Annotated in this window: 50 protein-coding genes and 1 tRNA gene; 16 read left to right on the plus strand and 35 right to left on the minus strand. The window is 59.4% G+C overall.

What is annotated here, in order from left to right; all coding sequences use genetic code 11:
* Window positions 1-377: 377 nt before the first annotated feature.
* The 7 genes from aceA to mnmA form a co-directional block, all read right to left on the minus strand.
* On the minus strand, window positions 378-1,703 hold the full coding sequence (gene aceA / locus HX855_RS08525) for an isocitrate lyase (RefSeq protein WP_003219577.1): 1,326 nt from the start codon (window positions 1,701-1,703) through the stop codon (window positions 378-380).
* Window positions 1,704-2,197: 494 nt separating this feature from the next.
* Complete coding sequence (locus HX855_RS08530) at window positions 2,198-2,935, minus strand: secretin N-terminal domain-containing protein (RefSeq protein WP_177090049.1); 738 nt, start codon at window positions 2,933-2,935, stop codon at window positions 2,198-2,200.
* Window positions 2,936-3,157: 222 nt separating this feature from the next.
* Window positions 3,158-3,580, minus strand: coding sequence for a GNAT family N-acetyltransferase (locus HX855_RS08535; protein WP_017479509.1), 423 nt, complete (start codon window positions 3,578-3,580; stop codon window positions 3,158-3,160).
* Window positions 3,573-4,739, minus strand: coding sequence for a cupin domain-containing protein (locus HX855_RS08540; RefSeq protein WP_177090048.1), 1,167 nt, complete (start codon window positions 4,737-4,739; stop codon window positions 3,573-3,575). Before HX855_RS08540 ends, HX855_RS08535 begins: the two co-directional genes overlap by 8 nt.
* Window positions 4,740-4,823: 84 nt before the next feature.
* Complete coding sequence (purB, locus tag HX855_RS08545) at window positions 4,824-6,194, minus strand: adenylosuccinate lyase (protein ID WP_177090047.1); 1,371 nt, start codon at window positions 6,192-6,194, stop codon at window positions 4,824-4,826.
* A gap of 124 nt (window positions 6,195-6,318) precedes the next feature.
* Window positions 6,319-6,942 (minus strand): high frequency lysogenization protein HflD, encoded by a 624-nt coding sequence (gene hflD, locus HX855_RS08550; RefSeq protein WP_177090046.1) that lies wholly within the window; start codon window positions 6,940-6,942, stop codon window positions 6,319-6,321.
* Entirely contained in the window at window positions 6,939-8,063 is a 1,125-nt protein-coding gene (mnmA, locus tag HX855_RS08555) for a tRNA 2-thiouridine(34) synthase MnmA (protein WP_177090045.1), read from the minus strand. The genes hflD and mnmA overlap by 4 nt, the downstream gene beginning before the upstream one ends.
* Before the next feature lie 362 nt (window positions 8,064-8,425).
* On the opposite strand from mnmA, the gene HX855_RS08560 reads away from it, so the two are divergent.
* Window positions 8,426-9,112: a GntR family transcriptional regulator gene (locus tag HX855_RS08560; RefSeq protein ID WP_177090044.1), complete on the plus strand. Its 687-nt coding sequence runs from the start codon at window positions 8,426-8,428 to the stop codon at window positions 9,110-9,112.
* Here HX855_RS08560 and HX855_RS08565 read toward each other — a convergent pair.
* From HX855_RS08565 to HX855_RS08575, 3 genes are all read right to left on the minus strand, one after another.
* Window positions 9,109-9,555 carry an NUDIX hydrolase gene (locus HX855_RS08565; protein WP_177090043.1) on the minus strand — a complete coding sequence of 149 codons (447 nt, stop codon included), beginning with the start codon at window positions 9,553-9,555 and terminating at the stop codon, window positions 9,109-9,111. The two genes, HX855_RS08560 and HX855_RS08565, sit on opposite strands and share 4 nt — an antisense overlap.
* A 65-nt stretch (window positions 9,556-9,620) precedes the next feature.
* Window positions 9,621-10,838: a serine hydrolase domain-containing protein gene (locus HX855_RS08570; RefSeq protein WP_375140066.1), complete on the minus strand. Its 1,218-nt coding sequence runs from the start codon at window positions 10,836-10,838 to the stop codon at window positions 9,621-9,623.
* A gap of 172 nt (window positions 10,839-11,010) precedes the next feature.
* Window positions 11,011-13,236 (minus strand): NADP-dependent isocitrate dehydrogenase, encoded by a 2,226-nt coding sequence (locus HX855_RS08575; protein ID WP_177090042.1) that lies wholly within the window; start codon window positions 13,234-13,236, stop codon window positions 11,011-11,013.
* Between the two features lie 494 nt (window positions 13,237-13,730).
* Here HX855_RS08575 and icd point away from each other — a divergent pair, with 494 nt between their 5' ends.
* Window positions 13,731-14,987, plus strand: a complete 1,257-nt coding sequence (gene icd, locus HX855_RS08580) for an NADP-dependent isocitrate dehydrogenase (RefSeq protein WP_177090041.1) — start codon at window positions 13,731-13,733, stop codon at window positions 14,985-14,987.
* A 99-nt stretch (window positions 14,988-15,086) separates the two neighbouring features.
* On the opposite strand, the gene cspD is transcribed toward icd, so the two are convergent.
* Complete coding sequence (gene cspD / locus HX855_RS08585) at window positions 15,087-15,365, minus strand: cold shock domain-containing protein CspD (protein ID WP_177090040.1); 279 nt, start codon at window positions 15,363-15,365, stop codon at window positions 15,087-15,089.
* Between the two features lie 224 nt (window positions 15,366-15,589).
* On the opposite strand from cspD, the gene clpS reads away from it, so the two are divergent.
* Both clpS and clpA read left to right on the plus strand, forming a co-directional pair.
* Window positions 15,590-15,958 (plus strand): ATP-dependent Clp protease adapter ClpS, encoded by a 369-nt coding sequence (gene clpS / locus HX855_RS08590; protein WP_003219604.1) that lies wholly within the window; start codon window positions 15,590-15,592, stop codon window positions 15,956-15,958.
* Window positions 15,959-15,987: 29 nt separating this feature from the next.
* Window positions 15,988-18,258, plus strand: a complete 2,271-nt coding sequence (clpA, locus tag HX855_RS08595; RefSeq protein ID WP_177090039.1) for an ATP-dependent Clp protease ATP-binding subunit ClpA — start codon at window positions 15,988-15,990, stop codon at window positions 18,256-18,258.
* A gap of 257 nt (window positions 18,259-18,515) precedes the next feature.
* On the opposite strand, the gene infA is transcribed toward clpA, so the two are convergent.
* The 3 genes from infA to aat all read right to left on the minus strand — a co-directional run bounded on the left by infA (window position 18,516) and on the right by aat (window position 20,278).
* Window positions 18,516-18,734 carry a translation initiation factor IF-1 gene (gene infA / locus HX855_RS08600; protein WP_002553999.1) on the minus strand — a complete coding sequence of 73 codons (219 nt, stop codon included), beginning with the start codon at window positions 18,732-18,734 and terminating at the stop codon, window positions 18,516-18,518.
* Window positions 18,735-18,834: 100 nt separating this feature from the next.
* A complete protein-coding gene (locus tag HX855_RS08605; protein ID WP_017479517.1) occupies window positions 18,835-19,542 on the minus strand; it encodes an arginyltransferase in 708 nt (235 codons plus the stop codon).
* 55 nt (window positions 19,543-19,597) lie between these two features.
* Window positions 19,598-20,278, minus strand: coding sequence for a leucyl/phenylalanyl-tRNA--protein transferase (gene aat, locus HX855_RS08610; RefSeq protein WP_177090038.1), 681 nt, complete (start codon window positions 20,276-20,278; stop codon window positions 19,598-19,600).
* A gap of 487 nt (window positions 20,279-20,765) precedes the next feature.
* Here aat and HX855_RS08615 point away from each other — a divergent pair, with 487 nt between their 5' ends.
* From HX855_RS08615 to cysG, 6 genes are read left to right on the plus strand one after another with little or no spacing between them, the layout of a single operon-like run.
* Entirely contained in the window at window positions 20,766-23,174 is a 2,409-nt protein-coding gene (locus HX855_RS08615) for a DNA translocase FtsK (RefSeq protein WP_177090037.1), read from the plus strand.
* Window positions 23,175-23,231: 57 nt separating this feature from the next.
* Entirely contained in the window at window positions 23,232-23,855 is a 624-nt protein-coding gene (gene lolA, locus HX855_RS08620) for an outer membrane lipoprotein chaperone LolA (protein ID WP_177090036.1), read from the plus strand.
* A 27-nt stretch (window positions 23,856-23,882) separates the two neighbouring features.
* Window positions 23,883-25,208 carry a replication-associated recombination protein A gene (locus HX855_RS08625; protein WP_177090035.1) on the plus strand — a complete coding sequence of 442 codons (1,326 nt, stop codon included), beginning with the start codon at window positions 23,883-23,885 and terminating at the stop codon, window positions 25,206-25,208.
* Entirely contained in the window at window positions 25,205-25,579 is a 375-nt protein-coding gene (gene crcB, locus HX855_RS08630; RefSeq protein WP_177090034.1) for a fluoride efflux transporter CrcB, read from the plus strand. Before HX855_RS08625 ends, crcB begins: the two co-directional genes overlap by 4 nt.
* A gap of 16 nt (window positions 25,580-25,595) precedes the next feature.
* Window positions 25,596-26,876: a serine--tRNA ligase gene (gene serS / locus HX855_RS08635; protein WP_177090033.1), complete on the plus strand. Its 1,281-nt coding sequence runs from the start codon at window positions 25,596-25,598 to the stop codon at window positions 26,874-26,876.
* On the plus strand, window positions 26,877-28,271 hold the full coding sequence (cysG, locus tag HX855_RS08640) for a siroheme synthase CysG (RefSeq protein ID WP_177090032.1): 1,395 nt from the start codon (window positions 26,877-26,879) through the stop codon (window positions 28,269-28,271).
* A 129-nt stretch (window positions 28,272-28,400) separates the two neighbouring features.
* Here cysG and HX855_RS08645 read toward each other — a convergent pair whose 3' ends face one another.
* The 7 genes from HX855_RS08645 to HX855_RS08675 all read right to left on the minus strand — a co-directional run bounded on the left by HX855_RS08645 (window position 28,401) and on the right by HX855_RS08675 (window position 32,613).
* A complete protein-coding gene (locus HX855_RS08645; protein ID WP_177090031.1) occupies window positions 28,401-29,396 on the minus strand; it encodes a glutathione S-transferase family protein in 996 nt (331 codons plus the stop codon).
* A gap of 88 nt (window positions 29,397-29,484) precedes the next feature.
* A complete protein-coding gene (locus tag HX855_RS08650) occupies window positions 29,485-30,486 on the minus strand; it encodes a glycosyl transferase family protein (protein ID WP_177090030.1) in 1,002 nt (333 codons plus the stop codon).
* Window positions 30,483-30,818, minus strand: coding sequence for a TusE/DsrC/DsvC family sulfur relay protein (locus HX855_RS08655; RefSeq protein WP_177090029.1), 336 nt, complete (start codon window positions 30,816-30,818; stop codon window positions 30,483-30,485). Before HX855_RS08655 ends, HX855_RS08650 begins: the two co-directional genes overlap by 4 nt.
* Complete coding sequence (gene tusB, locus HX855_RS08660; RefSeq protein WP_177090028.1) at window positions 30,815-31,108, minus strand: sulfurtransferase complex subunit TusB; 294 nt, start codon at window positions 31,106-31,108, stop codon at window positions 30,815-30,817. Before tusB ends, HX855_RS08655 begins: the two co-directional genes overlap by 4 nt.
* Window positions 31,108-31,458, minus strand: a complete 351-nt coding sequence (gene tusC, locus HX855_RS08665) for a sulfurtransferase complex subunit TusC (protein WP_177090027.1) — start codon at window positions 31,456-31,458, stop codon at window positions 31,108-31,110. Before tusC ends, tusB begins: the two co-directional genes overlap by 1 nt.
* Before the next feature lies 1 nt (window position 31,459).
* On the minus strand, window positions 31,460-31,852 hold the full coding sequence (gene tusD / locus HX855_RS08670) for a sulfurtransferase complex subunit TusD (RefSeq protein WP_177090026.1): 393 nt from the start codon (window positions 31,850-31,852) through the stop codon (window positions 31,460-31,462).
* Between the two features lie 89 nt (window positions 31,853-31,941).
* On the minus strand, window positions 31,942-32,613 hold the full coding sequence (locus tag HX855_RS08675; protein ID WP_003219636.1) for a Bax inhibitor-1/YccA family protein: 672 nt from the start codon (window positions 32,611-32,613) through the stop codon (window positions 31,942-31,944).
* 152 nt (window positions 32,614-32,765) lie between these two features.
* On the opposite strand from HX855_RS08675, the gene HX855_RS08680 reads away from it, so the two are divergent.
* Window positions 32,766-32,856, plus strand: a tRNA-Ser gene (locus HX855_RS08680).
* 116 nt (window positions 32,857-32,972) lie between these two features.
* Here the strand turns inward: HX855_RS08680 and HX855_RS08685 are convergent.
* The 8 genes from HX855_RS08685 to HX855_RS08720 all read right to left on the minus strand — a co-directional run bounded on the left by HX855_RS08685 (window position 32,973) and on the right by HX855_RS08720 (window position 37,267).
* The gene (locus HX855_RS08685) at window positions 32,973-34,022 is read right to left on the minus strand and encodes a tyrosine-type recombinase/integrase (RefSeq protein WP_177090025.1); all 1,050 of its coding nucleotides are present in this window, start codon (window positions 34,020-34,022) and stop codon (window positions 32,973-32,975) included.
* 1 nt (window position 34,023) lies between these two features.
* Window positions 34,024-34,266 (minus strand): DUF4224 domain-containing protein, encoded by a 243-nt coding sequence (locus HX855_RS08690; protein ID WP_177090024.1) that lies wholly within the window; start codon window positions 34,264-34,266, stop codon window positions 34,024-34,026.
* Window positions 34,267-34,268: 2 nt separating this feature from the next.
* The gene (locus HX855_RS08695) at window positions 34,269-34,490 is read right to left on the minus strand and encodes a hypothetical protein (protein ID WP_177090023.1); all 222 of its coding nucleotides are present in this window, start codon (window positions 34,488-34,490) and stop codon (window positions 34,269-34,271) included.
* Window positions 34,491-34,532: 42 nt separating this feature from the next.
* A complete protein-coding gene (locus HX855_RS08700; protein ID WP_177090022.1) occupies window positions 34,533-35,387 on the minus strand; it encodes a DNA adenine methylase in 855 nt (284 codons plus the stop codon).
* A gap of 710 nt (window positions 35,388-36,097) precedes the next feature.
* Window positions 36,098-36,334, minus strand: coding sequence for a hypothetical protein (locus HX855_RS08705; RefSeq protein ID WP_177090021.1), 237 nt, complete (start codon window positions 36,332-36,334; stop codon window positions 36,098-36,100).
* A 75-nt stretch (window positions 36,335-36,409) separates the two neighbouring features.
* Complete coding sequence (locus HX855_RS08710) at window positions 36,410-36,610, minus strand: hypothetical protein (RefSeq protein ID WP_177090020.1); 201 nt, start codon at window positions 36,608-36,610, stop codon at window positions 36,410-36,412.
* A 46-nt stretch (window positions 36,611-36,656) separates the two neighbouring features.
* Window positions 36,657-36,995 carry a DUF4406 domain-containing protein gene (locus HX855_RS08715; protein WP_177090019.1) on the minus strand — a complete coding sequence of 113 codons (339 nt, stop codon included), beginning with the start codon at window positions 36,993-36,995 and terminating at the stop codon, window positions 36,657-36,659.
* A complete protein-coding gene (locus HX855_RS08720; RefSeq protein WP_177090018.1) occupies window positions 36,992-37,267 on the minus strand; it encodes a hypothetical protein in 276 nt (91 codons plus the stop codon). Before HX855_RS08720 ends, HX855_RS08715 begins: the two co-directional genes overlap by 4 nt.
* A gap of 70 nt (window positions 37,268-37,337) precedes the next feature.
* Between HX855_RS08720 and HX855_RS08725 the strand changes: the two genes are divergently transcribed.
* Entirely contained in the window at window positions 37,338-37,568 is a 231-nt protein-coding gene (locus tag HX855_RS08725; protein WP_177090017.1) for a hypothetical protein, read from the plus strand.
* A gap of 78 nt (window positions 37,569-37,646) precedes the next feature.
* Window positions 37,647-38,504 carry a DUF2971 domain-containing protein gene (locus HX855_RS08730; RefSeq protein WP_177090016.1) on the plus strand — a complete coding sequence of 286 codons (858 nt, stop codon included), beginning with the start codon at window positions 37,647-37,649 and terminating at the stop codon, window positions 38,502-38,504.
* A gap of 1 nt (window position 38,505) precedes the next feature.
* Here HX855_RS08730 and HX855_RS08735 read toward each other — a convergent pair whose 3' ends face one another.
* The gene (locus tag HX855_RS08735) at window positions 38,506-39,363 is read right to left on the minus strand and encodes a phosphoadenosine phosphosulfate reductase family protein (protein ID WP_177090015.1); all 858 of its coding nucleotides are present in this window, start codon (window positions 39,361-39,363) and stop codon (window positions 38,506-38,508) included.
* Between the two features lie 78 nt (window positions 39,364-39,441).
* Here HX855_RS08735 and HX855_RS08740 point away from each other — a divergent pair, with 78 nt between their 5' ends.
* Window positions 39,442-39,627, plus strand: coding sequence for a hypothetical protein (locus HX855_RS08740; RefSeq protein ID WP_177090014.1), 186 nt, complete (start codon window positions 39,442-39,444; stop codon window positions 39,625-39,627).
* Window positions 39,628-39,956: 329 nt separating this feature from the next.
* Here HX855_RS08740 and HX855_RS08745 read toward each other — a convergent pair whose 3' ends face one another.
* The 5 genes from HX855_RS08745 to HX855_RS08765 all read right to left on the minus strand — a co-directional run bounded on the left by HX855_RS08745 (window position 39,957) and on the right by HX855_RS08765 (window position 42,892).
* Window positions 39,957-40,316 (minus strand): hypothetical protein, encoded by a 360-nt coding sequence (locus tag HX855_RS08745; protein ID WP_177090013.1) that lies wholly within the window; start codon window positions 40,314-40,316, stop codon window positions 39,957-39,959.
* Between the two features lie 81 nt (window positions 40,317-40,397).
* Complete coding sequence (locus HX855_RS08750; protein ID WP_177090012.1) at window positions 40,398-40,712, minus strand: hypothetical protein; 315 nt, start codon at window positions 40,710-40,712, stop codon at window positions 40,398-40,400.
* Window positions 40,709-40,993, minus strand: a complete 285-nt coding sequence (locus HX855_RS08755) for a hypothetical protein (RefSeq protein WP_177090011.1) — start codon at window positions 40,991-40,993, stop codon at window positions 40,709-40,711. Before HX855_RS08755 ends, HX855_RS08750 begins: the two co-directional genes overlap by 4 nt.
* Before the next feature lie 419 nt (window positions 40,994-41,412).
* Entirely contained in the window at window positions 41,413-41,793 is a 381-nt protein-coding gene (locus HX855_RS08760; protein WP_177090010.1) for a LuxR C-terminal-related transcriptional regulator, read from the minus strand.
* Window positions 41,794-42,196: 403 nt separating this feature from the next.
* Window positions 42,197-42,892, minus strand: coding sequence for a S24 family peptidase (locus tag HX855_RS08765; protein ID WP_177090009.1), 696 nt, complete (start codon window positions 42,890-42,892; stop codon window positions 42,197-42,199).
* 666 nt (window positions 42,893-43,558) lie between these two features.
* Here HX855_RS08765 and HX855_RS08770 point away from each other — a divergent pair.
* Complete coding sequence (locus tag HX855_RS08770) at window positions 43,559-44,269, plus strand: helix-turn-helix domain-containing protein (RefSeq protein ID WP_177090008.1); 711 nt, start codon at window positions 43,559-43,561, stop codon at window positions 44,267-44,269.
* The coding region (locus HX855_RS08775; protein WP_306219132.1) for a DnaB-like helicase N-terminal domain-containing protein at window positions 44,262-44,897 on the plus strand (636 nt) is incomplete at its 3' end. The genes HX855_RS08770 and HX855_RS08775, both read left to right, overlap by 8 nt.

A 44,897-nucleotide genomic window follows, 5' to 3' on the forward strand; every position in this document is an offset into this window, starting at 1 on the left:
CCGTTAACCACGCTGGCCGAACGCAGGTATTACGGAGCGGGTAAACCGGCAGGACGCCGGTTTAGCCGCGACGGGGCAGGGACGCCCCGTCGCGGCGGCCCGCGGAGTAATACCGGAGCTGAGGGCACACCGAGCCTAAGCGAGGTGCCGAGTGGTGGGGCAAGAGCCTTTTGGTTACTTTTGGGCTCCTTTCAAAAGTGACCCGCTGTAAGAGCGGAACCAATAGCAGCCTTAACCGCAAAAACGGATATGTACACAATCCACCTGCACGTTAAAAACGGCGCAAAAAAAAACGCCCCGAACCAGTCGGGGCGTCAGATCGTGCGGCATTGCGGTTAGGTCTTCCTTGGGGCCGCAATGGCCGTGTACTCAGTGACTCAGTGGAACTGTTCTTCTTCAGTCGAGCCGGTCAGCGCGGTCACGGACGAGGTGCCGCCCTGGATCACGGTGGTCATGTCGTCGAAGTAGCCGGTGCCCACTTCCTGCTGGTGCGCCACGAAGGTGTAACCCTTGGCGGCGTCAGCGAATTCCTGCTCCTGCAGTTTCACGTAGGCCGTCATGTCGTTGCGGGCGTAGTCGTGCGCCAGGTTGAACATGCTGTGCCACATGTTGTGAATGCCGGCCAGGGTGATGAACTGGTGCTTGTAGCCCATGGCGGACAGTTCACGCTGGAACTTGGCGATGGTCGCGTCGTCCAGGTTCTTCTTCCAGTTGAAAGAAGGCGAGCAGTTGTAGGACAGCAGTTGGTCCGGGTATTCCTTCTTGATCGCTTCAGCAAAGCGGCGAGCTTCGTCCAGGTCCGGCTTGGCGGTTTCGCACCAGATCAGGTCGGCATACGGCGCGTAGGCCAGGCCGCGAGCGATGGCCTGGTCGAGACCGGCGCGCACTTTGTAGAAGCCTTCCTGAGTGCGCTCGCCCGTCACGAACGGCTGGTCGTACGGGTCGCAATCCGAGGTCAGCAAGTCAGCCGCGTTGGCATCGGTACGGGCCAGGATGATGGTCGGCGTGCCGGCCACGTCGGCCGCCAGGCGCGCCGCCGTCAGCTTCTGCACCGCTTCCTGGGTTGGCACCAGAACCTTGCCGCCCATGTGGCCGCATTTCTTCACCGAAGCCAGTTGGTCTTCGAAGTGAACGCCGGCAGCGCCTGCCTCGATCATGCTCTTCATCAGCTCGTAGGCGTTCAGTACGCCGCCGAAACCGGCTTCAGCGTCTGCAACGATCGGTGCGAAGTAGTCGATGTAGCCTTCGTCGCCCGGGCCTTTGCCGGCTTTCCACTGGATCTGGTCGGCGCGGCGGAACGAGTTGTTGATGCGCTTGACCACGGTTGGCACGGAGTCCACCGGGTACAGCGATTGGTCGGGGTACATGGATTCAGCGGAGTTGTTGTCCGCTGCCACTTGCCAGCCGGACAGGTAGATCGCCTGGATACCGGCTTTTACCTGTTGAACCGCTTGGCCGCCCGTCAGGGCGCCCATGCAGTTGACGAAATCTTTCTCTGGGCGGAAGGACGGCTTGGCACCTTGGGTGACCAGCTTCCACAGCTTCTCGGCGCCGAGTTTTGCAAAAGTGTGCTCAGGTTGAACCGAGCCACGCAGGCGGACGACGTCAGCAGCGGAATAAGCGCGGGTCACGCCTTTCCAGCGTGGGTTTTCGGCCCAGTCTTTTTCAAGGGCTGCAATTTGCTGTTCGCGTGTCAGTGCCATGGGGGAAAACCTCGTCGCATAGGTCTAGGTGGAAAATTCCATTTGCCAGCCACGTATCGGTGCGTGGTGATGGCTGCTCGCTGACCAGAAGCTTAGGCGGTCAAGTCAGGCTTGGCGGGGATGGCGACGGGATGAACGAGTGGCTCAAGGGGGGAGTTGAGCAGGTAAGGGCGAACTGCGAACGGTCTTCGGGCGTCGTGGGCCTTTGTACGATCCATCAGTGTGTTGCCGGGTTACCTGGTTAGCTTCCGTCCCTCGGGACAACTTCGTTCCAGTCGCAACCTCGTCAAACACACCTTGTGGGCGGTACAGACACGAATCGGCTCAGGTGGGTAGCTTGGAGCGACGATCCGAAGGCCCTTGCCAGGGCCCCTGATTAGCGGGAGCGAGGCCATCATGCCCATGCTTTTTTGGATCGTCAAATGTTTTGTAGTGCTTTTTTTCAGGCACTACATCTTTAGTCTAATACGACTCATCAGTCAGTTTTTGGTGCTTCAGTTCAGGGTGTCGACTTTGACCCGCAAGGTCAGGTCATCGCGCCCCTGAGTAGAGTAGCTGCGGGTTGTAGTGCTTTTGTCGGCCTGAGTCTGGCGATTGATCCCGGCCAGAGTGATCCATTCACCCAGGCGTCCGCTGACTGTTGTGTCGGTACTTTGCACGTTCACTACATCGGGACGTTCCTGGCTCATGCGGTCACGATTGGTACTGATGTTCAGGTGAACGGTCTCGCCGGTGACGCTGGCGGTGACGTAAAAGCCCTGGGTCACGTTGCGATATTGCGTCTGGTTTTGCGGGCGACCATAGGTGTCGGGCTGGGTGGTGGTGAGCGGAACGCTCTGGCCGACCTGGATCAGTGCGGGCACGCCTTCGCTGGCCTGGATCTGCTGGATCCCGCCGTCGCGGCTTTCAGTGCTGTAGGTGATCACTTGGGTTTGATTGTTGCCGTTGCTTTGCTGGTTGTTCTCGTTGGTGTCGACGGTGATCAGCAGGCGTTTGGAGGGCGTGTCCAGTTGCGAGAGCAGAGCGCGCAGGCCCTGGATCTTGTCCGGCTCGGCATTCACGATCAGTTGGTTGCCGTAGGCGCTGACGGTGCCGTCCTTGCCGATAAAGTTCTGTGCCACGGGCAGCAGGTCGGCGCTGGTGCGGTTGCTCAGGGGCACGACTTCAGTGGCGGCCATCACCGAGAAGCTGGTGGCGAGGAGCACAGTGGTGAGCAGGGTGCGTAGGGACATGTCCGTTATCTCTGCGAGTCATTTAGGCTAGATAGTGCCAGTTTGTCGGCTTTGTAGCCCGCAAGTTGAATCCTGGACGGCAAAAGGCCCTGGCATCGGTGGATGGCAGGGCCTTTTGGGGTGTTGCTGATGCCGCTATCGCAGGCAAGCCAGCTCCCACATTTGGAATGCATTCTCCTGTGGGAGCTGGCTTGCCTGCGATGGGAGCGACTCGGACTAAAGTCAGCCCTCGCGCACCATATCAACGTGAGGAATCCCGACTTCCAGGAACTCATCGCTGACAATCTTGAAGCCCAGGCGCTCGTAAAACGGCGCTGCGTGGACCTGTGCACTGAGAATCTGCCGGGTCTGGCCGCGTTTCTCGGCCTCGCCGATCACCGCTTCCATCAGCTTGTCGCCCACTTTCAGGCCGCGCCAGTCCTTGAGGACTGACACGCGCCCGATTTCGCCGGTAGGCAGCAGGCGGGCGGTGCCGATGGGAAAGTCGCCTTCGAACGCCAGGAAGTGCACAGCACCTGCGTCGTCAGCATCCCACTCCAGCTCCGGTGGAACCGATTGTTCAGCGATAAATACCGCTTCACGAATGCGCCGTATCTCGGCGATATCCTTTTGCCAGTCCGCGACACTTACGTGAATCTTATTCATCGGCAAACCCCAGGCTCCCTTGCTTGACCAGTTCGCACAGCAGGTTGCGGCCGTCTTCATCCGCCAGCCATGGGCCGAGGTTGTCGGTGTGCAGCGCGTCAGCGGCGCAGACCAGCTTCAGCAATTCCCGCAGCTTGCCCGGCAACAGGCGGCTCTGGCCACTGGCGAACAGCAGCAGGTCGTCGTCCACCTCGGACCAGGCCAGGCGGGCGCTCGGGTTGCGGATCAGCACGGCGCCGTCTTCCAGGCTGCCCAGCAGGTCTTCTTCTTCCACTTCCGGGCCGGCAACCAGTTCCGGGTAGCGTGGCTCGGTCATGAATTGGCCGAACCAGGTCAGCAGCATGCGCTCGTCGCTCATGTGCTCGGCCAGCAGGCTCTTCAGGCGGTCGAGGGCGTCGCCCTGGATCTGGTGCGGGTCGCTGACCGGCTGGGCGTCGGCGTCGGTGTAGCGCTCTTCGTCGGTCAGGTACTGGCTGAGGAAGTCGGTGAAGTGAGTCAACACTTCAGCGGCGCTCGGGGCGCGGAAGCCCACGGAGTAGGTCATGCAATCATCGACCGCGACACCGCAGTGGGCCAGGCGCGGCGGCAGGTAAAGCATGTCGCCCGGTTCCAGTACCCATTCGGCGGTTTCTTCGAAGTCGGCGAGGATGCGCAGGTCCGCGTGTTGCAGCAGCGGGCTTTCGGAGTTGCACATCTGGCCGATCTTCCAGTTGCGCTTGCCGGAACCTTGCAGCAGGAACACGTCGTAGTTGTCGAAGTGCGGACCCACGCTGCCACCCGGGGCGGCGTAGCTGATCATCACGTCGTCGATGCGCCAGCTTGGCAGGAAGCGGAAGTTTTCCAGCAATTCGGCCACTTCCGGCACGAACTGGTCGACGGCCTGCACCAGCAGGGTCCACTCGCGCTCGGGCAGGGCGCTGAACGCATCTTCGGCGAACGGGCCGCGACGCAGCTCCCACGGACGCTCGCCGTGTTCGATGATCAGGCGCGACTCGACTTCTTCTTCCAGCGCCAGGCCGGCCAGTTCGTCGGCGTCGATCGGGCTTTCGAAATCAGGAATGGCCTGGCGGATCAGCAGGGGTTTTTTCTGCCAGTAGTCGCGCAGGAACTCGCGTGCCGTGATGCCGCCCAGAAGTTGAAGAGGAATATCAGGATTCATGTGTAACCTATTGAAAAAAAGCACTTTTCAGACGGGAATAAAAACGCCCGGCGCTGCCGGGCGTCTCAAAGGGTCAAGCAGCTATCAGATGCGTTTGGCTTGGGCCACAGCGTTGCCGATGTAGTTGGCCGGGGTGAGCAGTTTCAGCTCAGCCTTGGCGGCGGCTGGCATGTCCAGGCCGTCGATGAACGTTTGCAGGGCTTCGGAGGTGATGCCCTTGCCGCGGGTCAGCTCTTTGAGCTTCTCGTACGGGTTTTCGATGTTGTAGCGGCGCATCACGGTCTGGATCGGCTCAGCCAGTACTTCCCAGCAAGCGTCCAGGTCAGCGGCGATTTTCTGCGCGTTGAGTTCCAGTTTGCTGATGCCTTTGAGGCTGGCTTCGTACGCAATCACGCTGTGGGCAAAGCCCACGCCGAGGTTGCGCAGTACGGTGGAGTCGGTCAGGTCGCGCTGCCAGCGGGAGATCGGCAACTTGCTGGCCAGGTGCTGGAACAGGGCGTTGGCGATGCCGAGGTTGCCTTCGGAGTTTTCGAAGTCGATCGGGTTGACCTTGTGCGGCATGGTCGACGAACCGATTTCACCGGCAATGGTGCGCTGCTTGAAATAGCCCAGGGAGATGTAGCCCCAGATATCGCGATCGAAGTCGATCAGGATGGTGTTGAAACGCGCAATTGCGTCGAACAGCTCGGCGATGTAGTCGTGGGGTTCGATCTGCGTGGTGTACGGGTTGAAGCCCAGGCCCAGCTCGTCTTCGATGAAGGCGCGGGCGTTTTCTTCCCAGTCGATCTCGGGGTAGGCCGACAGGTGAGCGTTGTAGTTGCCTACGGCGCCGTTGATCTTGCCCAGCAGCGGCACGGCGGCCACTTGAACGATCTGACGCTCCAGGCGGTACACCACGTTGGCCAGTTCTTTACCCAGGGTGGTCGGCGAAGCCGGCTGGCCGTGGGTGCGCGACAGCATCGGCACGTCGGCGAAACGGATCGCCAGTTCGCGGATAGCGTCGGCGGTCTGGCGCATCAGTGGCAGCATCACGTCATCACGGCCTTCGCGCAACATCAGGGCGTGGGACAGGTTGTTGATGTCCTCGCTGGTGCAGGCAAAGTGGATGAACTCGCTGACCTTGGCCAGTTCCGGCAGCTTGGCCGCTTGCTCTTTGAGCAGGTATTCGATGGCTTTTACGTCGTGGTTGGTGGTGCGCTCGATCTCTTTGACACGCTCGGCGTGCTCCAGGGCGAAGTTTTCCGCCAGGGCGTTCAACACCGCGTTGGCTTCGGCGGAAAACGCCGGCACTTCGCTGATGGCGGGGTGAGCGGCCAGGCGCTGGAGCCAGCGCACTTCAACCAGAACACGAGCACGGATCAAGCCGTATTCGCTGAAAATAGGGCGCAGGGCCTGGGTTTTGCCGGCGTAGCGGCCGTCAACAGGGGAAACCGCAGTGAGCGAAGAAAGCTGCATGGGGTGTTCTCGGACAGTCGGGCAACGAAATGGGGCGCGTATCATACATGAAAAAATCCGCCGGTCCGTTGCCAACTGACCGGCGTATTACGCGTGGGGCGATAAAAAAATCGGTTGCGGCGACTTATTCGTTGCGCATCAACGGGTAAAGCTCTCTCAGCAATTTGCGACGGCTGATCACCAACTGCCAGCGATGGCCACCCAACTGGCGCCACAGCCGTGCCGAACGAATACCGGCCAGGAGCAGGGCGCGGATTTTCGAGGCGTTGTTCGGTTGTTGCAGGTTGCGCATGTCGCCGTGCACCTGGATCCGCTGGCGCAAGGTGCTCAGGGTGTCCTGGTACAGGGCGCCACAGCCTGCGATCACGTTTTCGTGAGCCGGGCCGAAGTGCTCCACCTGGGACTGAATCTGCGGCAGGCGCTTGCCGATGGTTTCCAGCAGGTCGTCGCGCTTGGCCAGCTGACGTTCCAGGCCGAGCATTGACAGGGCGTAGCGCAGCGGTTCGCGTTGCAAGGTGCTCGGGTCGCGCTCCAGGGCGCCGACCAGCGCACGATAACCTTCACGCAGGGCCAGGTCGTCGCCGCCGTACACTTCCAGGGTGTCCTTGGGGTCGCGGATCAGCAAGCTGCCGAGCATGCAGGTCAGGCCTGCCTCGGTGACCTGGCCGGTCTTGGCGATCTTGTCCACCAGCACCGCGGCGAGAAACACGCCGCCCAGTGCTGTCAATTGCTCCTGGGTCGGGCTCATGCCTGGCTGCTCCAGGGTTCGGCAACTTCGATCACGCCGCCCCCCAGGCAAATCTCTGCGTCATAGAACACCACCGATTGGCCGGGCGTTACGGCGCGCTGTGGGTCGTCGAAGGTGGCGCGATAGCCGGTGGCGGTTTTTTCCAGGGTGCACGGCTGGTCGCTCTGGCGATAGCGCACTTTGGCCGTGAGGCGGCGCGGGCTGCTCAGGTCCACCGGGTTCACCCAATAAATGTCCGACGCGAGCAGGGCGCGGGAGAACAGCCAGGGGTGGTCATTGCCCTGGCCCACGATCAGCTCGTTGTGCTCCAGGTCCTTGACCAGCACGTACCACGGCTCGTCGCCGGCGTCTTTCAAGCCGCCGATGCCCAGGCCCTGGCGCTGGCCGATGGTGTGGTACATCAAACCGTGGTGACGGCCGATGATTTCGCCTTCGGTGGTTTTGATCTCGCCCGGTTGCGCCGGCAGGTACTGCTTGAGGAAGTCGCTGAAACGGCGTTCGCCGATAAAGCAGATTCCGGTGGAATCCTTCTTCTTGGCCGTGGCCAGGCCGTGTTTCTCGGCAATTGCGCGCACTTCGGGTTTTTCCAGCTCGCCCACCGGGAACAGGGTCTTGGCGATCTGTTCGCCGCCGACGGCGTGCAGGAAATAGCTCTGGTCCTTGTTCGCGTCCAGGCCCTTGAGCAGTTCGGTACGGCCATCAATGTCGCGACGGCGCACGTAGTGACCGGTAGCGATCAGGTCGGCGCCGAGGATCATCGCGTAGTCGAGGAACGCCTTGAACTTGATTTCGCGGTTACACAGGATGTCCGGGTTCGGCGTGCGACCGGCCTTGTATTCGGCCAGGAAGTGTTCGAACACGTTGTCCCAGTACTCGGCGGCGAAGTTGGCGGTGTGCAGCTTGATGCCGATTTTGTCGCAGACGGCCTGGGCATCTGCCAGGTCGTCCATGGCGGTGCAATATTCCGTTCCATCGTCTTCTTCCCAGTTCTTCATGAACAGGCCTTCCACCTCATAACCCTGCTCCATGAGCAGAACGGCGGAAACGGAAGAATCCACGCCGCCGGACATGCCGACGATGACGCGCTTCTTTTGTGTGTCAGAAGGGGCTGGATCACGCATAGGGTTTCAACGGGAGTCTTTAAAAAGGACGCGATTCTAGCAGGCTCGCGCCAGCAAGGCTAAAGAGAAGGGCGCATCCCGATGCGCCGTTTCGGCGCGAAGGGCTGCGTCGCGCGCTAAAACGAGACGGCGCCCTGCGCGCAAACATACCCGTATACCAGCGCAAGCCCCCATGGCTCGGGCCTTGGCAGTGCTTGGCATGGGAGATGCTTAGTGCCTTGTATACATGAATGCACTCACCCATTTCCGATACTTCTTGCGCTCATTAATCGCGGGTATCCCCGATGTCCAGGATGGTTATTTCTGCGGCTGGGTGCACGCTGCCCACGTCAGCATCGACCTCAGTACCTGAAGGAGACACTGTGAACAGCCTGTATGCAACCAATGCCCTGGCCGAAGACGTTTATCGCCGGCTGAAGCAGGAGATCTTCGATTTCTACCTGCTGCCCCAGGATCGTTTCACCGAGACCCAATTGGCTGCGCGTTATCAGGTCTCGCGCACGCCCGTGCGCGATGCCTTGTACCGCTTGCAGCGCGAGGGGTATCTCGATGTGGAGTTTCGTCGGGGCTGGTCGGTCAAGCCGCTGGACTTCGTACAGATCGACCAGCTGTATGACCTGCGCATCGTGCTGGAGTCAGCCGCCGTCGAGCGCATTTGCCAGTCCGCCGAGGTGCACCCGGCCCTGGATGGGTTGCGCCAGCAGTGGTTGGTGCCGCGTGAACATTGGCACAGCGACATGCAACGGGTGGCGGATATGGACGAATATTTTCATACCGGTCTGGTGGAAGCGTCCGGCAACCTGGAGATGGCCCGCGTACACCAGGGTGTCACCGAGCGTATCCGTATCGTGCGCCGGCTCGACTTCCTTAAAAGCGCACGTATCGAACACACCTACCTGGAGCACGCCGCCATCCTCAAGGCCTTGCAGGCGCGCAAGCGCGATGAAGCGCTGTTGCTGCTGCGCTCCCACGTGGAAATCAGCAAGCTGGAAGTGCGCAAGTTGACCCTGTCTATGCTCAGCGAAGCGCGCAAGCAGCATCAGGCTTAAAGGGAAGGGCGGATCAGTTCAAGGCTGTGGCGCTGGCCGGCCAGGTAATCGTCAATGCAGCGGATGATCAGCTCGCTGCGCCAGTCCTCGCGCAGGGTCATCAATTCGTCACGGGTCAGCCAGCGGGCGCGCACGATTCCGTCGTCCAGTTGATAGTCCGGGTGGTGTTTCACGGCGTTCGCGGTGAAGCACACCCGCTGATAAGTCACGCCGTTGCTGGGGGCGGTGTACAGGTAGATCCCGACGATGCCGGTGGCTTCGACGTCCCAGCCAGTTTCTTCGAGGGTTTCGCGCACGGCGGCTTCGGTCAGGGTCTCGTTCGGGTCGAGGTGGCCGGCGGGCTGATTCAGCACAGCGCGGCCGCCCTTGAGTTCTTCGACCATCAGGAAGCGGCCGTTGTCTTCGACGATGGTGGCGACGGTGATGTGGGGGAGCCAGGTCATTGGGGGCGTCTCGAGGGATCAGAGAAACATCATACAGGGGCGCCCGCCGGGAGCGCCCCTGCCGGTTACTTCGCGGCCTTGGTAATGGCGTCGAAGGCGACCATGTCGTCAATTACTTCGCCGCCCGTGGCTTTGGTTTGCGCTTGCCATACGACGATCACCACGTTTTGAGTCGGATTGATGTAGACAAACTGGCCGAAAATCCCCGCGGCCGTGAAGGCTTTGTCTGCCTTGGAGGCGGCGGTCCATGCGGGCCACCACATGGAAGCAAAGTCGCCGTACGCCGGGTCGGTGCCGGTGGTGGCGCTGGCGAAGCTCATCCAGCCGTTGGGCAGGACCTGTTTATCGCCGGCTTTGCCGCCGCTAAGTACGAACTGCCCGAAGCGCCCGTAATCTTCAAGCGTTGCGCTGATGCCGCTGCCACCTACCTCGTTGCCATTGGGGCCGTCGAGCCACCAGTTGGCGTCGGTTTGCATCCCGTACGGTGCCCAGATTTTTTCGCTCAGGTACTGCGCCAGGGGTTTACCCACGGCAGCGCTGACCAGTTGGCCCAGTACTTGTGTCTCGCCGGTACTGTAGTTGGTGCGAGTGCCAGGGGGTGCGGCGCTGGGCAGGCTCGCCATGAACTTGAGGGCGGAGCCAGGTACTTGTTCGGTTTGCAGCTTGAGCATCATGCGCCGGTCTGATGTGGGGTCAGCGTATTTCTCACTCCATTTGACTCCGGAGCGCATCGCCAGGACCTGGCGGACGGTGGCCTGGTCATAACCGCTGCCGGCGAGTGCGGGCAGGTAGAGGGTCACTTTGTCATCCAGGCTTTTGATCGAGCCGTCCTGCAGTGCGGCGCCCACAAGGGTTGAGGTAATCGACTTGGCCACTGACATCGACATCCATCGAGTGTCCGGCGTGTTGCCTTTTTCGTAGCGTTCAGTAACGACCTGGCCGTCCTTGATCACCAGCAGGCCTGTTACCCGGTTGAGGGTGACGTAGTCGTCGAGGCTGTAATGTTTGCCTTCGTAGTCGAATTCAACCGGGCCCAGCGGTTGGCTGCGGCGTGGCAAGGGAAATGGGTGGCCGCCAGCCTTGATGGTGCGCACCGGGAACAGACGATCGATATTGCGGAAGGTGCTGACGGCGGCTTGTTCGCTGAGTTTGCCGTCGTACATGGTCTGTACGTCGCCGATCGGTTCTTGAACGTGGGGGGAGGGGCTTGAAGTGCCCGCGCAGGCCGTCAGCAGGGCGAGCGCCGATGAGTAGGTCAGTACCTGTAGGAGGTTTTTTGGCATGGGAACGTCCTTATTTATTGTTTTTCGAGGGTTGGAGCAATAAGAAGACAAGGCAAGGACTGCGCCCGTTCCTGAAAAGCAGGCAAAAAAAATCCGGAATCCTTTCGAATTCCGGATTTTCCTGTCACACAAGGATTAGCGAGCGATCCTCATGCGGCGGCACCGTAGAGCATCAAACCAGCGCAGCGATTGCCGCGTTGAGGGTGTTGCTTGGGCGCATGGCTTTGCTGGTCAGTTCCGGGTTCGGCGCGTAGTAGCCACCGATGTCCACTGGCTTGCCCTGGACGGCATTGAGCTCGGCAACGATGGTTGCCTCGTTCGCGGTCAGGGTTTTGGCCAGTTCGCCGAACTGCGCTTGCAGTGCAGTGTCTTCGGTCTGGGCGGCCAGGGCCTGAGCCCAGTACAGCGCCAGGTAGAAGTGGCTGCCGCGGTTGTCGATGTTGCCGACTTTGCGCGATGGCGACTTGTTGTTGTCGAGGAACTGGCCGGTGGCCTGGTCCAGGGTCTTGGACAGCACCAGGGCTTTCGGGTTGTTGTACGTCACACCCAAATGCTCAAGGGAAGCGGCCAGGGCCAGGAACTCGCCCAGGGAATCCCAGCGCAGGAAGTTCTCTTCAACCAGTTGCTGTACGTGCTTCGGTGCCGAACCGCCGGCGCCGGTTTCGAACAGGCCGCCACCGTTCATCAGCGGCACGATCGACAGCATCTTGGCGCTGGTGCCCAGTTCCATGATCGGGAACAGGTCGGTCAGGTAGTCGCGCAGTACGTTGCCGGTTACCGAGATGGTGTCCAGGCCTTTACGGGTGCGCTCCAGGGTGAACTTCATCGCGTCGACGGGCGACATGATGCGGATGTCCAGGCCTTCGGTGTTGTGGTCTTTCAGGTAGGCCTGAACTTTCTCGACCACGACGCCGTCGTGCGCGCGCTGTGGGTCCAGCCAGAAGATGGCCGGGGTGTTGCTGGCGCGGGCACGGTTGACGGCCAGTTTGACCCAGTCCTGGATCGGCGCGTCTTTGGTCTGGCACATGCGGAAGATGTCGCCGGCTTCAACCGTCTGTTCCATCAGCAGGTTGCCCTTGCTGTCGGTGACGCGGACCACGCCGTCAGCCTTGATCTGGAAGGTCTTGTCGTGGGAGCCGTATTCTTCGGCTTTTTTCGCCATCAGGCCAACGTTTGGCACGCTGCCCATGGTGGTTGGGTCGAAGGCACCGTTTGCCTTGCACTCTTCGATCACCGCCTGGTAGATGGTGGCGTAGCAGCGATCCGGGATCACCGCCTTGGTGTCGTGCAGTTGGCCGTCGGTGCCCCACATTTTGCCGGAGTCACGGATCATGGCAGGCATCGAGGCGTCGACGATGACGTCGCTCGGCACGTGCAGGTTGGTGATGCCTTTGTCCGAGTTGACCATGGCCAGGGACGGACGCGCGGCGTACACCGCCTGGATGTCGGCTTCGATCTGCGCTTGCTGATCGGCCGGCAGGGCCTTGATGCGGGCGTACAGGTCGCCGATGCCGTTGTTCAGGTTAAAGCCGATCTGTGCCAGCACGTCAGCGTGCTTGGCCAGGGCGTCTTTGTAGAACTCGGCAACGATCTGGCCGAACATGATCGGGTCGGAGACCTTCATCATGGTGGCTTTCAAGTGAACCGACAGCAGTACGCCTTGTTTCTTGGCGTCGTCGATTTCAGCGGCGATGAAGCTGCGCAGGGCTTTTTTGCTCAGCACGGCGGTGTCGATGATCTCGCCCGCTTGTACGCTGGTTTTTTCTTTCAGGACGGTCGCGGTGCCGTCTTTGGCAATCAGTTCGATTTTGACGGCGTCGGCCGCTTCGATCTGCACGGATTTCTCGCTGCCGTAGAAGTCGCCGTTGCTCATGTGAGCCACGTGGGACTTGGAGTCGGCAGCCCAGGCGCCCATTTTGTGCGGGTGCTTGCGCGCGTAGTTCTTGACCGACAGCGGTGCGCGGCGGTCGGAGTTGCCTTCGCGCAGTACCGGGTTCACGGCGCTGCCCTTGACCTTGTCGTAACGTGCACGGGTTTCTTTTTCCGCGTCGGTGGTTACGGTTTCCGGGTAGTCCGGCAGGGCGTAGCCCTGGGCCTGCAGTTCCTTGATCGCAGCTTGCAGCTGTGGGGTCGAGGCACTGATGTTCGGCAGCTTGATGATGTTGGCTTCAGGCGTAACGGCCAGGTCGCCCAGTTCGGCGAGGTGGTCCGGGATAGCCTTGGCGCCCAGTTGCTCGGGGAAGCTTGCGAGGATGCGCGCGGCCAGGGAAATGTCGCGGGTTTCCACGGCAATATCAGCGGAAGCGGTGAAGGCCTCTACGATAGGCAGCAGTGAATAGGTGGCGAGGGCTGGGGCTTCGTCGGTGAAGGTGTAGATGATCTTCGAGCGGGTGGGCATATTCGGATTAACTCTCTTCTTTGCTGAAAGCATGCGCAGAAACTCGAGATGCGCCGGGTAAAGCGCGTTCGTTCAAAGTCATCCATGAGCGAAATGTCGAAGTTTCTTCGCGGTGATGTTGGGTTGCATCAGTCGAGCGTCAAGCGGGTGAGCTACTGTAGTAGTTCGGCTTTTCTGGCGGAGGGCTTCGTTCTAGAGCGGTCAGCCGTCGTGACTCTTTGGTCAGCGGCGGCATTATACATAGGTCGCTATGCTTACGCCGAGCCTTCATACAAAAGGTGTGTCGTCCATTGGTCTAAAGGTCGCAGGCAGCGAATCGCGCCCACTGGCGCACCATGTGCTCAAGATTGGCGCTTTTCCCTTTGATTTCAAGCTTGTAGGCCGTCAAATGTGCTGTTTTCGACGAAAATGTGCCGGGCCTGAGGTTTCAGTCCTCATTTATCTGGAGTAGGCTCGAACGCAGCCAGATGTTCAATCCATAGATGGAGTTCAGCATGGGATACAAGAAGATTCAGGTTCCGGCAGTCGGCGACAAAATCACCGTCAATGCAGACCATTCTCTCAATGTTCCTGACAACCCGATCATCCCCTTCATTGAAGGTGACGGTATTGGCGTCGACATCAGCCCGGTGATGATCAAGGTTGTCGATGCAGCTGTTAACAAGGCTTATGGCGGCAAGCGCAAAATCTCCTGGATGGAGGTGTATGCCGGCGAAAAGGCCACTCAGGTTTACGATCAGGACACCTGGCTGCCCCAGGAAACCCTGGATGCGGTCAAGGATTACGTGGTGTCCATCAAGGGCCCCCTGACCACTCCGGTCGGTGGCGGCATCCGTTCCCTGAACGTGGCCCTGCGTCAACAACTCGACCTTTATGTGTGCCTGCGCCCGGTGCGCTGGTTTGAAGGCGTGCCAAGCCCGGTCAAGAAGCCTGGCGATGTGGACATGACCATCTTCCGTGAGAACTCCGAGGACATCTACGCCGGCATCGAGTGGAAGGCAGGCTCCCCGGAAGCGATCAAGGTCATCAAGTTCCTTAAGGAAGAGATGGGCGTCACCAAGATCCGTTTCGACCAGAACTGCGGGATCGGCGTCAAGCCGGTGTCCCTGGAAGGCACCAAGCGCCTGGCGCGCAAGGCCTTGCAGTATGTCGTGGACAACGACCGCGACTCGCTGACCATCGTGCACAAAGGCAACATCATGAAGTTCACCGAAGGTGCCTTCAAGGAATGGGCCTACGAAGTGGCAGCTGAAGAGTTCGGCGCGACCCTGCTGGATGGCGGGCCGTGGATGCAGTTCAAGAACCCGCGCACCGGCAAGAACGTGGTGGTCAAGGACGCTATCGCCGACGCCATGCTCCAGCAGATCCTGCTGCGCCCGGCTGAATATGACGTGATCGCCACTCTTAACCTTAATGGTGACTACCTGTCTGACGCCCTGGCGGCGGAAGTGGGCGGTATCGGGATTGCGCCGGGCGCCAACCTGTCCGACACCGTGGCGATGTTCGAAGCCACCCACGGTACCGCACCGAAGTATGCCGGCAAGGACCAGGTCAACCCAGGTTCGCTGATCCTGTCGGCGGAAATGATGCTGCGTCACATGGGCTGGACGGAGGCAGCTGACTTGATCATCAAGGGCACCAATGGTGCGATTTCGGCCAAGACCGTGACCTATGACTTCCATCGCTTGATGGAGGGCGCCAAGCTGCTGTCTTCCTCGGCGTTCGGGGATGCGCTGATTTCGCATATGTAACGGAGCTATAAAAAAACGGCCCTCCTGAGTTGTCAGGAGGGCCGGTTTTTTGCGCAACGCTTGGCTCAGTGGCTGATCAGGCCATTGGTTTTCGTTTTTTCAGTGAGCGGTGCGTTCTGCCTGAGCGTGATGCGTGTCGTGACTTTTTTCGTGATGCTGGCTGGAAAGCTTTTCAGCGGCGTTCGTAATAGCCACCGCGTGCAGTCCTTTTGGTCCCTGGATTATCTCGAAGGAGACGGGTTGTCCTGCCTTCAGGGTTTTATAGCCATCCATCTGGATAGCCGAATAATGCGCAAAAAGGTCTTCAGTCTTGCCGTCTTCATTAATGAAGCCGTAACCCTTGGCATTGTTAAACCACTTGACCTTACCACTTGCCATGCCCATATCCCTCTGCACCAGACTCCATCACTGGAGTATCATCCAGTTTATCCGTCCTAACCCGAATAAATAAGGTTGACTGCGCGGACCTTTTTTACCCACTGTGGGTTCTATTGGTTGTAACACCGATTTGCCGATAGTCAAGGCGACCAGTCGGTCAGAGTTGAAATTCTGACAGGCCGCCCCCACCACTGTATTTGAACCACTGACGAACCTTTCTTTCCATGCATGCAATCAGCCAGATTCGACTAACATTCAATCAGGATCGCCCGGATCATCAAGAGGACGACGACGGTTCTGCAGGCATTGCTGTTCAGGAGGCCAAGCCTGCTTTACAGGCGCCGCCGATGTACAAGGTGGTTTTGTTCAACGATGACTACACACCGATGGATTTCGTCGTCGAAGTGCTCGAGGTGTTTTTTAACCTGAACCGCGAGTTGGCGACCAAGGTAATGCTGGCCGTTCACACAGAAGGACGGGCAGTATGTGGAGTGTTTACCCGCGACATCGCCGAGACAAAGGCCATGCAGGTCAACCAGTACGCCAGGGAAAGCCAGCATCCGCTACTCTGTGAAATCGAGAAGGACGGTTAACGCCGACCACTTGGGTATGAGGTGAAGCTATGTTAAACCGCGAGCTCGAAGTCACCCTCAATCTTGCCTTCAAGGAGGCCCGTTCGAAGCGTCATGAATTCATGACCGTCGAGCACCTGCTGCTGGCACTTTTGGATAACGAAGCTGCCGCCACCGTACTGCGTGCGTGTGGTGCCAACCTCGACAAACTCAAGCATGACCTGCAGGAGTTTATCGACTCCACCACGCCGTTGATCCCCGTTCATGACGAGGACCGCGAGACCCAGCCAACCCTGGGCTTCCAGCGGGTACTGCAGCGTGCCGTTTTCCACGTACAGAGCTCCGGCAAGCGAGAAGTCACAGGGGCCAACGTGCTCGTGGCGATCTTCAGCGAGCAGGAAAGCCAGGCTGTGTTCCTGCTCAAGCAGCAAAGCGTTGCCCGTATTGATGTCGTCAACTACATCGCCCATGGCATTTCCAAAGTGCCAGGGCATGGCGATCACTCAGAAGGTGAGCAGGATATGCAGGATGACGAGGGCGGTGAGTCTTCTTCTTCGAGCAACCCGCTGGATGCTTATGCCAGCAACCTCAACGAACTGGCGCGCCAGGGGCGGATCGATCCGCTGGTAGGGCGTGAGCTGGAAGTTGAGCGCGTGGCGCAGATCCTGGCGCGCCGCCGCAAGAACAACCCGCTGTTGGTGGGTGAAGCAGGCGTGGGTAAAACCGCGATTGCCGAAGGCCTGGCCAAGCGCATTGTTGATAATCAGGTGCCAGACCTGCTGGCCAACAGCGTCGTCTACTCCCTTGACCTGGGCGCGTTGCTCGCCGGGACCAAGTACCGTGGCGACTTCGAGAAACGCTTCAAAGCGTTGCTCGGCGAGCTGAAAAAACGTCCGCAGGCGATCCTGTTCATTGACGAGATCCACACCATCATCGGTGCCGGTGCGGCGTCCGGTGGCGTGATGGACGCTTCTAACCTGCTCAAACCGCTGCTGTCTTCGGGTGATATCCGTTGCATCGGTTCGACCACGTTCCAGGAGTTTCGCGGGATCTTCGAAAAAGACCGTGCCCTGGCGCGCCGCTTCCAGAAAGTGGACGTGTCCGAGCCTTCGGTTGAAGACACCATCGGCATCCTGCGCGGGCTCAAGGGGCGTTTCGAAGCGCACCATGGCATCGAGTACACCGATGAAGCGTTGCGTGCAGCCGCTGAGCTGGCGTCGCGCTACATCAATGACCGGCACATGCCGGACAAGGCCATCGACGTGATCGACGAGGCGGGTGCTTACCAGCGCCTGCAGCCGGTCGAGAAGCGTGTGAAGCGCATCGACGTGCCTCAGGTCGAGGACATCGTGGCGAAGATCGCGCGGATTCCGCCAAAACACGTCAACACTTCCGACAGGGAGCTGCTGCGTAACCTGGAGCGTGACCTCAAGCTGACCGTGTTTGGTCAGGATGCGGCCATCGACTCGCTGTCCACCGCGATCAAGCTGTCCCGTGCCGGCCTCAAGTCGCCGGACAAGCCGGTCGGTTCGTTCCTGTTCGCCGGGCCTACCGGTGTGGGCAAGACCGAAGCGGCGCGGCAACTGGCCAAGGCCATGGGGATCGAGCTGGTGCGTTTCGACATGTCCGAATACATGGAGCGCCACACTGTGTCGCGCCTGATCGGTGCGCCTCCGGGCTATGTCGGCTTCGACCAGGGCGGCCTGTTGACCGAGGCGATCACCAAGCAGCCACATTGCGTACTGCTGCTCGATGAAATCGAGAAGGCACACCCGGAAGTCTTCAACCTGCTGTTACAGGTGATGGACCACGGCACCCTGACCGACAACAACGGGCGCAAGGCGGACTTCCGCAACGTGATCGTGATCATGACCACCAACGCCGGTGCCGAAACGGCCGCGCGGGCTTCCATCGGCTTTACTCATCAGGATCACTCTTCCGACGCCATGGAAGTGATCAAGAAGAGTTTCACGCCGGAATTCCGCAACCGCCTGGACACCATTATCCAGTTTGGTCGCCTCAGCCATGAGGTCATCAAAAGCGTGGTGGACAAGTTCCTCACCGAGCTTCAGGCGCAGTTGGAAGACAAGCGCGTGCAGCTGGAAGTCACGGACGCGGCGCGCAACTGGCTGGCAGAAGGTGGCTACGACGCGGCAATGGGGGCTCGACCAATGGCTCGCCTGATCCAGGACAAGATCAAGCGCCCGCTGGCGGAAGAGATCCTGTTCGGCGAACTGGCAGACCATGGTGGCGTGGTGCATATCGACCTGAAGGATGGCGAGTTGACCTTCGAGTTCGAAACCACGGCGGAAATGGCCTGATAGCTGACTGCAACAAAGCAAAAGGCGCCGAGAGGCGCCTTTTTGCTATCTGGATAATGGGTGGGTCGATACCTATCAACCGGTGAAGATCAACTGTGGGAGCTGGCTTGCCTGCGATGGCGGTGGGCCAGTCAAGCATGCAGTAACTGACAGACCGCTATCGCAGGCAAGCCAGCTCCCACAGGGTAATGTGGCGACTGTTAAATGGCGCACACACAAAAACGCCCGGCATAACCGGGCGTTTTGTATTGACTTGATTAACGGGCGCGGTAAGTGATGCGCCCTTTGCTCAAGTCATAGGGCGTCAGTTCGACGCGCACTTTGTCACCGGTAAGAATACGAATGTAGTTCTTGCGCATCTTGCCGGAGATATGCGCGGTTACGACGTGCCCATTTTCCAACTCCACACGAAACATGGTGTTGGGCAGGGTGTCGACGACAGTGCCTTCCATTTCGAAGCTGTCTTCTTTCGACATGCAGTAAAGCCCTCGGTATCCAGTGAATGGCCCGGTGCAACTGCGCCAGGCAAAAGCGGCGTGCATTGTGCCCGAAAAAGGGTGTTTAAGCCAAGAGGTTCTAGTTCAAGGTGACCCATCTTTGGTTAATTAGCAGCTCGATGGGCCGATATTGGGTCTTGTAGTTCATCTTTTTGCAGTTTTTGATCCAGTATCCGAGGTACACCGCCTCCAATTCCATGCGCAACGCTTCGCCGATTTGCCACAGGATCGCAAAACGTCCCAGGCTGCGGCGTTCCTCTGCAGGCTCATAAAAGGTGTAGACCGCCGACAGGCCGTTGGGCAGCAGGTCGGTGACGGCGACGGCGACCAGGCGTCCTTCGAGCCGGAACTCATAAAAGCGCGAGAAGGGCAGGTCGCGTACCAGGAACGTGGAAAACTGATCGCGGCTGGGCGGGAACATATCGCCGTCAGCGTGACGCTGTTCAATGTAGCGTTGGTACAGGTCGAAGTACTCTTCGCTGAAACCGGGTTTGGCGGCGGTGACGGTCAAGTCGGCATTGCGCTTGAGGATGCGTTTCTGGTTACGGTCCGGCAGGAACTGCGCCACCGGGATGCGCGCCGGTACGCAGGCGTTGCAGTTCTGGCAGTGGGGCCGGTAAAGGTGGTCGCCGCTGCGCCGGAAGCCCATTTCCGACAAATCGGCATACACATGCACGTCCATCGGCTGACTGGGGTCGAGGAACAGCGTGGTGGCCTGCTCATCGGGCAGATAGCTGCAAGAGTGGGGTTGAGTGGCATAAAACTTCAAACGCGCCAGCTCGGTCATGATCAACCCTCGGATAAGCTTTGAAATAAGTGTAAGCCAGGTGCGGGGAAGTCGCCTAGGAAACCCATGGCGCAGAGCTGGTTTGGTCCAAATGGTCGCGCAGGTAGTGGGCAAAGTCGCTGCGGGGAATGGCGCGGGCGCCGAGGCTGTGCAGGTGATCGGTGGGCATCTGGCAATCGATCAGCACAAAGCCCCATGCCTGCAATTGCCTGACCAGGGTGGCAAAGCCGAACTTCGAGGCATTGTCGGCGCGGCTGAACATCGATTCGCCAAAGAACAATTGGCCCATGGCCAGGCCGTACAGGCCGCCCACCAGTTCGCCCTGGTCCCAGACCTCCACCGAATGCGCATAGCCGCGCTGGTGCAGTTGCAGGTAGGCGCTTTGCATGGCTTCGGTGATCCACGTGCCGTCGGCATAACTGCGTGGCGCCGCACAGGCCTGGATGACGGCGGCGAAGTCCTGGTCGAAGGTCACGGTGTAGCGCTGCTGGCGCAACAGTTTGCCGAGGCTGCGGGAAACATGCAGCTCATCCGGGAACAGTACGGTGCGCGGGTCGGGCGACCACCAGAGGATAGGTTGGCCTTCCGAGAACCAGGGAAAGCAGCCGTGGCGGTAGGCCTGGATCAAACGGTCGGCCGACAGGTCGCCACCGGCGGCGAGCAGGCCATTGGGTTCGCGCATGGCCTTGGCCAGCGGTGGAAACGTCAGGGTGTTGCGTTGTAACCAGGTCAGCATGGCATCCAGGCTTACGGAAGGGGAGGGCGGTAACGGCGATGTTGCCCGTTGCAAGAGCTGTGATTATTGTCGACGAAACGCTCTGGGGCTACCCCGAACATGGGATCGGTGCAGATAAGCATGAATGGGTGTTCCTGCAACTCTATGCCGGGGCCGTGGTCGTAATCGCGTACGTCGGTCGGCAAGCTAGCCTGGATTGGCAAAAACAGCTCATAAGCCTTTGTCAGTAAAGACAATGCATGCTCAAATTGAACGGTATCAAACTGAACATTGGCTATGCTGTGTAACGTGGGGCCAAGTGCGTGGCATCGCTCACACAAACCCGTACAATGCGGCCATTCAGGCGTTATCGCCGTTTCATGAATCAGTTGCAGAGTGTTAAAAGTAGCTTCACTGGCACTCGTTCATTTTTTACCTGCCCGGATTGGGCAGTATTTTGCAGTCATTCAATAGATGGACGCGCTAAAAGCGCAGGAAAAGACCCGTTTTGAAGAAATCCGCCGCAACACCTAAAGCCGCAGTCGTGCCCGCCTGGCGCCAGCACCTGCACTACCGACTCAAGGAAGGTGCGCTGATCGCCATCGGCGCCCTGTGCCTGTTCCTGATGATGGCCTTGCTCACCTATGGCAAGGACGATCCGGGCTGGAGCCATAACAGCAAGATCGAAGACGTGCAGAACTTCGGCGGCCCGGCCGGCTCCTACAGCGCCGATATCCTGTTCATGGTGCTGGGTTACTTCGCTTATATCTTCCCGTTGCTGCTGGCCATCAAGACCTGGCAGATCTTCCGCCAGCGCCATGAGCCGTGGCAGTGGAGCGGCTGGCTGTTCTCCTGGCGCCTGATCGGCCTGGTGTTCCTGGTACTGTCGGGTGCGGCCCTGGCCCATATCCATTTCCACGCACCCACCGGTTTGCCGGCCGGTGCCGGCGGCGCATTGGGCGAAAGCCTGGGCGACCTGGCCCGCAGAACCCTGAATATCCAGGGCAGCACCCTGATGTTCATTGCGCTGTTCCTGTTTGGCCTCACCGTGTTTACCGACCTGTCCTGGTTCAAGGTCATGGACGTGACCGGCAAGATCACCCTCGACCTGCTGGAGCTGTTCCAGGGCGCCGCCAATCGCTGGTGGTCGGCCCGGGTGGATCGCAAACGCATGGTTGCGCAGTTGCGCGAGGTGGATACCCGCGTCAACGAGGTGGTGGCCCCGAGCACGCCGGACCGGCGTGAGCAGGCCAAGGTCAAGGAGCGCCTGATCGAACGTGAACAGGCCCTGACCAAGCACATGTCGGACCGCGAGAAGCAGGTGCCGCCGGTGATCGCGCCTGCGCCGACCAAGGCGCCCGAGCCAAGCCACCGCGTGCAGAAAGAGAAGCAGGCCCCCCTGTTTGTCGACAGCGCCGTGGAAGGCACCTTGCCGCCGATCTCGATTCTCGATCCTGCGGAAAAGAAGCAGCTCAACTATTCCCCCGAGTCCCTGGCAGCTGTTGGCCACCTACTGGAAATCAAACTCAAGGAATTCGGCGTCGAAGTCTCGGTGGATTCGATCCACCCGGGCCCGGTGATCACCCGCTACGAAATCCAGCCGGCTGCCGGCGTGAAGGTCAGCCGCATTTCCAACCTGGCCAAGGATCTGGCGCGTTCGCTGGCCGTGACCAGTGTGCGGGTGGTGGAAGTGATTCCGGGCAAGACCACCGTGGGTATCGAGATTCCCAACGAAGACCGGCAGATCGTGCGCTTCTCCGAAGTGCTGTCGACCCCGGAATATGACAACTTCAAATCCCCGGTCACCCTGGCCCTGGGCCACGATATCGGCGGCAAGCCGGTCATTACTGACCTGGCGAAGATGCCCCACTTGCTGGTCGCCGGTACCACCGGTTCCGGTAAGTCGGTGGGGGTGAATGCGATGATCTTGTCGATCCTGTTCAAGTCGGGCCCGGAAGACGCCAAGCTGATCATGATCGACCCGAAAATGCTTGAGCTGTCGATCTACGAAGGCATTCCCCACCTGCTGTGCCCGGTGGTGACCGACATGAAGGACGCCGCCAACGCCCTGCGCTGGAGCGTCGCCGAGATGGAGCGGCGCTACAAGCTGATGGCGAAGATGGGCGTGCGTAACCTGTCGGGCTTCAACGCCAAGGTCAAGGAAGCCCAGGACGCCGGCACACCGCTGACCGACCCGCTGTACAAGCGCGAAAGCATTCACGACGAAGCGCCGCTGTTGACCAAGCTGCCGACCATCGTCGTGGTGGTGGACGAATTTGCCGACATGATGATGATCGTCGGCAAGAAGGTCGAAGAGCTGATCGCCCGTATCGCCCAGAAAGCACGGGCTGCAGGTATTCACTTGATCCTCGCGACCCAGCGTCCGTCGGTGGACGTGATCACCGGCCTGATCAAGGCCAACATCCCGACCCGCATGGCGTTCCAGGTGTCGAGCAAGATCGACTCCCGGACCATCATCGACCAGGGCGGTGCCGAGCAACTGCTGGGCCACGGTGACATGCTCTACATGCCGCCGGGCACCAGCCTGCCGATCCGTGTCCACGGCGCCTTCGTCTCCGACGATGAAGTGCACCGTGTGGTGGAAGCCTGGAAACTGCGCGGCGCCCCGGAATACAACGACGACATCCTCGCAGGCGTCGAAGAGGCCGGCAGCGGTTTCGACGGTGGCAGCAGCGGTGGCGACGATGATGCCGAGACCGATGCGCTCTACGACGAAGCGGTACAGTTCGTCCTTGAGAGCCGCCGCGCCTCGATCTCCGCCGTACAGCGCAAGCTGAAGATTGGCTACAACCGGGCTGCGCGCATGATCGAAGCCATGGAAATGGCCGGCGTGGTCACCTCGATGAACACCAACGGCTCGCGCGAAGTCATTGCGCCAGCGCAGATGCGTGACTGATTACGTGCCGCGTGGCAACACGCGGCACGCCTTGCAAACGAATCTATGAGGACTCCCATGCGTCTTATCCGCATGCTGTTGTTGCCGGCACTGGCCCTGACTGCTGTTTCGGCTCACGCTGATCCGGCTTCCGTGGCGAGCCTGACCAACCTGCTGGACAAATCCAAGACCCTGACTGCGCGCTTCTCCCAGTTGACCCTGGACGGTGGCGGCACTCAGCTGCAGCAAACCGCCGGCGAAATGGCCGTGCAGCGTCCAGGGCTGTTCTACTGGAAAACCGACGCGCCCAACGATCAGACCATCGTTTCCGATGGCCAGAAAGTCACCCTGTGGGACCCGGACCTGGAGCAGGCGACCATCAAGAAGCTTGATCCGCGCCTGAGTCAGACGCCGGCGCTGCTCCTGTCGGGGGATGTGTCGCAGATCAGCCAGAGTTTCGATATCACCTCCAAGCAGACCAGCAACGTGATTGAGTTCACGCTCAAGCCGAAGTCCAAGGACACGCTGTTCGACAGCCTGAACCTGTCGTTCAACAACGGTGTGATCAACAACATGCGCCTGATCGACAGTGTTGGCCAGCGCACCGATATCCTGTTCTCCGGGGTCAAGGCCAACCAGTCGGTGCCGGCGTCCACGTTCAAGTTCGACATCCCCAAGGGTGCCGACGTGATCCAGGAATAATCTGCCTAGAGGTTTCAAACGCTGCCCATGGACCTGTTTCGAAGTGACCCGATTGCTCAGCCTTTGGCAGCGCGCCTGCGCTCGACCAACCTGGACGAGTACGTCGGGCAGGAACACCTGCTCGCTCGCGGCAAGCCTTTGCGCGAAGCCCTGGAGCAGGGTGCGCTGCACTCGATGATTTTCTGGGGGCCGCCGGGCGTGGGTAAAACCACCCTGGCGCGGCTCTTGGCGAAAGTCTCGGACGCACACTTCGAAACGGTTTCGGCGGTGCTGGCCGGGGTCAAGGAAATCCGCCAGGCGGTGGAAGTCGCCAAGCAGCAGGCCGGGCAATACGGCAAGCGCACCATCCTGTTTGTTGACGAAGTGCATCGCTTCAACAAGTCGCAGCAGGATGCGTTTTTGCCGTATGTCGAAGACGGCACGCTGATCTTTATTGGCGCCACTACCGAAAATCCGTCCTTTGAACTGAACAACGCCTTGCTGTCCCGGGCCCGTGTCTATGTGCTCAAAAGCCTCGACGAAGCCGCGATGCAGAAGCTGTTGCAACGGGCGCTGACCGAAGACAAAGGCTTGGGCAAGCGCCAGCTGAGTGTCAGTGAGGAAGGTTTCAAGATCCTGCTGACGGCGGCTGATGGCGATGGTCGACGCTTTCTCAACCTGTTGGAGAACGCTTCCGACCTGGCAGAGGACGGCAGCGAAATCGGCGTCGACCTGCTGCAAAGCCTGCTGGGGGACACCCGTCGCCGTTTCGACAAGGGTGGCGAAGCGTTCTACGACCAGATTTCCGCGCTGCACAAGTCGGTGCGCGGTTCCAACCCGGACGGCGCGTTGTACTGGTTTGCGCGGATGATCGACGGTGGCTGCGACCCGCTGTACCTCGCCCGGCGCGTGGTGCGCATGGCCAGCGAAGACATCGGCAACGCTGACCCGCGCGCCCTGAGCCTGTGCCTGGCCGCCTGGGACGTGCAGGAGCGCCTGGGCAGCCCGGAAGGCGAGCTGGCGGTGGCCCAGGCCATCACCTACCTGGCTTGTGCGCCGAAGAGCAACGCGGTGTACATGGGCTTCAAGTCCGCCCTGCGTGCCGCCGCCGAGCATGGTTCACTGGAAGTGCCGCTGCACCTGCGCAATGCACCCACCAAGCTGATGAAGCAGCTCGGTTATGGCGACGAATACCGCTATGCCCACGATGAGCCGGACGCCTATGCGGCCGGCGAAGATTATTTCCCGGATGACCTTGAGCCACAGCCGTTCTACCAGCCGGTGCCTCGCGGCCTGGAGTTGAAGATCGGCGAGAAGCTCAATCACCTTGCTCAACTTGATCGCCTGAGCCCCAGGCAGCGGAGAAAATCATGATTCCTTTGATCGTTGCCGTCTCGGTGGGCGGCATCGCAGGTACACTGCTGCGCTTTGCGACGGGCAACTGGATCAATGCCAATTGGCCGAAGCACTTCTATACCGCGACGCTGGCCGTTAATATCGTGGGCTGCCTGCTGATTGGCGTGCTTTACGGCCTGTTTTTGTTACGCCCGGAAGTGCCGATTGAGGTGCGCGCCGGATTGATGGTGGGTTTCCTCGGCGGCCTGACCACCTTTTCATCTTTTTCACTGGATACGGTGCGCCTGCTTGAGAGCGGGCAAGTGCCGCTGGCGATAGGCTATGCGGCCATCAGCGTGTTCGGCGGGCTGCTCGCGACCTGGGCTGGCCTGTCCTTGACCAAACTTTGATAAACGAGAGACCGACATGCTCGATTCCAAACTGTTACGTAGCAACCTTCAGGACGTAGCGGACCGCCTGGCATCCCGCGGCTTTGCCCTGGATGTCGCGCGCATCGAAGCGCTGGAAGAACAGCGCAAGACCGTCCAGACCCGCACCGAAGCACTGCAGGCTGAGCGTAATGCGCGTTCCAAATCCATCGGTCAGGCCAAGCAGCGCGGCGAAGACATCGCGCCGTTGATGGCGGACGTCGAGCGTATGGCTGGCGAATTGGCTTGCGGCAAAGTCGAGCTGGACGCGATCCAGACCGAGCTGGACTCGATCCTGCTGGGTATTCCGAACCTGCCGCACGAGTCTGTGCCGATCGGCGAAGACGAAGACGGCAACGTCGAAGTCCGTCGCTGGGGCACGCCAAAAGCCTTCGATTTCGAGATCAAGGACCACGTCGCCCTGGGCGAGTTGACCGGTGGTCTGGATTTTGAAACGGCCGCCAAGATGTCCGGCGCGCGCTTTGCCTTGCTGCGTGGCCCGATCGCGCGCATGCACCGTGCCCTGGCGCAGTTCATGATCAACCTGCACACCGGCGAACACGGTTACGAAGAGGCTTACACCCCGTACCTGGTTCAGGCGCCGGCGCTGATGGGCACCAGCCAGTTGCCGAAGTTCGAGGAAGACCTGTTCAAGATCAGCCGCGATGGCGAAGCTGACCTGTACCTGATCCCGACGGCCGAAGTGTCGCTGACCAACATCGTGGCCGGGGAAATCCTCGACGCCAAGCAACTGCCGATCAAGTTTGTCGCCCATTCGCCGTGCTTCCGCAGCGAAGCCGGTGCCTCGGGCCGCGACACCCGCGGCATGATCCGCCAGCACCAGTTCGACAAGGTCGAGATGGTGCAGGTGGTCGAGCCGTCGACCTCCATGGAAGCCCTCGATGGCCTGACCGCCAACGCCGAACGCGTCCTGCAACTGCTGGAACTGCCGTACCGCGTTCTGGCGCTGTGCACCGGCGACATGGGTTTCAGCGCCGTGAAGACCTACGACCTGGAAGTGTGGGTGCCGAGCCAGGACAAATACCGCGAGATTTCGTCGTGCTCCAACTGCGGTGATTTCCAGGCCCGTCGCATGCAGGCGCGTTTCCGTAACCCGGAAACCGGCAAGCCTGAGCTGGTCCACACCCTCAACGGTTCGGGCCTGGCGGTAGGCCGTACCCTGGTGGCCGTGTTGGAAAACTACCAGCAGGCTGACGGTTCGATCCGCGTACCTGAGGTGCTCAAGCCGTACATGGCGGGCATTGAGGTCATCGGCTAAATGGAATTTCTGCCGCTGTTTCATAACCTGCGCGGCAGTCGTGTGTTGGTCGTCGGTGGTGGGGAGATTGCCTTGCGCAAATCCCGACTGCTGGCCGACGCCGGCGCGTTGTTGCGGGTGGTTGCTCCCCAGATTGAAGACCAGTTGCGTGAACTGGTACAGGGCAGTGGCGGTGAACTGATTTTGCGCGGTTATCAGGAGGCCGACCTTGACGGTTGCACCCTGATCATCGCCGCGACCGACGACGAGCCGCTGAACGCGCAAGTGTCCAGCGATGCCCGGCGCCGTTGCGTACCGGTGAATGTGGTGGACGCGCCGGCCTTGTGCAGCGTGATCTTCCCGGCGATTGTCGACCGTTCGCCGTTGGTGATCGCCGTGTCCAGCGGCGGCGATGCGCCGGTGCTGGCGCGCTTGATCCGCGCCAAGCTGGAAACCTGGATACCGTCGACTTATGGCCAGCTGGCCGGGTTGGCGGCGCGGTTTCGTAGCCAGGTCAAAGGCTTGTTCCCGGATGTGCAGCAACGTCGTGCGTTCTGGGAGGAGGTCTTTCAAGGCCCGATTGCTGATCGGCAACTGGCCGGGCAGGGCGATGAAGCCGAGCGTCTGCTGGTGGAGAAAATCAACGGTGCGCCGCCCCATGCACCGGGCGAAGTCTACCTGGTGGGCGCAGGCCCGGGTGATCCCGACCTGTTGACCTTCCGAGCCTTACGCTTGATGCAGCAGGCCGATGTGGTGCTGTACGACCGTCTGGTGGCGCCGGCGATTCTTGAGTTGTGCCGTCGTGATGCCGAGCGCGTGTATGTCGGCAAGCGTCGCGCCGACCATGCGGTGCCGCAAGACCAGATCAACCAGCAACTGGTAGACCTGGCCAAGCAAGGCAAGCGCGTGTTGCGGCTCAAGGGTGGCGATCCGTTTATCTTTGGCCGGGGTGGCGAAGAGATCGAAGAACTGGCGGCCCATGGCATCCCGTTCCAGGTGGTACCGGGCATTACGGCGGCCAGTGGTTGCGCGGCGTATGCCGGTATTCCGCTGACCCACCGCGACTATGCGCAATCGGTTCGCTTTATTACCGGGCACTTGAAGGACGGGACTTCGGACCTGCCGTGGAGTGATCTGGTAGGGCCTTCACAGACACTTGTGTTCTACATGGGGCTGATCGGGTTGCCGATCATCTGCGAACAGCTGATCAAGCATGGCCGTGCGGCGGATACGCCGGCAGCGTTGATCCAGCAGGGCACCACGTCCAACCAGCGAGTGTTTACCGGCACCCTGGCTGACCTGCCACGTATGGTGGCGGAGCATGAAGTGCATGCGCCGACACTGGTGATTGTGGGAGAAGTGGTGCAGTTGCGTGAGAAGCTGAAGTGGTTTGAAGGCGCTCAATCGCAAGTTTGATAGGCGCGACACTGTCCAACTGTAGGAGCGAGCTTGCTCGCGAAAGACTCAAGGGTACCCCGTTCATTCAGAATGAGCGCGTTATCGTTGGCGACCTTCGCGAGCAAGCTCGCTCCTACAGGGCTTGGATCAACTCCAAACGCCTTTCCCGCTCAACCGGTCTCGGTCATGAGCAGCATCAAACCTCTGCAACGGCCCTTCCGGCACAATCCCCGTCGGATTAATCGTGCGATGACTGGCGTAGTAGTGCCCCTTGATATGGGCAAAATCCACCGTCTCGGCGATCCCCGGCCACTGATACAACTCCCTCAGCCAATTCGACAAATTCGGATAATCCGCAATCCGCCGCAGGTTGCATTTGAAGTGGCTGTAGTACACCGCATCAAACCGAATGGCTGTGGTGAAAAGCCTTACATCGGCTTCCGTCAGGTATTCCCCTGCCAAATAGCGATGTTCACCCAGGTGCTGTTCCAGGTGATCCAGCTCGGCGAACACATCATCAAATGCGGCTTCATACGCTTTTTGTGACGTGGCAAAGCCTGCGCGGTACACGCCGTTATTCACGGCGGGATAGATCCGGTCGTTCAGTGCATCGATGGTCTCGCGCTGGGCTTCGGGGTAGAAGTCCAGCTGATTGCCGGTCAGGTCATTAAACGCACTGTTGAACATGCGAATAATCTCAGCCGACTCATTGCTGACAATCCGCTTGAGCCTCTTGTCCCACAACACCGGCACGGTCACGCGCCCGGTGTAGCTGGCGGTGTCGGCGGTGTAGCGTTGGTGCATGTAGGTGAAGTCGTCGAGTGTGTCGCCGCTGGAGCCGTGGGCCTTGTCGAAGGTCCAGCCGTTTTCCAGCATCAGCCAACTGACCACCGACACATCAATCAAGCTTTCCAGGCCTTTGAGCTTACGCAGGATCAATGTGCGGTGCGCCCAGGGGCAGGCGAGGGAGACGTACAAATGGTAGCGGCCGGCTTCAGCCGCAAAGCCGCCTTCACCGCTCGGGCCGGGTTCGCCTCCGGCGGTCACCCAGTTGCGGCGTTGCGCCTGTTCCCGTTGGAAGGCGCCGTCTGCGCTACTTTCGTACCACTGGTCATGCCAGCGTCCTTCGATCAGCAAACCCATGACTGACTCCTTGGCTAATAAGCGTTGGAGTGCAGTCTAAAGGTCTGAGTTCGAACAAAAAGCGCAAAGGCTGGGGGTTAATGATCGACTAAATCGATTTGTCCCGAGCGTCCCAGTACTGCTGGGCCAGCTCGAACGCCTGCTCACGTGGGTGGCCGAGGCCGCGCAGTGCCAGGGCCATGGTGGCGATCAGTGCCAGTTGCGGGTAGCTGTCCTGCACTTCACCGCGCCATAGTGCCTTCAGGTGTTCGGGCTCCAGAGCGGCGGGCTTGACGTGGCGCTGGGCAGAGAGGGCGGGCCACTCTTCATCCCAGCTCTCGCCGCCGGTGGTGCCATACAGATGGCTGATGGTGTCCGGGTTGATCTCAATCTCCCCGCCGTCGCCCTTGACCACGATGGTGTTGTCGCCGAGCAGGCCGCTGGCATCACGGTGCACGCCCTGATAACCCGGATGGAAGATACTTTGCAGGCCGCAGCGGGCACTCAACGGGTTGAGGATGCGCGCCAGTGAGTGGATCGGCGAACGCAGGCCCAGGGTGTTGCGCAGGTCGATCATGCGCTGCAATTGCGGCGCCCAATCCCCCAGGGGAATAAACGCCAGGTTGCCCTGTTCAAGGGCGGCCTCCACCTGCTGCCAGTTGCGGCATAACGGAATCTGCAAGCCTTCCAGCAACTGCTCGGTATACAGCCGGCCCGCGGTATGCGCACCGCCGCCGTGCATCAAGATGCGCACGCCGTTCTGTGCCAGGCACTTGGCCGCCAGCAGGTACCACGGCAGGTGGCGTTTTTTACCGGCGTAGGTAGGCCAGTCGACATCCACATTGAGTGACGGTGCATTCAGGCGTTCGCGCACGGCTTCAGTAAAACCGGCGAGTTCTTCGGGGCTTTCTTCCTTGTGCCGCAACAGCATCAGGAAGGCGCCGAGCTGGGTGTCTTCGACCTTTTCATCCAGCAGCATGCCCATGGCTTCGCGGGCTTCCTCACGGGTGAGGTTGCGGGCGCCGCGCTTGCCTTTGCCGAGGATGCGTACAAAGGGCGCGAACGGGTGCTCGGCGGGGGTTTCAGTGATCAACGGGGCAAAATCAGTCATAAGCAATTCGTCGGCCTGGGCAGGCCCGCCAGCTTGGCGGCGAGTTTGGCGGGAGTGCCTTTGAACAGTCGGTTGAGGTGCAGGCTGTTGCCCTTTTCCGGGCCCAGCTTCAAGGCGGTGTACTTGATCAGCGGGCGGGTGGCAGGCGACAGCTGGAATTCGGCGTAGAAGCCCCGCAGCAGTTCGAGGATTTCCCAGTGCTCCGGGGTCAGCTCCAAGTCTTCGGCGGTGGCGAGGGCGTTGGCCACGTCGCTGGACCAGTCGCTCAGGTCGACGAGGTAGCCGTCCTTGTCCAGTTCGAGGGTGCGTTCGCCTACGGTCAGGGTGTTCATAGCCAGGTGTTGACCTTGTCGTAATCGATCGACAACTGGACGAAGGCCGGGTAATCGACGCTGGCGGCCCAGGCAGGCACGGCAAGATTGCGCACCTGGCTGTCTTCGGCCAGCACAAACACCTTCACGCCCTTGGCTTGCAGGGCCTGGCAGGGTGCGCTGGCAGGTTGCAGGGCGTAGGCGCCATCGCCGCACAACAGGATGGCGTCCTGGGCGCCACAGAGGCGCAGGCAGCTGTCCAGCCGGCTATCGGTAAACGGGGAGTGGGGCACCACATGCAAAGTCGACATCAGAGGGTAATCACCTGGTCGTAACGGTCAATCATCTGTGAGATCTGTTCGCTGCTCAGAGGCTGCGCGCTACCGGAGTCGGTCAAGCCGCGCAGGGTCAGGCTATGGCGACAGGCAAACACATCCTCAACGCCAAACAACGCCAGGGCCTGGAGGTTGGCGCTGAGGTCTTTTTGCTGCACGGCCTTGGCGTCCTGGCTTGTGGCCAGTTGAAACACGCCGTCATCCAGAAACAACAGGCCAATCGGCAAATCAAACGCACCGCCGGCCAGCACGATATCCAGCGCTTCGCGGGCACTGGGGCCGGACCAGGGTGCCTGTCGGCTGATCACCAGCAAGGATTTCGACATGTCAGGGCCCTCCGAAGCAGATCAAACGGTCAGCGGCCTGGGCGGCGTCGTGCAACTGCCCCAGCCCGGACAACACCCAAGGCGCCTCCAGGTTCACCGCGCTGCGTTGATAGCGGGTGGCCTCTTCGGCATTCAGCACCCCACGGCGCAAGGCCGCGGCGATGCAGACCACGCCATCAAGTTGATGCCCGCTGACAAACTCGCGCCACTGGCGGGCAATATCCTGCTCATCCTGTGGCGCAACAATGTTATTGGAAGCGCTGTAGACGCCATCCTGATAAAAAAACAGCCGCACAATCTCATGCCCGCCTGCCAGCACCGCCTGGGCGAACAGCAAGGCACGGCGCGAGGAGGGCGCATGGGGGGCTTCGAAAAGCGCAATCGCAAACTTCATGGAACACTCTGAAGGCAAAACCTGTGGCAATGATAAAGCCGCAGGCAACAAAAAGCCCGCCGAAGCGGGCTTTTTGCATGGCGCTGCGATCAGTCGTCGCGGCCCATGATGCCGAAGATCTGCAACAGGCTGATAAACAGGTTGTAGATCGATACATACAGGCTGATGGTGGCCATGATGTAGTTACGCTCGCCACCCTGGATGATCGCGCTGGTCTGGAACAGGATACAGGCCGAGGAGAACAGCACGAAACCGGCGCTGATCGCCAGTTGCAGGCCACTGATCTGGAAGAACATGCCTGCCAGCACTGCGGCCAGCAACACGAAGAAACCGGCGGTGATGAAACCACCCAGGAAGCTCATGTCCTTGCGGGAAATCAGCACGTAGGCCGACAGACCACCAAACACCAGAGCGGTCATGGCAAATGCCGAGCTGACCACTTCCGCGCCGCCGGCCATGCCGAGGTAACGGTTAAGGATCGGGCCAAGGATAAAGCCCATGAAACCGGTCAAGGCAAACGCCGACACCAGGCCCCAGGCCGAGTCGCGCAGCTTGTTGGTCAGGAAGAAAAGACCGTAGAAGCCGATCAGCACCACAAAGATATTCGGGTAGCCGACGCGCATCTGCTGGGCGACGAATGCCATCACGCCGCTGAACGCGAGGGTGAGAGCGAGCAAGCCGTACGTATTGCGCAGGACGCGGCTAACCTCTAGCTGCTCAGCCTGCGCGTTTCCATTCACTGCGTAATTCTGTTCGCGCATGGCGACACTCCTTCAGTTTTGAAACATTCAGTCGCAAGGATCATAACAGACGCTCTGTAACAAGCTATGGCGAGAGTTTGACAGTGTGTTTCATTCGGGTATTATGGCGCCCGCTGAGACAGGATGGGCTACGCTAATCCTGTGTTGCACAAGGGAAATTGGCAGAGTGGTTGAATGCACCGGTCTTGAAAACCGGCGAACGTTAATAGCGTTCCCAGGGTTCGAATCCCTGGTTTCCCGCCAAATTAAACGATAAGGCCTCGATTAGTCGGGGCTTTTTCGTATCTGGGGTTTGGGACGGTTTCTGCTGCTTTTGGCAGGGGTTCCGAAACTTTCGGGTAGGAGTTCCGAAACTTTGCCTATTTGGACGGTTTCGCGGTCGCCCCGATCCTCCTGTACACCCTCTTTGTGATCTCCTGTTTGCTGTGTCCCAGCAGCAGGCTTGCATCGCCGATATCGATGATTTCCGAGGCGGCCTTCGGCCGTATGTCGCGGAACTGAAAGCCTCCAATCTTGGCCGCGAGCAGCGGGTCGCCTTGTTCGATGGCATTTTGCTGAGCTTTTTCCCGCGCCTTGTCCCAGCGCAAGCGCAGCATCCCCTTCGTCATCCGCTTTCCATGCCTGTTGATCAACAGGTATTTGGATGGATGACCGACATTCCTTTCACCAATCTCCCTGACCAATCTCCCCAAGCTGTTTTCCCCTGCATCCGTACGCATCAGGATTCGCAGCTTCTGCCCGGTCTTGCCCTGCGTTACCAGGAAGTAGTCACCTTCGGTATCGTCGCTGCGCATGATCAGCACGTCAGCAGGCCTCTGCCCGGTCAAATAGCCCAAGTCCATGGCTTCCTTGAGTTCTTGTTCGGCAACCGCGTAGACGGCATCCCAGACAGCCGCATTGGCGTAGTAATCGCGCGGCGCCTCCTTGTTCTTCCTGATTCCCTGGCAAGGGTTCTCCCGTTCCGTGAGCCCCCATTCCCTGGCCATGTTGAAAACGTGGGACAGGAGCGCGATCTCGCGGTTGGCACGAACCTTCGCTGAGCGGGCATCACGGTACCCGGCAATGTTGAACGGCGTAATTGAATCGACGGGCGCCTCATCAAACGTAGGGCGAAGCTGTTTCAGCTCGGCCATGTTGTCCTTCTGGGTGCGCTCTCCCTTTTTCGGGATGACGTCGCGCACATACCGGTCGAAGATTCCCTTCATCACTGTCAGGTCGGCCGGTTTATCTTTGGCCTCAAGTTCTGCCCATTTCAAGCGAGCTTTGCTCAGGTCCGTGCCCAGCGGGATCTCTTTGCCTGCAGAATCCCGGTAGTAGTATCCGATCCAGACCTTGCCATTTTTCCTTGGGCGCTTACGGCGCACCATTCCTGGCGGCAAGTCCCTGTTTTCCGTGTTCCGGGGGCGCATATCAGTTCACTCTGGAGAAATCGGGCGTCCAGGCCGGACGCGTCGGCGGCGGGTTTGGATCTGCGATTGCGGCGTTAACCATGCCAAGCTTCATGCGCGCGAACATCCGGCCCACCAGCGGGCGGCCGCCACGGCTCTCAATGAACACCCAGTTTCGGTCCTTCAGCCATTTGCGCTGATGTGAACGCTGCTTGTAGCCGGTGATCTCGGCCAGTTCGTCGTCCGACAGTATTTCTGCTTGCATAGTTACGTCCCCCCGGCCGCCGTGGGCCGCGCTGTCTTGATGATGTGAATGACCAGGCCGAAGGTGATCAGCATCCACCCGCAGGTGCCGGCGAAGGCGTAGAGGATGTCGGCTGTTTCGCCGTCGGCCAGAAGGCGTGGGGCGATCCAGAAGTACCAGCAGCCGCTGCCGACTAGGTACAGCAAAGCGCCCAGCAGGATCAGGGTGAGTTTGATTGCGAACATGTGGTCTCCTTGCCGCGCTGGGCGGCAGAAGGTGGGTTAGGGTTATGCTCTTTCGCAGAGGTCCAGGCCGATCTGGCTTACGCGATCGACACAGGCGGGGTTCAACCAGATGCATTCGGTTCGGTTGGCTGTGCCGCGACCGGCGCTGATGCGGGCGGATGTGCTGTAGCTGGCCCAGCCGGGTAGAAGCTCCGCGTACAGGTCACTCGGGTATCCCGACAGCACGACCATTCCTTCTAGCTCGAGCAAAACCCCGAGTAGCTCGCGGTGTGCTGCATCATCCATCTCGTGTTTGTAGTACCGGCCGCTCGACGCGCCTTTGTACCTGGTGTCATGCACGTAGGGAGGGTCGACGTAATGCAATGTCTGCGGGCCGTCGTGCGACTTGATCACCTCGATCGCGGGGCGGTTTTCGATTAGCACGCCGCTTAGCCTCTGGCCGACCTCGGCAAGTTGCTCCGGATAGGAGGCCCAGAGTGACTGGGCTGTGCCGTATTGGCGTTTGGTATCGATGCGGAAGCCGGTCACGCCCTTGGTCGCACCGGCGGAGCCGAATCCCATTTGCGCCCTGATGATGGTCCGCCTTGCACGCTCGATCGGCTCGGCGCTCGGCTGCCAGGATAGTTCGAACTCTTCGCGGGAGTAGGGTGTGAATACCAGGCGCTCGACAAGTCCCGATCGCGATTCCTGATCCTGCAAAACCCTGAACAGATTAACGATGTCGCCATCGAGGTCGTTGTACACCTCGGCATACGACCGAGGCTTTTGCATAAGCACGCCAGCGGCGCCGCCGAAGGACTCTACGTAGCAGGTGTGCGGCGGGAAGTGTTGCAACACCCACGGCGCGAGCCGGAACTTGGCGCCGTGGTACCGGATGACCGGGGCGGTGATGGTCATAATTATTTTTTCCAGGCGTGCGCCCGCCGCTCACCGGCAGGCATGTAGGGGAATGGAGTAATGGCTTTTTGCTCGGGTATCTCGACCCTTTGGATGGGTGTACAACAGGTGTTCAATTCGTTGCGCCTGTGGGAGGACGCGTGTCACACAACCTCGATGTGCCGATCGCTCATGAGTACCGAGGTCACACGGTATTCCTCAAGTTCGTCTGGAAAAGACCTAACGACCGGGTGCCTGCATCCGCGACAATCATTGAGCCCGTGGACATACACGGAATGGGTGAAGTCGCCGCTGTATTGCCAGGCCCATGGAGTGACTACCCGGCCGCCCTGCACGATGCGATGTCAGCGGCAGAGCGCTGGGTTGATAGCCAGCTTCCGTGATCCCGCCCACCGGTAGGCACGTGGAGGGATGAGCTATCTGAAATCCATTCTGGACGAGAGCGAGAACTGTGCTAGAAATGACATGTCGCGCATCCATTTCAGAGATTTGCTGTTGAAGTGGTTAGCGCGGCTGGCGCTCTATCAAGTCATTGGAGCGAGCTCTTCAAGCTGTGGGCAATGATTCAGCGGACCGAAGTAGTTAGCCGCGAGTTAAACAACTCCCTTCCTTTGGGCTAGTAACTCAACGCCTTGGTCCGCTGGTCACATCCACCGGTCACTTGCAGATGACGTCGCAGGCGAACCAGAGGGTGGCGATCATGGCGTCACCTAGTCAGGCTTGTACTTGGCGAGCCGCCACAGAGTGTTGTTGCTCCGGCTGTGGTCCGACTCGACCAGGCCATCACGTTTCATCAACTCCAGTTCGCGGCGGACCTGCTTGGTGGTGAACGGCTCAATGTGGAACCGGAACCACCAGGTGCAGAACCAGTTATCTCGGGAGCCGCCGGCGCCCCTCATGTACGTGGTGATGCGCTGGCGCAGGATTGATTCACTTTCATCAGGCATGCCGGGTTCCTTGCCGCTATAGCGGCTGACTTTGAAGGGGGGATATGGGGAGGGGTGGACCGAAAGAGTGAGGCGCTAATTCCAGCGAACGTCGAGTTCTGAAATTTGTTCCTGCAGCTGCTCTATGAGTTCAAACCAAGAATCGAAACCATTTGATTCGTTCTGGATCAGGAACAGGTAATAACCTCCGGTTTCACCTGCGCGGTCATCCTGAATTTCTATCGTCCAACCGGCGTATTCGCCAGTCAAAACTGTTCCAGTACGAATGATCTGCATGTGTTGGTCGGAATCCAGTGAATGTCTGAAATGGCAGCTGTACTTTTTACATCAGCTTGGAAAATGTTGGTACTGCGGCATTCTCCCTCGTTACCAGATCATGGGCATTCACAACCGTCATGCCGAGGCGTTCGGCGATCAGGACTTCCAGGCGGGCACCCTTTGAATGCTCCCAGCCGGGCAGGGTGGCCACGGTGTCGCAGTCCATCAGGGCGGCAATGTCGCGGCGCATGCAGTCGTTCCAGGTGCCGCCGTCGGGGTTGAGTTCGGCGGGGTTGGTGACGGTGTGGCCGCCGGCGCGCAGGTTGGTGGTCATTGCGTGGAAGGCGGCGAAGTTGAGGCCGGGCAGGCCGGTCATGGGCCCGCTGAGGTAGATGCGCTTCATGCAACCTCCTTGTCATGACCCTGGCAGCCACCGCCGGCGAAATCGAAGCCTTCACACGGCGGGCCAAAGGGAAGTACCTCTTTGCCCTGGGCCAGCGCCTCGAGCAGATGTTCCTTAGCCTCGTCGGCGGTGCATTCCCGTCCATCCACACGGAACATGCCTTTGAGCTGACGCTTGCTGAAGTCACGAATCGCCCCGCGCACGCTCAGGTGAATGTGAAAGGTACGGCCGTGCAGTCCGAAAGGATCAGCCGGTTTGTTTTCTGTAGGCATGGAGAGTCCTTGCCGGGCCATGCCCGGGGTGTGGTGCTACGATGGCCCCTTCCTCTAAATGGGCTGGACCATGACAAAGCACGATATTTACGATGAGATCGAAGGCTTTCAGGTTTGGAACTACATGGAGTGCGACAAGGACGAGGAAGGCCGGGAAACCTGGCGTATCAACGTCGAGGTAAAGCGTGGTGGTGAGGTGGTGGTACCGGTTGTTGCGGGTGACCGAACCTATGTTGATCGTGGCCTGGCGCAGGTGGCTGGGCGTGAGGTCGGCGCCAGGCTGATTGTCGAACGTACATAGTTTCGCCAAAGTGGCATGATTGTTAAGTCGGGATGTTTTTTATTCGGCGCTTATATGGCCGAGCTACGGGGATGCATCATGGAAGTCGAAGTCCTTAAAAGCCTGAATGAAGATATGGTCCTATGGCGGTACATGTCGCTAGATAAGTTTATAAATTTACTAAGCGACCAATCTCTATATTTTGCAAGTTTGGCTTCATATAAGCAGTCTGATCCTTTTGAGGGTTATCCGCCGCTCGTTGCATTGCAGGCTATGTATTCTGTAAGTGATAAAGCATATGCGGACCTATATGCGGTGCTTGATCGCGTTAGTGGCGCCGGCGTTAAAGTTGAAGAGCTCGCTGGAGAGCCAGGACAAGCGCTACGCAAAGCACTAGATAATCGGTTTTCGGATTTCAGGAAACTTACTGAAGCAGTATTCAAGGGGACGATGGTTAGCTGCTGGTATCAGTCCGAACATCAATCTGAAGCAATGTGGAAGCTCTATAGCGACCAATTGAAAGGTGTCGCCATACGCACGACCGTCGGTGGCCTGGCAAAATCGCTGAAAGAGTCTCACACTACCGATAAAAAGGTTTTTATCGGTAAGATAAAGTACCTTGATTATGGAAATGCAGAGTTGACTCCGCAGGATTGCGTAGTTGATGGGCATATAGTGCCGCTTCTTAAGCGTATCTCGTTTAGTCATGAAAACGAAGTTAGAGCTTTTTTTGTGGGTGATGCGAATTATTCTAATATTGAAGTATTTGTTCCAGAGTCGAAGCATGTCAATGTTGAAGCTAGAAAACTGATCGATGCCGTTTACATTTCTCCCTATTCCAACGCGCCATTTGCGAATGCTGTCAAAGCAGTTTGTAAGGTTTTTGGGTTGGAGTGCAGCGTCACTCAGTCAGATCTTTTAGGGGGCGTGGATCAACTTTTTGATTTTGCGAAGTAGATCAATCACCACAAAAGCAGGCTATAGCTTCGTCGTGGTCGGCGAACATGTCGAATTGGGTGTCGGAGTAGTCGAGCATCTGCTGGTAGCTGGGACGGTCGCTACGGAAGCGGGCGCCGTCGCCGGTGAACTTCCCGCCGGACACGACTGAGCTTTCCATGCGAGCCCACCATTCGGCCTTGGGCCGGTCGCTGGCGATTATCGAATAGACCTGCTTGGCACCCTTCAAGAAACAAAGGTCGCAGTTGCCTTCCAGCGTCCTTCCGTTAATCGTCGACAGCATCAGGTCGAATGGTTGGCCGGCCCAGAAGTCGGTCACGTCCTGAACGCCGACACCGGCGTCAGCCAGCGGCATCACCATCGTGGCCCACTTGCTTTCGCTGGTGCTTTTGCGGTGCCGAATCTTCACGACGCGGCGCGGCTCATCGGCACGGATGCCTGTCATCATGTCCAGCGGCGCTTCCTCGGTAGAAAGGCGCAAGCTGCGCAGGTACTTGTGGATGATGCGGATCTTCAGGTCGATCGTGCAGAACCTGGTCACGGGGTTGGGCAGGTACTTTCGTTTACGGATCAGGGCTTCGAACGGTTCGCCCTGGCGACTGGCGGTGGCGTAGTCCACCACCGCAAAACCTGCCTCATCGTCCCGAAACTCCAGCCAGACAATCGGCACTGCCCAGCGCTCGGCGCATTCCCGAACAAACTCCAGGGTGGCTGGGTGCTCCTTCCCGGTGTTGGCGAAGGTGACGACCAGATCGCTCAGGTCCTCGTTGTAGTCCAGCACCTGGCGCAGCATGTAGGCGCTGGTGCGGCCGCCGGAAAAGCTGACGACCGTCGTCCCGGACAATTTGTAGGGAGACATAGGGGATCCTCGCCGGCTGGCGCGATTCGAAAATTGGGTTGATGATTTGCGCTCAGCAAAAACCTGACGGTGACTGCGATGAGCACGAAAACCGATGTGGAAGCGATACGCCTGATAGGCGATGAGGTTGTGCGGCTGCTGAGCCTTCCTGATGAAGCGCTCGAGGCAGAGGCCAGCCAGGGGCTTAGGCTGATCGCTGATCTGGCACGGTGGCGCGACCTGGCGGGACTATCTGCTGCTGAGCCTTATGGCGTGATTCGTTGATATGGGTAGGTCCAAGCAGGCTTTTTTGAAAGGAGTACAATTAAGTCTTGACTTTCAGGAGATCTAAAAAAATGCAGCAGAGTGGACACGAAATTATCTATCCGTTGAATGGCAACGACTTTGCTTGCTCGATTTCGAGTCGAGACGGGAGCGGCGCTCCGAAGAACGGCAGAATCATCCGGCGTTGCGGTCGACGCCACGCGCTGGTGTTCGATCATCCAGGGCCGTGGCCGAATGACGGGGCGGCATTCGAATCCATGCGGATCAAAGCGTTGTCTGTCGCTTTTCAGGCGCCGCCCTCCATTACCGGATGCAGCGAGTAGGGTGGGTTATGCGGGTCTTTCGATTTCGTCGTCAGGCTCTGGCGGATCGTCTTCGAGCGACTTCATACCAGCCGCTCGAAGTAGCTTTGACACCTTTTCGGTAACGACAAAAGGTGTCGTGACACACTTGAGCATCTGCGCCGCCGTTTCAAAGTCGGCAGCGATGACGTTGCGCAGTGGGTTCTGAAACACTTCCTGCTGGTTGTTGAAGCCGTGCTGCTTCATCAGGCGCTTGAGGTCGGACTTGAACACACCGGCCACCTCAACCGTAAATTTCTCGACGCCCAATGCAGTGTTCTTCGTGGCTTCCTTCTCGCGCTTGCGGCGCTGCTTCTTGGCTTCCGCCGTCAGCTCTTCCTCGGCCATGGCCTACCTCTTCGATTCCACTTGCCGGAATTGCCAGCCATGTTGGGCGGCGCCGCGCGGCGGTGATCTTGTTGATGCGCTTCATGGGGTGTCGGCGAACTTGAAGCCGTTCTCTTGAGCGATCAGCCTGGCCCGCTTACTGTCGGTGCCGAACTCTTTGGCCGCCTCGATGGCGGACAAGCCGGCGTCTGCCAGTTCCTTCAGCCTGGGCGCATCCTTGTCGCGGGCAGCCTTCAGCTTGATGCTGCGGGTGCTTTTGATTGGGCCGCCGACTTCACCGCTGACGCCGCGGGCAATCTGCTCCGCCTTGTTGCCGGCGCCGAAGAAGGCGTCCATCTGGCGATGCAGATCGGCGATCACCGCGTCTTTCGGGTTGGCCATCGGTACGCCGATCACTGCGACCACCCTTCGATGTTGATCTTCTTGCCGTCAGCGCGGGCTTCCAGCACCTGAGCGCGGTTGATCGCTGCCTTCCAGGTGAAGCAGATGCCCATGACCTTGCCGGTGGAGCGCTCGACGACGTGATAGGCGCCGGTACCCTTGTTGACTACCTGGAAGCGAACCTCCTGCGCGGGTTGTTCTTTGCCGATCATGGCGTACATCACGCCAGTGGCGATGGTTGCGCGGACACGGAGGGCTGCGAGCCCTTCGGAGCGTGCTTGCATTGATGGGTGCATGTCTTGTCCCTAGGTGTTGGGTTGCGTTTATTCGTCAGCAACCTGACCGCCTGCTGTTTGCCGTTAGGCGCAGGGGAGGGTGCTGACGAATAAAGGCGAGGCGTAAAAAAGCCCGGGGGTTGCCCGGGGGTTGCCCGGGCTTTCGGTGCGTTACATATGCCCCCATACGTGAACGCCGCCCAGGCCCGCTACTGGCGACGGCCTGGGTTTGTTGCATCAAGTTGTTCTTTTGCGTTGGGTTGGGCCTGCCAGTGTCCTGGCTGATGCGCGGTGACATCGTCGACCCCATTGATCCGCTGCCTGTATGGGTGTTGGGCGCAGCCTTCAGGCTTGCCGCGCCACGCAGGTGAATCGTTCGTCTACTTCATGGCGTGTCTCCCGTCGTGCGCTCACTGGGCAGGCAGTGGCCACCTTATGGATTAGGCCAGCAGCACCGGTTGTTCGGCGCGGCGCACCATCCTGACTTGAGCTGTACGGCGTTCCGGAACCCGGCGGTCACGACGCATCGACTCGTCACCGATCATTGCGTGCATGGCGATCAGGGCCGCCAGGACGAAGCACATCGGCGAGATGATCTGACGGCGCATGGCCTCGGCGATCATCGCGGTCTGGCGGGTCACGCCGAGCTTGAACATGGCGCAGGAAAGGCGCTTGGCCACGGTGCACGCCGCCACGTCGAACTGCCTGCCGATTTCCTTGGCGGTCATGCCCTGGGCGGCGGCCAGAAGGTACTGAAGTTCTTTGGGCGCAAGGCCTCTACCGAGGTGACCCTTCCATGCGCCGTTGATGATCTCGTTCATCGTTGTGACTCCCGGTTGTTTTCCCGCTGCACCCGTCACCAGGTGCAGAAGTGAAAGCTTCTGGTGTCGCTTGCCGCTGTTACACGCCACCTGCGGATTGGGCGATTACTTTCTCGGGAGGCCTTAGGCCTCGACATCCAGCCGCGGGTAAATCCCGCTGGATAACTGTCTTGGCGCTTTACGCTGCACGCCCGGGTCAGTTGCCAACCCTCTGAACCGTTGAGGCCGGTTCATCGCTGCCTTACATCTGGCCGGTTGTTATCCGGCGATGGGGCAAATTTAGAAAACTTAACAAGATTGGTCAAGCCATATTTTTAGATAACTTAACAAATAGTTAAGTTTCTCGATTCAAAGGCACAAAAAAACCCGCTCGGTGGCGGGTCTTCATTTGCGATTCTAGGCTTCAGCGGGAATACATGGCCCACCAAAATACGTGGCCGATGATCGCTATCTGTTGGTCTTGGACTTCTTGAAAGGTGTAGTCCTCGTCAGGGTGTTCGTCTCGGTTAAAGCTGCGCAACCGGATTCCTGTGGGGGTTCGATACACCTGCTTAACGCGGAGCTGCCCGTTGTGGCTTATCGCGTACATCTCTCCGTCAACCACGTCCCGTAGTGAATTTTTCCCCACATTTATACCGACGGTAGCTCCATCACGAAGCACCGGGAGCATGCTGTTGCCGCTGACAGAGACGCACTTTGCGTTGGCAAACTGCACGTTGTTCTGGCGCAGGTCTTTCTTGAAGAAGCGCAGCCGGGCTGAGTCGCTCTCTTCTATTGAGTATTTGCCTGAGCCTGCCGACAGCTCTACCTCTTGCAGGAAGGGGACATAGACCTCGTCCTCGTCCAGCGGCGTTTCATCATCCCAGGTTTCGATAGGCACAAGGCTAGGGGCCTTGGGCGGGTCAATCCCTTCCGACAGCCACTCAGCTGAGCAGTCGAGCGCCCTGGCTAGCGATGTCAGGTTTTTTCCCTTCGCGCCATTTGTCCCATTAATCCAGAAAGAGACCGTCGCCTTCGATACGCCGGTCATCTCGCTGATATCTGTCGCGCGGAGGCCTAGGGCGTCCATGCGTGCTTTGAGTCGTTCGCTGAAATTCATATTTAGGATTCTAAACAATGCCGAGTTTAGATAACTTGCCTTTTGTGGTTAACATTTCTAAACTCGCGGCAGTGAAATGGAGAAACCTTGATGACCTATGACCAAGCCTTGAAGTTTTTTGGCTCGCCAGGCGCGATCGGTGCGGCCCTCGGCGTGACAAGAAGCCGGGTTTCGCAATGCAGATCCGCTGGCGGGTTCTCCTACCCAATGCAGTGCGTGTTGGAGAAGGAATCCCGCGGAGAGCTTTGTGCGACTCGTGAAGACGACCCAGCAAGTGCCACCAAGGATTCGGCGGCCTAGCCGTTCGATGAGTTGATTTTCCGCCCAATAGGCGAAAACAAAAAGGCGATCTGGTTTAGCTGTTGATTCATCCAGCACCCAAATCGCAGACATAAAAAAACCGCCTGGCAGGGCGGTTCAGTGCAACGTTTTAGCGAGGTCGATAATGATCAAAAACACACCCGCAGTCAATAGTTCTGGCGATGTCGCGACACTTCCCGGTGAGTCCGAAAAGGTGTCACGACACGTAGTCACCAATCAATCAGCAGCGATGAATGCCGCCCTCATGATCAGCGGCCAGTACTCGCATGCATCTAAGTCTCAATTCCGCCGGGAATGCCTCGATTACTTGAAGGCGTCCCTGGCACCTGCCCAGGATGTTTCCGCATGAGCACCATAATCATGAGCCTGTGCTGGCCGTTGCAAGGCATGAGCGGCCCGCAGAAGGCTGTCCTGATATCGCTGGCTGACAACGCAAACGACGAGGGTGTTTGCTGGCCTTCGGTCGCTCGTATCGCTGAACGTACATGCCTTGCCGAAAGGACCGTTCAGGGCGCGATCAAGTGGTTAGGGCAAGCAAGCATCTTGTCCGTCCGTGAACGGATGGGCCGCTCGACTATGTACACCCTAACCCCGGCAGCATATGCACCCCCGCAAGATATGCACCCCGCAGCAGATGCACTGCCACCCCCGCAGCTCACGACAAAAACCCCCGCAGCAGATGCACCCAGAACCGTAATAGAACCATCAAGTGAACCGCCACTTCTTGTTGGCGGTGACCAACCAGCCAAAATTTCGAAGCCGAAGTGCCCGTCTCAGGCAATCGTCGACCTGTTCAACAAAACGCTCCCTCGGCTCCCTCAGGTAGCGATGCTCACCAAGGACCGAGTCACCAAGATCGCGGCCCGCTGGAACGAAAGCCCGGTTCATCGGGATTTGGATTTTTGGGCTGAGTTCTTCGCGCTGGTTGCTTCGAGTTCATTCCTGATGGGGGAGGGCGAGGGCCGGGACGGGGCTAAGCCTTTTCGGGCGACGTTCGATTGGTTGATCAAACCGAGCAACTTCGTGAAAGTCGTGGAGGGTAATTACAATGCGTGACCCATACAGCGTTGAGGCTGAACATGGCGTCCTTGGCGCGATGTTCCTCCGTCCGGAGCTGATCGACATTCTCAGTGCTGACCTCACAGTTGATGACTTTTACTACGACGATAACGCCGCGCTCTACCGGGGCATCATGGCGCTGCACGGCGAAAATAAGCCGGCTGACGCGGTAACCGTAGGCCTGTACCTGGGCACGTTGCCCAGCGGTGACAATGCGGTTGCCTATGCTGCCGAGGTAACCCGGAACACGCCTGGCGCCGCAAATGCTGCGTCCTACGCCGCCACAGTTCGTGAACGCAGTCTCGACAGGGCGATGATCGAACTGAGCAATCGAATTAACGAGATCGCTCACAGCGATCAGCCCACAGTCGACAAGGTCGCGGCGGTGCAGGCCGAGGCGCAGGCCATTGATAGCCAGTCAGCCACATCCGAGGTGCTCAAAGCTTCTGACATTCTGGACGACTACATCGAAGTCTTACAGGCGCGTGCTGACCGGGGTGAGGGCATCGACGGCCTTTCTACGGGCATCGAGGATTTGGACGAGAAGCTGCAGGGGCTCAAGCCTGAGCAGCTGATCATCATCGCTGGTCGCCCGGCGATGGGCAAAACCACCTTGGCGATGAAC

Source organism: Pseudomonas sp. IPO3778, assembly GCF_013386825.1.
GTDB lineage: Bacteria > Pseudomonadota > Gammaproteobacteria > Pseudomonadales > Pseudomonadaceae > Aquipseudomonas.

Excerpts from the sequence above, each read along its gene's own strand:
- aceA (WP_003219577.1), bottom strand. The coding sequence starts at position 1,703 with ATGGCACTGACACGCGAACAGCAAATTGCAGCCCTTGAAAAAGACTGG.
- HX855_RS08530 (WP_177090049.1), bottom strand. The coding sequence starts at position 2,935 with ATGTCCCTACGCACCCTGCTCACCACTGTGCTCCTCGCCACCAGCTTC.
- HX855_RS08535 (WP_017479509.1), bottom strand. The coding sequence starts at position 3,580 with ATGAATAAGATTCACGTAAGTGTCGCGGACTGGCAAAAGGATATCGCC.
- HX855_RS08540 (WP_177090048.1), bottom strand. The coding sequence starts at position 4,739 with ATGAATCCTGATATTCCTCTTCAACTTCTGGGCGGCATCACGGCACGC.
- purB (WP_177090047.1), bottom strand. The coding sequence starts at position 6,194 with ATGCAGCTTTCTTCGCTCACTGCGGTTTCCCCTGTTGACGGCCGCTAC.
- hflD (WP_177090046.1), bottom strand. The coding sequence starts at position 6,942 with ATGAGCCCGACCCAGGAGCAATTGACAGCACTGGGCGGCGTGTTTCTC.
- mnmA (WP_177090045.1), bottom strand. The coding sequence starts at position 8,063 with ATGCGTGATCCAGCCCCTTCTGACACACAAAAGAAGCGCGTCATCGTC.
- HX855_RS08565 (WP_177090043.1), bottom strand. The coding sequence starts at position 9,555 with ATGACCTGGCTCCCCCACATCACCGTCGCCACCATCGTCGAAGACAAC.
- HX855_RS08570 (WP_375140066.1), bottom strand. The coding sequence starts at position 10,838 with ATGCCAAAAAACCTCCTACAGGTACTGACCTACTCATCGGCGCTCGCC.
- HX855_RS08575 (WP_177090042.1), bottom strand. The coding sequence starts at position 13,236 with ATGCCCACCCGCTCGAAGATCATCTACACCTTCACCGACGAAGCCCCA.
- icd (WP_177090041.1), top strand. The coding sequence starts at position 13,731 with ATGGGATACAAGAAGATTCAGGTTCCGGCAGTCGGCGACAAAATCACC.
- cspD (WP_177090040.1), bottom strand. The coding sequence starts at position 15,365 with ATGGCAAGTGGTAAGGTCAAGTGGTTTAACAATGCCAAGGGTTACGGC.
- clpS (WP_003219604.1), top strand. The coding sequence starts at position 15,590 with ATGCATGCAATCAGCCAGATTCGACTAACATTCAATCAGGATCGCCCG.
- clpA (WP_177090039.1), top strand. The coding sequence starts at position 15,988 with ATGTTAAACCGCGAGCTCGAAGTCACCCTCAATCTTGCCTTCAAGGAG.
- infA (WP_002553999.1), bottom strand. The coding sequence starts at position 18,734 with ATGTCGAAAGAAGACAGCTTCGAAATGGAAGGCACTGTCGTCGACACC.
- HX855_RS08605 (WP_017479517.1), bottom strand. The coding sequence starts at position 19,542 with ATGACCGAGCTGGCGCGTTTGAAGTTTTATGCCACTCAACCCCACTCT.
- aat (WP_177090038.1), bottom strand. The coding sequence starts at position 20,278 with ATGCTGACCTGGTTACAACGCAACACCCTGACGTTTCCACCGCTGGCC.
- lolA (WP_177090036.1), top strand. The coding sequence starts at position 23,232 with ATGCGTCTTATCCGCATGCTGTTGTTGCCGGCACTGGCCCTGACTGCT.
- HX855_RS08625 (WP_177090035.1), top strand. The coding sequence starts at position 23,883 with ATGGACCTGTTTCGAAGTGACCCGATTGCTCAGCCTTTGGCAGCGCGC.
- crcB (WP_177090034.1), top strand. The coding sequence starts at position 25,205 with ATGATTCCTTTGATCGTTGCCGTCTCGGTGGGCGGCATCGCAGGTACA.
- serS (WP_177090033.1), top strand. The coding sequence starts at position 25,596 with ATGCTCGATTCCAAACTGTTACGTAGCAACCTTCAGGACGTAGCGGAC.
- cysG (WP_177090032.1), top strand. The coding sequence starts at position 26,877 with ATGGAATTTCTGCCGCTGTTTCATAACCTGCGCGGCAGTCGTGTGTTG.
- HX855_RS08645 (WP_177090031.1), bottom strand. The coding sequence starts at position 29,396 with ATGGGTTTGCTGATCGAAGGACGCTGGCATGACCAGTGGTACGAAAGT.
- HX855_RS08650 (WP_177090030.1), bottom strand. The coding sequence starts at position 30,486 with ATGACTGATTTTGCCCCGTTGATCACTGAAACCCCCGCCGAGCACCCG.
- HX855_RS08655 (WP_177090029.1), bottom strand. The coding sequence starts at position 30,818 with ATGAACACCCTGACCGTAGGCGAACGCACCCTCGAACTGGACAAGGAC.
- tusB (WP_177090028.1), bottom strand. The coding sequence starts at position 31,108 with ATGTCGACTTTGCATGTGGTGCCCCACTCCCCGTTTACCGATAGCCGG.
- tusC (WP_177090027.1), bottom strand. The coding sequence starts at position 31,458 with ATGTCGAAATCCTTGCTGGTGATCAGCCGACAGGCACCCTGGTCCGGC.
- tusD (WP_177090026.1), bottom strand. The coding sequence starts at position 31,852 with ATGAAGTTTGCGATTGCGCTTTTCGAAGCCCCCCATGCGCCCTCCTCG.
- HX855_RS08675 (WP_003219636.1), bottom strand. The coding sequence starts at position 32,613 with ATGCGCGAACAGAATTACGCAGTGAATGGAAACGCGCAGGCTGAGCAG.
- HX855_RS08685 (WP_177090025.1), bottom strand. The coding sequence starts at position 34,022 with ATGCGCCCCCGGAACACGGAAAACAGGGACTTGCCGCCAGGAATGGTG.
- HX855_RS08690 (WP_177090024.1), bottom strand. The coding sequence starts at position 34,266 with ATGCAAGCAGAAATACTGTCGGACGACGAACTGGCCGAGATCACCGGC.
- HX855_RS08695 (WP_177090023.1), bottom strand. The coding sequence starts at position 34,490 with ATGTTCGCAATCAAACTCACCCTGATCCTGCTGGGCGCTTTGCTGTAC.
- HX855_RS08700 (WP_177090022.1), bottom strand. The coding sequence starts at position 35,387 with ATGACCATCACCGCCCCGGTCATCCGGTACCACGGCGCCAAGTTCCGG.
- HX855_RS08705 (WP_177090021.1), bottom strand. The coding sequence starts at position 36,334 with ATGCCTGATGAAAGTGAATCAATCCTGCGCCAGCGCATCACCACGTAC.
- HX855_RS08710 (WP_177090020.1), bottom strand. The coding sequence starts at position 36,610 with ATGCAGATCATTCGTACTGGAACAGTTTTGACTGGCGAATACGCCGGT.
- HX855_RS08715 (WP_177090019.1), bottom strand. The coding sequence starts at position 36,995 with ATGAAGCGCATCTACCTCAGCGGGCCCATGACCGGCCTGCCCGGCCTC.
- HX855_RS08720 (WP_177090018.1), bottom strand. The coding sequence starts at position 37,267 with ATGCCTACAGAAAACAAACCGGCTGATCCTTTCGGACTGCACGGCCGT.
- HX855_RS08725 (WP_177090017.1), top strand. The coding sequence starts at position 37,338 with ATGACAAAGCACGATATTTACGATGAGATCGAAGGCTTTCAGGTTTGG.
- HX855_RS08730 (WP_177090016.1), top strand. The coding sequence starts at position 37,647 with ATGGAAGTCGAAGTCCTTAAAAGCCTGAATGAAGATATGGTCCTATGG.
- HX855_RS08735 (WP_177090015.1), bottom strand. The coding sequence starts at position 39,363 with ATGTCTCCCTACAAATTGTCCGGGACGACGGTCGTCAGCTTTTCCGGC.
- HX855_RS08740 (WP_177090014.1), top strand. The coding sequence starts at position 39,442 with ATGAGCACGAAAACCGATGTGGAAGCGATACGCCTGATAGGCGATGAG.
- HX855_RS08745 (WP_177090013.1), bottom strand. The coding sequence starts at position 40,316 with ATGGCCGAGGAAGAGCTGACGGCGGAAGCCAAGAAGCAGCGCCGCAAG.
- HX855_RS08755 (WP_177090011.1), bottom strand. The coding sequence starts at position 40,993 with ATGCACCCATCAATGCAAGCACGCTCCGAAGGGCTCGCAGCCCTCCGT.
- HX855_RS08760 (WP_177090010.1), bottom strand. The coding sequence starts at position 41,793 with ATGAACGAGATCATCAACGGCGCATGGAAGGGTCACCTCGGTAGAGGC.
- HX855_RS08765 (WP_177090009.1), bottom strand. The coding sequence starts at position 42,892 with ATGAATTTCAGCGAACGACTCAAAGCACGCATGGACGCCCTAGGCCTC.
- HX855_RS08770 (WP_177090008.1), top strand. The coding sequence starts at position 43,559 with ATGAGCACCATAATCATGAGCCTGTGCTGGCCGTTGCAAGGCATGAGC.